Origin of the sequence: Amycolatopsis albidoflavus, assembly GCF_039525725.1 — a bacterium.
GTDB lineage: Bacteria > Actinomycetota > Actinomycetes > Mycobacteriales > Pseudonocardiaceae > Amycolatopsis > Amycolatopsis albidoflava.
This window is the reverse complement of the sequence record NZ_BAAAHV010000028.1, coordinates 114,286-170,860: the sequence shown is the minus strand read 5'-3', so window position 1 is coordinate 170,860 and position 56,575 is coordinate 114,286. Positions and strand designations below refer to the sequence as shown.

The 56,575-nt window shown below is 69.9% G+C and carries 51 protein-coding genes, 2 tRNA genes, 1 pseudogene and 1 riboswitch (2 of these 55 running past the window's edge); of the genes and pseudogenes, 27 read left to right on the top strand and 27 right to left on the bottom strand.

Going from position 1 to position 56,575, the window contains the following annotated elements:
• The 5 genes from ABD156_RS43550 to ABD156_RS43530 all read left to right on the top strand — a co-directional run.
• Positions 1-808, top strand: the 3' portion of a protein-coding gene (locus ABD156_RS43550) for a DNA methyltransferase (protein ID WP_344287309.1). 113 nt of this gene lie to the left of the window's left edge; only the last 808 of its 921 coding nucleotides appear in the window; the start codon falls outside the window, past its left edge; the stop codon is at positions 806-808.
• Positions 809-917: 109 nt separating this feature from the next.
• Positions 918-2,156, top strand: coding sequence for a DNA-methyltransferase (locus tag ABD156_RS43545; protein WP_344287307.1), 1,239 nt, complete (start codon positions 918-920; stop codon positions 2,154-2,156).
• Entirely contained in the window at positions 2,153-3,196 is a 1,044-nt protein-coding gene (locus ABD156_RS43540) for a DNA-methyltransferase (protein ID WP_344287305.1), read from the top strand. The genes ABD156_RS43545 and ABD156_RS43540 overlap by 4 nt, the downstream gene beginning before the upstream one ends.
• Positions 3,193-4,140: a DNA-methyltransferase gene (locus ABD156_RS43535; protein WP_344287303.1), complete on the top strand. Its 948-nt coding sequence runs from the start codon at positions 3,193-3,195 to the stop codon at positions 4,138-4,140. Before ABD156_RS43540 ends, ABD156_RS43535 begins: the two co-directional genes overlap by 4 nt.
• Positions 4,137-4,364, top strand: coding sequence for a helix-turn-helix domain-containing protein (locus ABD156_RS43530; protein ID WP_344287301.1), 228 nt, complete (start codon positions 4,137-4,139; stop codon positions 4,362-4,364). Before ABD156_RS43535 ends, ABD156_RS43530 begins: the two co-directional genes overlap by 4 nt.
• Before the next feature lie 324 nt (positions 4,365-4,688).
• Here ABD156_RS43530 and ABD156_RS43525 read toward each other — a convergent pair whose 3' ends face one another.
• The gene (locus tag ABD156_RS43525) at positions 4,689-4,964 is read right to left on the bottom strand and encodes a hypothetical protein (protein WP_344287299.1); all 276 of its coding nucleotides are present in this window, start codon (positions 4,962-4,964) and stop codon (positions 4,689-4,691) included.
• On the opposite strand from ABD156_RS43525, the pseudogene ABD156_RS47940 reads away from it, so the two are divergent.
• A pseudogene (locus tag ABD156_RS47940) lies at positions 4,884-5,873 on the top strand (site-specific integrase); the annotation flags it as partial. The gene ABD156_RS43525 and the pseudogene ABD156_RS47940 overlap by 81 nt on opposite strands.
• A 194-nt stretch (positions 5,874-6,067) precedes the next feature.
• Here ABD156_RS47940 and ABD156_RS43520 read toward each other — a convergent pair.
• From ABD156_RS43520 to orn, 3 genes are all read right to left on the bottom strand, one after another.
• Positions 6,068-6,140 (bottom strand) — tRNA-Lys (locus ABD156_RS43520).
• A 282-nt stretch (positions 6,141-6,422) separates the two neighbouring features.
• Positions 6,423-6,495: transfer RNA gene (locus ABD156_RS43515), tRNA-His, on the bottom strand.
• Positions 6,496-6,570: 75 nt separating this feature from the next.
• Positions 6,571-7,179: an oligoribonuclease gene (gene orn, locus ABD156_RS43510; RefSeq protein ID WP_344287297.1), complete on the bottom strand. Its 609-nt coding sequence runs from the start codon at positions 7,177-7,179 to the stop codon at positions 6,571-6,573.
• A gap of 118 nt (positions 7,180-7,297) precedes the next feature.
• Here orn and ABD156_RS43505 point away from each other — a divergent pair, with 118 nt between their 5' ends.
• Complete coding sequence (locus tag ABD156_RS43505; protein ID WP_344287295.1) at positions 7,298-8,836, top strand: helicase HerA-like domain-containing protein; 1,539 nt, start codon at positions 7,298-7,300, stop codon at positions 8,834-8,836.
• Positions 8,837-8,909: 73 nt separating this feature from the next.
• Positions 8,910-9,296 (top strand): DUF3224 domain-containing protein, encoded by a 387-nt coding sequence (locus ABD156_RS43500; RefSeq protein ID WP_344287293.1) that lies wholly within the window; start codon positions 8,910-8,912, stop codon positions 9,294-9,296.
• Positions 9,297-9,412: 116 nt separating this feature from the next.
• Here the strand turns inward: ABD156_RS43500 and ABD156_RS43495 are convergent, their stop codons facing one another.
• From ABD156_RS43495 to ABD156_RS43485, 3 genes are all read right to left on the bottom strand, one after another.
• On the bottom strand, positions 9,413-10,225 hold the full coding sequence (locus tag ABD156_RS43495; RefSeq protein ID WP_377926020.1) for a S1C family serine protease: 813 nt from the start codon (positions 10,223-10,225) through the stop codon (positions 9,413-9,415).
• 1,071 nt (positions 10,226-11,296) lie between these two features.
• Positions 11,297-12,619 (bottom strand): M20 family metallopeptidase, encoded by a 1,323-nt coding sequence (locus ABD156_RS43490; protein WP_344287292.1) that lies wholly within the window; start codon positions 12,617-12,619, stop codon positions 11,297-11,299.
• Positions 12,620-12,656: 37 nt separating this feature from the next.
• The gene (locus tag ABD156_RS43485) at positions 12,657-13,418 is read right to left on the bottom strand and encodes a class I SAM-dependent methyltransferase (protein WP_344287290.1); all 762 of its coding nucleotides are present in this window, start codon (positions 13,416-13,418) and stop codon (positions 12,657-12,659) included.
• A gap of 166 nt (positions 13,419-13,584) precedes the next feature.
• On the opposite strand from ABD156_RS43485, the gene ABD156_RS43480 reads away from it, so the two are divergent.
• The 5 genes from ABD156_RS43480 (at position 13,585) to ABD156_RS43460 (ending at position 18,793) form a co-directional block, all read left to right on the top strand.
• The gene (locus ABD156_RS43480; protein ID WP_344287288.1) at positions 13,585-14,511 is read left to right on the top strand and encodes a DNA-3-methyladenine glycosylase family protein; all 927 of its coding nucleotides are present in this window, start codon (positions 13,585-13,587) and stop codon (positions 14,509-14,511) included.
• A gap of 208 nt (positions 14,512-14,719) precedes the next feature.
• Positions 14,720-15,436 (top strand): M50 family metallopeptidase, encoded by a 717-nt coding sequence (locus ABD156_RS43475; protein ID WP_344287486.1) that lies wholly within the window; start codon positions 14,720-14,722, stop codon positions 15,434-15,436.
• 485 nt (positions 15,437-15,921) lie between these two features.
• The gene (locus ABD156_RS43470; RefSeq protein ID WP_344287286.1) at positions 15,922-16,128 is read left to right on the top strand and encodes a hypothetical protein; all 207 of its coding nucleotides are present in this window, start codon (positions 15,922-15,924) and stop codon (positions 16,126-16,128) included.
• A gap of 293 nt (positions 16,129-16,421) precedes the next feature.
• Entirely contained in the window at positions 16,422-17,654 is a 1,233-nt protein-coding gene (locus ABD156_RS43465; protein ID WP_344287284.1) for an aldehyde dehydrogenase family protein, read from the top strand.
• A gap of 32 nt (positions 17,655-17,686) precedes the next feature.
• On the top strand, positions 17,687-18,793 hold the full coding sequence (locus ABD156_RS43460) for a dihydrofolate reductase family protein (RefSeq protein WP_344287484.1): 1,107 nt from the start codon (positions 17,687-17,689) through the stop codon (positions 18,791-18,793).
• A 69-nt stretch (positions 18,794-18,862) separates the two neighbouring features.
• Here ABD156_RS43460 and ABD156_RS43455 read toward each other — a convergent pair whose 3' ends face one another.
• The 5 genes from ABD156_RS43455 to ABD156_RS43435 all read right to left on the bottom strand — a co-directional run bounded on the left by ABD156_RS43455 (position 18,863) and on the right by ABD156_RS43435 (position 26,689).
• Entirely contained in the window at positions 18,863-20,083 is a 1,221-nt protein-coding gene (locus tag ABD156_RS43455) for a chitinase (protein WP_344287282.1), read from the bottom strand.
• An 802-nt stretch (positions 20,084-20,885) separates the two neighbouring features.
• A complete protein-coding gene (gene cobN, locus ABD156_RS43450) occupies positions 20,886-24,491 on the bottom strand; it encodes a cobaltochelatase subunit CobN (RefSeq protein WP_344287482.1) in 3,606 nt (1,201 codons plus the stop codon).
• A 52-nt stretch (positions 24,492-24,543) separates the two neighbouring features.
• Positions 24,544-24,619: riboswitch (cobalamin riboswitch) on the bottom strand.
• 67 nt (positions 24,620-24,686) lie between these two features.
• Positions 24,687-24,926 carry a helix-turn-helix transcriptional regulator gene (locus tag ABD156_RS43445; protein WP_037354504.1) on the bottom strand — a complete coding sequence of 80 codons (240 nt, stop codon included), beginning with the start codon at positions 24,924-24,926 and terminating at the stop codon, positions 24,687-24,689.
• 6 nt (positions 24,927-24,932) lie between these two features.
• Positions 24,933-25,787, bottom strand: coding sequence for an ABC transporter permease (locus tag ABD156_RS43440; protein WP_344287278.1), 855 nt, complete (start codon positions 25,785-25,787; stop codon positions 24,933-24,935).
• Complete coding sequence (locus tag ABD156_RS43435; RefSeq protein WP_344287276.1) at positions 25,784-26,689, bottom strand: ABC transporter ATP-binding protein; 906 nt, start codon at positions 26,687-26,689, stop codon at positions 25,784-25,786. Before ABD156_RS43435 ends, ABD156_RS43440 begins: the two co-directional genes overlap by 4 nt.
• A gap of 96 nt (positions 26,690-26,785) precedes the next feature.
• On the opposite strand from ABD156_RS43435, the gene ABD156_RS43430 reads away from it, so the two are divergent.
• From ABD156_RS43430 to ABD156_RS43420, 3 genes are read left to right on the top strand one after another with little or no spacing between them, the layout of a single operon-like run.
• Positions 26,786-27,910: a precorrin-3B synthase gene (locus ABD156_RS43430; RefSeq protein ID WP_344287274.1), complete on the top strand. Its 1,125-nt coding sequence runs from the start codon at positions 26,786-26,788 to the stop codon at positions 27,908-27,910.
• On the top strand, positions 27,907-28,530 hold the full coding sequence (locus tag ABD156_RS43425) for a precorrin-8X methylmutase (protein ID WP_037354494.1): 624 nt from the start codon (positions 27,907-27,909) through the stop codon (positions 28,528-28,530). The genes ABD156_RS43430 and ABD156_RS43425 overlap by 4 nt, the downstream gene beginning before the upstream one ends.
• Positions 28,527-30,044: a precorrin-2 C(20)-methyltransferase gene (locus ABD156_RS43420; RefSeq protein ID WP_344287270.1), complete on the top strand. Its 1,518-nt coding sequence runs from the start codon at positions 28,527-28,529 to the stop codon at positions 30,042-30,044. The genes ABD156_RS43425 and ABD156_RS43420 overlap by 4 nt, the downstream gene beginning before the upstream one ends.
• A gap of 85 nt (positions 30,045-30,129) precedes the next feature.
• Here ABD156_RS43420 and ABD156_RS43415 read toward each other — a convergent pair whose 3' ends face one another.
• From ABD156_RS43415 to cbiE, 6 genes are read right to left on the bottom strand one after another with little or no spacing between them, the layout of a single operon-like run.
• Positions 30,130-33,219, bottom strand: a complete 3,090-nt coding sequence (locus ABD156_RS43415) for an arabinosyltransferase domain-containing protein (RefSeq protein ID WP_344287268.1) — start codon at positions 33,217-33,219, stop codon at positions 30,130-30,132.
• Between the two features lie 32 nt (positions 33,220-33,251).
• A complete protein-coding gene (gene bluB / locus ABD156_RS43410; protein ID WP_344287266.1) occupies positions 33,252-33,896 on the bottom strand; it encodes a 5,6-dimethylbenzimidazole synthase in 645 nt (214 codons plus the stop codon).
• Positions 33,893-34,621, bottom strand: coding sequence for a cobalt-precorrin-6A reductase (locus ABD156_RS43405; protein ID WP_344287264.1), 729 nt, complete (start codon positions 34,619-34,621; stop codon positions 33,893-33,895). The genes bluB and ABD156_RS43405 overlap by 4 nt, the downstream gene beginning before the upstream one ends.
• Positions 34,618-35,628, bottom strand: coding sequence for a Gfo/Idh/MocA family protein (locus ABD156_RS43400; RefSeq protein WP_344287262.1), 1,011 nt, complete (start codon positions 35,626-35,628; stop codon positions 34,618-34,620). Before ABD156_RS43400 ends, ABD156_RS43405 begins: the two co-directional genes overlap by 4 nt.
• Positions 35,625-36,386: a precorrin-4 C(11)-methyltransferase gene (gene cobM / locus ABD156_RS43395; RefSeq protein ID WP_344287260.1), complete on the bottom strand. Its 762-nt coding sequence runs from the start codon at positions 36,384-36,386 to the stop codon at positions 35,625-35,627. The genes ABD156_RS43400 and cobM overlap by 4 nt, the downstream gene beginning before the upstream one ends.
• Positions 36,383-37,531 (bottom strand): precorrin-6y C5,15-methyltransferase (decarboxylating) subunit CbiE, encoded by a 1,149-nt coding sequence (gene cbiE / locus ABD156_RS43390; protein ID WP_344287258.1) that lies wholly within the window; start codon positions 37,529-37,531, stop codon positions 36,383-36,385. The genes cobM and cbiE overlap by 4 nt, the downstream gene beginning before the upstream one ends.
• A gap of 70 nt (positions 37,532-37,601) precedes the next feature.
• On the opposite strand from cbiE, the gene ABD156_RS43385 reads away from it, so the two are divergent.
• Genes ABD156_RS43385 through cobC form a run of 4 tightly spaced genes read left to right on the top strand, consistent with a single transcriptional unit; the run spans position 37,602 to position 42,541 of the window.
• Complete coding sequence (locus tag ABD156_RS43385; RefSeq protein WP_344287256.1) at positions 37,602-39,581, top strand: putative cobaltochelatase; 1,980 nt, start codon at positions 37,602-37,604, stop codon at positions 39,579-39,581.
• Positions 39,581-40,195, top strand: a complete 615-nt coding sequence (cobO, locus tag ABD156_RS43380; RefSeq protein ID WP_183125040.1) for a cob(I)yrinic acid a,c-diamide adenosyltransferase — start codon at positions 39,581-39,583, stop codon at positions 40,193-40,195. The genes ABD156_RS43385 and cobO overlap by 1 nt, the downstream gene beginning before the upstream one ends.
• Complete coding sequence (locus ABD156_RS43375; RefSeq protein ID WP_344287253.1) at positions 40,189-41,541, top strand: cobyrinic acid a,c-diamide synthase CobB; 1,353 nt, start codon at positions 40,189-40,191, stop codon at positions 41,539-41,541. The genes cobO and ABD156_RS43375 overlap by 7 nt, the downstream gene beginning before the upstream one ends.
• Positions 41,534-42,541, top strand: coding sequence for an Rv2231c family histidinol phosphate aminotransferase CobC (cobC, locus tag ABD156_RS43370; RefSeq protein ID WP_344287251.1), 1,008 nt, complete (start codon positions 41,534-41,536; stop codon positions 42,539-42,541). Before ABD156_RS43375 ends, cobC begins: the two co-directional genes overlap by 8 nt.
• On the opposite strand, the gene ABD156_RS43365 is transcribed toward cobC, so the two are convergent.
• Positions 42,538-43,722, bottom strand: a complete 1,185-nt coding sequence (locus ABD156_RS43365) for a hypothetical protein (protein WP_344287249.1) — start codon at positions 43,720-43,722, stop codon at positions 42,538-42,540. The genes cobC and ABD156_RS43365 overlap by 4 nt on opposite strands.
• Positions 43,723-43,884: 162 nt before the next feature.
• Here ABD156_RS43365 and ABD156_RS43360 point away from each other — a divergent pair, with 162 nt between their 5' ends.
• Both ABD156_RS43360 and ABD156_RS43355 read left to right on the top strand, forming a co-directional pair.
• Positions 43,885-44,298, top strand: coding sequence for a DUF7878 domain-containing protein (locus ABD156_RS43360; protein WP_344287247.1), 414 nt, complete (start codon positions 43,885-43,887; stop codon positions 44,296-44,298).
• A gap of 95 nt (positions 44,299-44,393) precedes the next feature.
• The gene (locus tag ABD156_RS43355; protein ID WP_344287246.1) at positions 44,394-44,597 is read left to right on the top strand and encodes a hypothetical protein; all 204 of its coding nucleotides are present in this window, start codon (positions 44,394-44,396) and stop codon (positions 44,595-44,597) included.
• A gap of 18 nt (positions 44,598-44,615) precedes the next feature.
• Here the strand turns inward: ABD156_RS43355 and ABD156_RS43350 are convergent, their stop codons facing one another.
• The 3 genes from ABD156_RS43350 to ABD156_RS43340 all read right to left on the bottom strand — a co-directional run bounded on the left by ABD156_RS43350 (position 44,616) and on the right by ABD156_RS43340 (position 47,455).
• Positions 44,616-45,374: an adenosylcobinamide-GDP ribazoletransferase gene (locus ABD156_RS43350; RefSeq protein WP_344287244.1), complete on the bottom strand. Its 759-nt coding sequence runs from the start codon at positions 45,372-45,374 to the stop codon at positions 44,616-44,618.
• A gap of 451 nt (positions 45,375-45,825) precedes the next feature.
• Positions 45,826-46,839 carry a nicotinate-nucleotide--dimethylbenzimidazole phosphoribosyltransferase gene (cobT, locus tag ABD156_RS43345; protein WP_344287243.1) on the bottom strand — a complete coding sequence of 338 codons (1,014 nt, stop codon included), beginning with the start codon at positions 46,837-46,839 and terminating at the stop codon, positions 45,826-45,828.
• Positions 46,840-46,849: 10 nt separating this feature from the next.
• Positions 46,850-47,455, bottom strand: a complete 606-nt coding sequence (locus ABD156_RS43340; protein ID WP_344287241.1) for a bifunctional adenosylcobinamide kinase/adenosylcobinamide-phosphate guanylyltransferase — start codon at positions 47,453-47,455, stop codon at positions 46,850-46,852.
• A gap of 36 nt (positions 47,456-47,491) precedes the next feature.
• On the opposite strand from ABD156_RS43340, the gene ABD156_RS43335 reads away from it, so the two are divergent.
• Together ABD156_RS43335 and ABD156_RS43330 are read left to right on the top strand one after the other, a co-directional pair.
• Entirely contained in the window at positions 47,492-48,460 is a 969-nt protein-coding gene (locus ABD156_RS43335; RefSeq protein ID WP_344287239.1) for a cobalamin biosynthesis protein, read from the top strand.
• The gene (locus ABD156_RS43330) at positions 48,457-49,935 is read left to right on the top strand and encodes a cobyric acid synthase (RefSeq protein WP_344287237.1); all 1,479 of its coding nucleotides are present in this window, start codon (positions 48,457-48,459) and stop codon (positions 49,933-49,935) included. Before ABD156_RS43335 ends, ABD156_RS43330 begins: the two co-directional genes overlap by 4 nt.
• A 128-nt stretch (positions 49,936-50,063) precedes the next feature.
• On the opposite strand, the gene ABD156_RS43325 is transcribed toward ABD156_RS43330, so the two are convergent.
• The 4 genes from ABD156_RS43325 to ABD156_RS43310 form a co-directional block, all read right to left on the bottom strand.
• Positions 50,064-50,705, bottom strand: a complete 642-nt coding sequence (locus tag ABD156_RS43325) for a response regulator (RefSeq protein ID WP_344287235.1) — start codon at positions 50,703-50,705, stop codon at positions 50,064-50,066.
• Positions 50,699-51,793: a sensor histidine kinase gene (locus ABD156_RS43320; protein ID WP_344287233.1), complete on the bottom strand. Its 1,095-nt coding sequence runs from the start codon at positions 51,791-51,793 to the stop codon at positions 50,699-50,701. Before ABD156_RS43320 ends, ABD156_RS43325 begins: the two co-directional genes overlap by 7 nt.
• 61 nt (positions 51,794-51,854) lie before the next feature.
• Complete coding sequence (locus ABD156_RS43315; RefSeq protein WP_344287231.1) at positions 51,855-52,442, bottom strand: alpha/beta fold hydrolase; 588 nt, start codon at positions 52,440-52,442, stop codon at positions 51,855-51,857.
• On the bottom strand, positions 52,439-53,161 hold the full coding sequence (locus ABD156_RS43310; RefSeq protein ID WP_344287229.1) for a TetR/AcrR family transcriptional regulator: 723 nt from the start codon (positions 53,159-53,161) through the stop codon (positions 52,439-52,441). Before ABD156_RS43310 ends, ABD156_RS43315 begins: the two co-directional genes overlap by 4 nt.
• A 101-nt stretch (positions 53,162-53,262) precedes the next feature.
• On the opposite strand from ABD156_RS43310, the gene ABD156_RS43305 reads away from it, so the two are divergent.
• The 3 genes from ABD156_RS43305 to ABD156_RS43295 all read left to right on the top strand — a co-directional run bounded on the left by ABD156_RS43305 (position 53,263) and on the right by ABD156_RS43295 (position 55,665).
• On the top strand, positions 53,263-54,702 hold the full coding sequence (locus ABD156_RS43305) for an MFS transporter (RefSeq protein WP_344287227.1): 1,440 nt from the start codon (positions 53,263-53,265) through the stop codon (positions 54,700-54,702).
• 23 nt (positions 54,703-54,725) lie between these two features.
• The gene (locus ABD156_RS43300; RefSeq protein ID WP_344287225.1) at positions 54,726-55,073 is read left to right on the top strand and encodes a nuclear transport factor 2 family protein; all 348 of its coding nucleotides are present in this window, start codon (positions 54,726-54,728) and stop codon (positions 55,071-55,073) included.
• A 127-nt stretch (positions 55,074-55,200) separates the two neighbouring features.
• On the top strand, positions 55,201-55,665 hold the full coding sequence (locus tag ABD156_RS43295; protein ID WP_344287223.1) for a phage tail protein: 465 nt from the start codon (positions 55,201-55,203) through the stop codon (positions 55,663-55,665).
• Here ABD156_RS43295 and ABD156_RS43290 read toward each other — a convergent pair.
• Positions 55,649-56,575 carry the 3' portion of a hypothetical protein gene (locus ABD156_RS43290; protein ID WP_344287221.1) on the bottom strand. The gene runs 312 nt beyond the window's last position, so only the last 927 of its 1,239 coding nucleotides appear in the window; its start codon lies beyond the right edge, outside the window; its stop codon occupies positions 55,649-55,651. The two genes, ABD156_RS43295 and ABD156_RS43290, sit on opposite strands and share 17 nt — an antisense overlap.

Genomic DNA, 56,575 nt, shown 5'->3' with positions numbered 1-56,575 from the left:
CGAGGGCGGCTACCACGACGCCACCGGCGCCGACCCCGCCCTGATGGCCCCGGCGATCGCCCGCTACGCCGTCGCGGCGCTGACCCGGCCCGGTGATGTCGTGCTCGATCCCGACTGCGGCGCGGGCACCACGATCGTCGAATCGCTCCGGGCCGGACGGCACGCGATCGGGTTGACCGGGCAGCGCCGGTGGTGGCGCTTGGCGCGCGCCAACGTGACCGCCACGAAGGCGCGCGGGGTGTTCGTCGACGGCATGGTCCTCATCCTCGACCGACGCCCCGGAACGGCCGCCGCCGCAGCCACGGCCGGGCTGACCGGACGGATCCATCTCCTCCTGACGACCCTGCGCCCCGATCCGGCCGGCGACCTCGATGGCGCGCTGGAGCGGTTGCACGGACTGCTGGCGCAGTACCGGCCGCTGCTGCGTCCGGGCGGGTATGTGGTCGTTACCAGCGCCCCCCAGCGCCACCCCGTGCGGCACGACCTGCTCGACGTCCCCAGCCGGATCGCGGCGGCCGCCACCGCGGCCGGGCTGGCACCCGTCGCGCGGTGTACGGCGCTGACCGCCACGGTGCGACGAGGCCGCACCCACACCCGCGCGTCGCTGGCCCAGCGCCGCGCCGCCGCCCGAGCGGAACGCGTTCTCGGGCATCCGGTCGCGCTGCCCGCACACCACACCGCGCTGGTGCTCCGGGCCGATCCCGACGCCGCCGATCCGGTCCTGAACCAGTCCCTCCCCGCGCTGCCCGCATTGCCGCGACCGCACCGCCCTTGGCATAGGGCACGGCGCGATTCGGCCGCCGCCTGAGTGCACGCCGCGTCACCCAGCACCCGTCCGTGCCCGCCTGTGCGCAGCGACAGGAGCCGACCTGCCGCGGCTCGCGACCTCAACCCACCGTGCCGAAGGAGCGAATCTCATGGACACCGCCTACTACCGCGACGAGACGGTCACGCTCTACACCGGCGACGCCACCGCGACCCTCGCCGGTCTGGGGGAGAAGTCGGTGGACTGTGTGGTCACGAGTCCGCCGTACTGGGGGCTGCGCGACTATGGGACCGGGACTTGGGTCGGCGGCGATCCCGGCTGCGCGCACCTGGCCGCGACCGGACGCGGCGGCAACATTCCCCAGTCCAAACATCCCGGTCTCGCCTATCCCCCGTCGGCGGCGCATCGCGGTGGTGCGCCGCAGCAGCGCTGCCGCCGGTGCGGTGCCTGCCGCGAGGACGACCAGCACGGCCTGGAGGCGACGCCGCAGGACTACGTCGACCGGCTGCGGCAGGTCTTCGCGCAGCTGCACCGTGTCCTGTCCGACACGGGCACGGTCTGGCTGAACCTGGGCGATTCGTACTCCGCCGAACCGCCCGGCCGCACCGGTGATGCCATGCGAGCGAGCACCCTGGTCGGTCGCAGCGCGGCAGAGCCGCTGCGGGAGTCGGTGCGCCTCGCCGGGGTGTCGCGCACCCGGAGCCTGCCGCGGAAGAATCTGGTCGGCATGCCGTGGCGGGTGGCGTTCGCGTTGCAGTCCGACGGCTGGATTCTGCGCAATGCGATCGTGTGGCACAAACCCAACGCCATGCCCGAATCCGTGCGCGACCGGGTCTCCAACCGGTACGAGATGCTGTTCCTGCTGACCAAACAGCAGAAGTATTTCTTCGACCTCGACCCGATCCGCGAACCGCTCGCCCGTCCCGAGGCAGTCGGGGAGGGCAGCGTGATCGGCGGCGCGAACAAAGGCCGCTACGGCGGGATCGGCGCGACCGCGCGCCGCCGCGGACATAGCGTGTACGGCAAATACCGAGACGCCGAGCCGTTCGCCGGGAAAACACCGGGGGACGCGATGCGCCCGACCGGGGCGCGGCACACCGCGGCGCATGCTCGTGGCAAGAATCCGGGTGACGTCTGGTCGATTCCCACCCGCCCGTTGCGAGAGGCGCATTTCGCTGCGTTCCCGGTCGACATCCCGCTGCGCTGCATCGCGGCCGGATGCCCTTCCGGCGGTGTGGTGCTCGACCCGTTCAGCGGTGCCGCCACCACCGGCCTGGCCGCGCGCCAGCTCGGCCGTTCCTACCTTGGCATCGACCTCAACCCGGAGTTCCACGCCATCGGCCTGCGCCGCCTCGGCCTGTCAGACCAAAACACCGGGAGGGCCGCGTGACCACCTTCGCCGCACGCTTTCGTGAGGACGATCCTGTCACGTTGCTGACTGCCGACGCGGAAGCCGCGATCCGGAACCTGCCTGAGGATTCGGTGGACTGTCTGGTCACCAGCCCGCCCTACTGGCGGCTGCGCGACTACGCACCCGACACCTGGACCGGCGGCCGGCCCGGCTGCCGCCACCGCACGGCCAGCGTCCGCGACGGGGGTGACGGGCGGTGGCGGTGCCGAGACTGCGGGGCCCGGCAAAACCATCGGCAGATCGGGCTGGAACCGACCGCGGACGACTACATCGAGACCCTGCGTGCGGTGTTCTCCGCGGCCCGGCGGGCGCTGACTCCGCAGGCCACGGTGTGGATCAACGTGGGTGACAGCTACTCGACCAATTCCGACGGCTACTGGTGCACGACCCCAGGGCAAGCAGGGCAGCCGCACTACCGGCCGCGAGCGGACGTGCCGCACAAGAATCTGCTCGGCATGCCATGGCGGCTGGCCTTCGCCCTGCAGGACGACGGGTGGATCTTGCGGTCGGCGGTCGTCTGGCACAAGCCGCACGCCACGCCCACCCCGATCTCCGATCGGCTCGAGACCCGGCACGAGATGCTCTTCCTGTTCGTCACGCGGCCGGACTACTACTTCGACCTCGACGCGATCCGGCAGCCCTACACCGGCGACCGCGCCCTGTCCCGCCGCGCACACCACGGCGGCACCAAGCCGAACACCGCCTGCGGAACCTGGCCCCGCACCCCCGCCGACGCGCAACGTGGCCGCAATCCCGGCAATGTATGGGCCATCCCGCCCGACCGCACCCGCACCGGGCATCCCGCTCCCTCGCCGGTGGAGATCCCGCGACGGTGCGTCGCGGCCGGATGCCCGCCCGGGGGCCACGTCCTCGACCCGTTCAGCGGTAGCGGCACCACCGGCGTCGCCGCTCGCGCGCTCGGCCGGCGTTTCACCGGCATCGACACCAACCCCGCCTACCACGAGCTCGCACTCCGGCGCATCGCCGACGCCGGCCACGACGAGGGAGGGACGCAATGACGGGAGAAGACATCGCGCTCGCCGATCAGTGTTGGGATGGCGTTGTTCAGGGCGCGCCGGCCGAGAACGCCAACTCCTCTCGCCGCACAGGGCAGGCGGGCAGTCGTGGGCTGGCGGCGGTGCGGGCGATGAGCGGGTCGGCGCGGGTGTGCGTGGGGGACGCCGCGGAGGTGGTGGCGGGGATGCCTGCCGGGTCGGTGGATTGCGTGGTGACGTCGCCGCCGTATTGGGGGCTGCGGGATTACCGCGTCGCGGGCCAGTTCGGGGCGGAGTCCACTGTGGATCTCTACGTGGGGCGTCTGGTGGAGGTGTTCGATCGGGTGTCGCGGGTGCTGCGGCGGGGCGGGACGGTGTGGCTGAACCTGGGCGATTGCTTCGGCGGTTCGTGGGGGAACTACGTCGCGCAGGGTTCGGTGGCGCGAACCGCGCCGGTGCGCGCAGCGAGTCGTTACGGGGTGCATCGTCCGCCGCAGTCGGCGTTTCGCCGCAAGGATCTGGTGGGAGTGCCGTGGCGGGTGGCGCTCTCGTTGCAGGAGCGCGGTTGGCTGCTGCGGAACGCGGTGGTGTGGGAGAAGCCGAACGCGCGGCCGGAGAGTGTGCGGGACCGGCTCGCGCAGCGTTACGAGACGGTGTTCCTGCTAACCCGATCCTCGGAGCATTGGTTCGCGCCGCAGTCTGATCCTGGCGAGGCATGGTCGGATGTGTGGCGGGTGCCGGCCGGTCGTTCGGGCACCGGTCATCCGGCGGCGGGGACGTTGGAGATCGCGCGGCGTTGCGTGCGTCTGGGGTGTCCGCGCGGGGGAGTGGTGCTGGATCCGTTCTGCGGCAGCGGAACAACAGGTATCGCGGCAGTGGAATACGGGTGCTCGTTCGTCGGCGTCGATCTGGATCCCGCGTGCGGTGATCTGGCTCGGCGGCGGCTCGCGGAAGCGGCGGCGTCGTGACCGCGCAGGAACCGGTGCCGATGACGGTGGCGGAGGTGGCGGCGTTGCCCGCGGTGGTGGATTTGATGACGGCTGCGCGGGCCTTGCGGATCGGGCGGACCACGGCGTACGCGCTCGCGCGCGCCGGGGATTTCCCGTGCCCGGTCCTGCGAGCGGGAACGGGTTGGAGGGTCCCGACCGTGGGGTTGTTGCGGGTGCTCGGTCTGGAACCGCCGACGACGTAACAGGTTCACCGGCAGGGCCCGTTCGCCGGTTCGGGTGATCCGAGCGCGGCTCGGGCTTCCCCGAGGGGTGGTCGCAGCGCGAGCATGTTCTCCCCAGCGATCAGATCCGCTGGTTCCACGGGAGGCCTTGCGACGAGGGGATGGTGTGCGGTGACCGAGGGGTCGGTGTACCGGACGTGCAATTGCCGGGACGAGAACAGGAAGCCGTTGGGCAGCGCGTGTCCGAAGTTGAAGAACTACAAGCACGGCCAGTGGGGTTTCCGGGTCGAGCTTCCGCCGGACGCGGCGGGCCCGCGGCGTCCGCGGCGACGCCGCGGGTTCGATTCAGCGTCTGAGGCAGAAAGCCAGTTGGAGCATGTGCGGGGGTTGCTGGCGATCGCGGGCGAGGACGACGCCGAGTTGCGGCGCGACATCGGCGACGTGATCGCCCTGGCGTTCGCCAAGCGCGAGAAGTTCCCGGACATCGACGAGATGCGGCGGCTGGTGCGCGCGGGCGCGGACGTGACCGACGATCCGTTGATGGCCGAGGAGTTCGCGGGGTTCCTGGCGGCGAAGAAGCGGAAGGTCTCGCGCAACACCTATCGGTCCTACGAGTCGCATGTGCGGCTGTATCTGGGGCCGCATCTGGGGCAGGTGCGGCGGCGGAAGCTGCAGGTGCGGCATCTGGACGCGATGTACGACGCGATCGAGGAGCACAATGAGCTGATCGCGGTCTACCGCGAGAGCGGCGACCCGCGGAAGATCGCGGCGGTGAAGTGGCAGCGCCCGGTCGGGCCCACGTCGATCCACCGGATCAACGGCACGTTGAAGACGTGCCTGAACCGCCCGGTCAAGCAGGGCCTGCTCGTGGTCAATGTGGCGTCGCTGGTGGAGCTGCCTGCTGCGGTGCGGTGGACGCCGTTGGTGTGGACGCCGGAGCGGGTGCAGCTGTGGCAGCGGACAGGGACGGTCCCGTGCCCGGTGATGGTGTGGACCCCGGAGCAGACCGGTCGTTTCCTCGACGTCGCGGTCCATCATCCCTTGTATCCGCTGTTTCATCTGATCGCGCACATCGGCCTGCGGCGGGGCGAGGCGTGCGGACTGCGCCGCTCGGAGATCAGCCTTGCCACGGGCGAGGTCCGGATTTCGAACCAGATCGTGCAGTGGGGCTGGGAGACGGGCGAGTCGTCGCCGAAGACGGACGAGTCGGTGAACGCGGTCGCGATCGACCAGGACACCGCCCTCGTGCTGGCACAGCATCTGGCGGTCCAGGACGCGGACCGGGCACGCCTCGGATCACAGTGGAAAGAACACGACCTGGCCTTCACCCAGTGGGACGGAAGCCCGCTGCATCCCGCGTCTGTGACCGACGTGTTCTACGACTTGTCCCGCCAGGCGGGGCTGCCGCCGATCCGCCTGCACGACCTCCGCCATGGTGCCGCGACTCTCGCGCTCGCGGCGGGTGTGGAGATGAAGGTGGTGCAGCGGATGCTGCGGCATTCCTCGATCACCGTCACCTCCGACACCTACACGACGGTCCTGCCTCAGGTTGCGTTCGCGGCGGCGGAGGCGACGGCGGCGATCATCCCGCGGCAGTCGGCGCGAAGTCTCGGGCTCGCCTCGGGCTCGCCAACGACCACAATGGACGGTCCGGAACCGGAAGAAAACCTTCCAGAAAACCAAAATCCCCAGGTCAATGAATCTAAAGACCTGGGGAGTGAGGGTGCGCCATCAGGGACTCGAACCCCGAACCCGCTGGTTAAGAGCCAGCTGCTCTGCCAATTGAGCTAATGGCGCTTGGTGTTTCCCGCCGCTGTGGTTTCCCTCGGCGACGTGGAAAAGATTAGCAGGGCGTTCAGGCCCCGTTCCAGGGGGTCCCCTTTTCGGTCCGCCGGGGCAACCGCCCTGGTCAGCGGCGGTGACCCGCCGCGAACCCGGCCAGCAGCGGCCAACCCGGCGGCAGCTGGGTAAGGCGAGACAACGCAGTGACCTGCGCGACACCCACGCTGCCACCGTACCCCGGAAACGACAAAACCCCGGCTTCTCCGAAAAAGGATCTCGGTGAAGCCGGGGTGCAAGGGTGGCTAACGGGGCTCGAACCCGCGACCTCCTGGACCACAACCAGGTGCTCTACCAGCTGAGCTATAGCCACCATCTGGCAAAAAGATCTCGCGATCGCCTTGCTGGAAGCAATCCTAGCGGGTGCCCGCGAGCGCTTTTCAGGGGGTCACCCTCGGTGGCGTTCCAGCACTTCGGCGGCGGCGGCTTTGGCCTCGTCGCTCGTCGGACCGGGCTGGGGGACGAAGGCGATCGCGCGGTAGTACTCGAGTTCGCCGACGGACTCCTTGATGTCCGCGAGCGCGCGGTGGGCCAGGCCTTTCTCCGGCTTGGCGTAGTAGATCCGCGGGTACCAGCGGCGCACGAGCTCCTTGACCGACGACACGTCGACCATCCGGTAGTGCAGGTGGCTGTCGAGCGCCGGCATGTCGCGGGCGATGAAGCCGCGGTCGGTGGCGATCGAGTTGCCGGCGAGCGGCGCGCTGGCCGGGTCCGGCACCCATTCGCGGATGTACTCCAGCACGCGCTGCTCGGCCTCGGCCAGCGTGGTCGTCGAGGCGCGGACTTCTTCGGTGAGGCCGGACTTGGCGTGCATGTCGTGGACGACCTGCGGCATGCCGTCGAGCTCGGCGTCGTCGGCGTGGATGACGATGTCGACGCCCTCGCCCAGCACGTTCAGGTCGGCGTCGGTCACCAGCGCGGCTATTTCGATCAACGCGTCCTTGCCGAGGTCGAGCCCCGTCATCTCGCAGTCGATCCAGACAAGATGGTCGTTCACCCGCACCACCCTAACCCGACACGGGGATATCAGCGGCGTCACCTGGGCTTCCGGCGCGTTACGCTCGGTCAGCCAGTGCAACGAGGTGTGATTTCGGACTCGGAACGAGGTGCGGCCAGTGGCCGAGCAAGCGTCGGGACCAGCGGCGGAGATCGCGCAGGGATACGTCAGCGACGGGGCGGCCGTCGAGCTGGGCGCGGTGGTGATCGACGGGAAGACGGAAGCGTCGGCCGCGGTCCGGCTGCCGCTGGCGACGTTGAACCGGCACGGTCTGGTCGCGGGCGCGACCGGCACCGGCAAGACCAAGACGCTCCAGTTGATCTCCGAACAGCTGTCCGCGGCCGGGGTTCCGGTAGTGCTCGCCGACGTCAAGGGCGACCTGTCCGGGCTGTCCGCGCCCGGCGAGGCGAGCGATCGCACGGCGAAACGGTCCGCGGAACTGGGCGACGACTGGGTGCCGGCGGGGGGTCCGGTGCAGTTCCTGTCGCTGGGCACCAGCGGCACGGGGATCCCGGTGCGCGCGACGATCACGAGCTTCGGGCCGGTGCTGCTGTCGAAGGTGCTGGGGCTGAACGAGACGCAGGAATCGACGCTCGGCCTGATTTTCCACTGGGCCGACCAGCGCGGTCTCGCCTTGCTGGACACCAAGGACCTGCGGTCGGTCATCACGCATCTGACCAGCGACGAGGGCAAGGAAGACCTCAAGGGCATCGGCGGAGTGTCCGCGGCGACGGCGGGCGTGATCCTGCGTGCACTGTCCAATCTGGAGGCACAGGGCGGCGAGGAGTTCTTCGGCGAGCCCGAGTTGGATGTCCACGATCTGACGCGCCAGCAGGACGGCAAGGGCGTCATCACGTTGCTGGAGCTGGACAACCTGCAGTCTAAACCGGCGCTCTTCTCGACCTTTCTGATGTGGCTGCTGGCCGAACTGTTCGAGGAGTTGCCCGAGGAGGGCGACCTTGACCAGCCGAAGCTGGTGTTCTTCTTCGACGAGGCGCACCTGCTGTTCTCCGGCGCGTCGAAGGCGTTCCTGGAGCGGATCGAGCAGACGGTGAAGCTCATCCGGTCGAAAGGCGTCGGCGTGTTCTTCTGCACGCAGTTGCCGACTGACATTCCGAATAACGTGCTGTCCCAGCTCGGCGCGCGGGTGCAGCACGCGTTGCGCGCGTTCACTCCGGACGACCAGAAGGCGTTGGCGCGCACGGTGAAGACGTATCCGAAGTCGCCGCACTACGACCTCGAGACGGCGTTGACGTCGCTGGGCATCGGCGAGGCGATCGTCACCGTGCTGTCCGAACGCGGGGCGCCGACGCCGGTCGCATGGACGCGGTTGCGCGCGCCGCGGTCGAAGATGGGGTCGATCGGGGCGGACGCGATCCGCGCGGCGGTCACTTCGTCGGAGCTGAACGCGAAGTACGGGGACACGATCGACCGGGAGTCGGCGTACGAGAAGTTGACGGCCAAAGCCACCCCGGCCGAGCCTTCCGCGCCGGCTACCGAACCTGAGGCACCAGCCGCGCCCAAGCCGGAGAAGGAGGAGCCGGGGATGATCTCGCAGGTGTTGAGCAACCCGGCGGTGAAGTCGTTCATGCGCTCGGCGGCGAGTTCGCTCGGACGGGAGTTCTCGCGCGGGCTGTTCGGCAACCGGCGGCGCTGAGATACCTGACAGCAGATGGCAGGTATCCGCGGTTGACTGCTCCTGATCGAGTTTCCGGAAGAGGAGCAGCAGCATGACCAGTACCGCCGTCGCCGCGTTCGAACTGGACAAATGGGAACCGCAGGCGCAGGACGAGGCTGGAGGCACGGCGTTCGCGCAGGTGCTGATCGAGAAGACGTTCACCGGGGCGGTCGAGGGGACCAGCCGGGTCGAGATGCTGACGGCGTCGAACGAGACTTCGCGCGCGTACGTCGCCTTCGAGCGCTTCACCGGCTCCGTTGACGGGCGGAAGGGGAGCTTCGTCCTCCGCCACACGGCTGGGGACGAGGGGCTGTCGCTGGTCCTGCATCCCGGCTCGGGCACGGACGAGCTGGCTGGCATCACCGGCTCGGCCGACATCGCCGTCGACGACGCGGGCAAGCACACGTTCACGCTGGTCTACGACCTGCCGAGCGCGTGAAGAAGCCGCTCTCTCCAGGCCCCGAATTCCCGGAGAGAGCGGCCAGGTTTCCTCACCGTCCCGAGTGAGGAGCGAAGGCGGGCCGCCCCGACCGCGGTCCGCCTCCGGAGTTTCGGTCAGCCGTTCACGATCTGGTCGACGATTTTCTTGGCGTCGTTGATCGGGATGGCGAACCCGATCCCGACGCTGCCCGCCGAGGAGTTCGGGCTGTAGAGCGCGGAGTTGATGCCGATCACCCGGCCCTGGCTGTCGACGAGCGCGCCGCCCGAGTTGCCCTGGTTGATCGAGGCGTCGGTCTGGATCGCGGTGTAGCTAGGGCCGGAAGTGACGTTCGAGGTCTGCCTGTTGAAGGGCGAGTTTTGCTGATCGTCGCCGCCTCCGACGTCGGACAGCGGCCGGTTGAGCGCACTGACGATGCCGGTGGTGACGGTGTTCTGCAGCCCGCCCGGCGACCCGATCGCGATGACCTGCTGCCCGACGGCGAGCTTGCCCGAATCGCCGAGCGTCGCAGGGGCGAGTCCGCTCGCGCCCTGCGCCTGCAGCACCGCGATGTCGCTCTTGGTGTCCGAGCCGACGACCTTGGCCTGGTACTTCTTGCCGTCCGACGTGGTGACCGTGACGGTCTGCGCCCCCTGCACGACGTGCGCGTTGGTGAGGATCCGGCCGTCAGCGGTGAGGATGACGCCCGACCCGATCGCCGTGCCGCGCCCAGTCGTGACGTTGACCTGAACGACACTGGGCACGACCTTCGCCGCGACGGTGCTGACGTCCCCAGAACCCGTGGTGTTGCTGATGGTCTGCCCAGTGGCGGCAGACGACGGGGTGGTCGAGGACCCGCTGGAACCGCCGCTCAGTCCGACAATCGCCGCGCCCGCACCGCCACCGAGAAGCGCTGCGGCCAGCGCAGTGGCTCCTACGAGGGCGGCCATGCGGCCGGGCCGCTTCCGCGGACCCGCTAGAGCGGCGGGTGGCTGCGCGGGCTGTGGCATTGGGCCGTAGTGCGGGGTGCCGGGCCGGTGCTGCGCAGTGTGCTGGTTTGGCGGGGGCGCGGTGTTCGGCCCGGACTGTTGGGCGGCGGTCGGCTGGGAGTGGCGTGCGGCTTGCGGGTCGGGCAGGGGAGCTGCGTTCGGCCCGGACTGTTGGGCGGCGTTCGATTGGGAGTGGCGTGCGGCGTCCGGCTGGGATCGCTGGGCAGTGCCCGGCCCGACTGGCTGAGACGGTTGGGTAGCGCCCAGGTCTGCTGGCTGGGGTTGCTGGGCAGCGTCCGGCCAAACCGGCTGGGATCGTTGGGTAGCGCTCAGCCCGGCTCCTTGAGGCTGCCGGGCGCTGTTCGGCCCGACCGGCTCGCCAGCACCCGGCCAACCCGCCGTGACACTGAGGCTCGTCTGCCCGTTGCCCGGTGCCGGTTGCCGCGCGGGTCCCGCCGCCGCTGGCTGCGCACCATCGATCGCCGACGGCCTTTGCTGCGCGCCCTGCTGCGGCATCGCCGGAACGGGCTGAGCACCACGCGGCATCTCCGCGTTGGCATCGAACGGACTCGACCCGGCCCGGTACTGGCCGTACTGCTCACTGCTCTGGTGCGGCTGGCGCCCACCGGGGGCAGCGGGGCCGGGGCGGCTCTCGTTCTCGGTCATGAACCCAGACTCGCGCCCGTGCTTATGAGCAGCCTGTGGAAAACCCTCAGGCTTTCCTGAGAAGAATCAGCTGAGAATTCTCAGCCGGTCTCAGCTGGGAAGAGCATCCTCGTCCGTGCCGTGCCGTGCCGTGCCGTGCCGTGCCGTGCCGTGCCGTGCCGTGCCGTGCCGTGCCGTGCCGTGCCGTGCCGTGCCGTGCCGTGCCGTGCCGTCGCGAACCCAGCAGCGATCGCCACCGCGACTGTCACAGAGCCAGCCCAACCCGCGAAAAGCTCCAGCCCAACCCGTCAAACCAGCCGTTGCACCTTCCCTCCAGCCTTGCGGCCCATCGTCATCCCTGCGTTCTCCGGTCTGTCCCGCCACGCGTCAGTCAAAGAAACTCGGCACGTCCAACGCCCCTCCCGATGCCTCGAACTCGTCGTGCACGGCTTTGCGAAGGCCCGCGTCGGCGAGATAGTCGGCGGCCGTCAGCGCCAGACCCAGTGCACCGTCGACGACCGCTTGATCACCCGTCGGCGACCCGGCAGCCTCGGCGAATTCCTTGGTGTGCAACGCGACCGTCGGCCCGGACACCGCGATCATCGGATGCAGCGCGGGCATGCGGAACGACAAGTTTCCGAGATCGGTGCTCCCGGTCAGGAACTCCGGCACGATGCCCGGCGGCAGCGGCTTCCGCCCGGTGCTCTGCTGATTGACCGACCACCTCCCGGCCAGTGTGGTGTTGAACCGGATCGGCAGGTATGCCGGCTGCGCGTCCCAGTGCAGTTCCACCCCGCAGCCCGTCATTTCGGCCGCGCCGTGGGCGATCGCGGTCATCCGGTCGGCCAGGTCGCGCAGCGTCTCCGGATTCGCCGACCGGAGATAGAACAACAGAGCCGCCCGGGCGGGAATCACGTTCGGCCGTGCGCCGCCGTCGGTGAAGATGCCGTGCACTCGGTCGCTCGACGGCAGTTGTTGCCGCAGCGCGGACACACCTTGGTAGGCCGCCACCGCAGCGTCGAGGGCGTTGCGTCCCATGAACGGCTGAGCCGAAGCATGTGCGCCGACGCCGTGGAACACCATCTCCAGTTGTCGCCTGCCGAGGAACGGGTGCAGTGCGATGTCATGGCTGAACGGATGCAGCATGATCACCGCGTCGACATCGTCGAAGATCCCGGCCCGCGCGAGCGTTTCCTTGCCGCCACCGCCTTCTTCCGCGGGAGTGCCCACCAGCGACACGCGCCCGCCGAGTTGTTCGGCCACTGCCGCCGCGCCGAGGAATCCGCCGGCTCCGGCTGTGCAAATAACGTTGTGCCCGCAGCCATGTCCCAATCCGGGCAGAGCGTCGTACTCGGACAGGACTGCGATGTGCGGCCCACCGTTGCCCGGAGTTCCAGTGCGCAACGCGGTATCCAGCCCGCCGAGCCCGACGGTTACCTCGTGTCCGTGCGCGCGCAGCAATTCGGCGAGTGCGCCGACTGACCGGTGTTCGGCGAACCCTTCTTCCGGATGCGCGTGCAGATCTTGGCTGAGCGCGACGAGCTCGCTGGCTCGGGCGCGCACTTCTTCTTCAACCGCAGCACGGGTTTCCGCGTCCGCTCCGGCGTGGTCGGAGCCGAGCGGTTCAGCTGCGGCCACGGCGTCGGCAGTGGCTTCGATGAGGGAACGGAGGTGGCTGTCGTCGGGCGGGACAGGTGCGGCGTGGGTCATGCGGAGAATGCTATCTCCGAACCCCGACAAAAATGGATCACTGCACGTCGGACAGCCGACCGGAGACGAGTTGGGCGACCCCGAAGTACTGCTCGCGCACCTCGTCGAAGCCACGCCCGCGCAGGCTGGCCGCGATCTCCCCGCGGTCGAACATGCGTTGCCCGCTGACGATTCCTCCTGCGGTGTCGGCGATCCGGGTCACCTGGCAGTCGCGGCGAGCGCTCGTGAGCAGGACGATCCGGCCGCCGGGACGCAGAATCCGGGTGAACGAATCAAGCGCGCGTTCCGGCTCGGCGAACATGTGCAGGGCGGCGAAACAGCAGATAGCGTCCACAGTGGACGAAAGCAGTGGCGGCTCGACCGCGTCGGCGCGAAGGTAAGTCACGGCCGGCGAATCAGTTTCTTCGACCGCGCGCGAAAGCATGCTGCGTGCGCCGTCCAAACCGATCGCAAGCCCGTCCGGTCCCACCGCGTCGCCGAACGCGCGCGTGAACCGGCCAGTCCCGCACGCGACGTCGAGCACGACCTGACCTGGCTGCAGCGCGAGCCGTTCGGCGGCGAGAGCGACCTCGTCGGCCATGCTCGGGCCGCTGGGGCCTTTGAGGACGCGGCCGAGCACCGGCCGCCAATAGCGTTCGTAGACCTGCGGCAGCAGCGTGGTGCGCATGAGCCGCTGAGTGAGTCCGGTGGGCGGGCCGGCCTGGGCAGCGTCGCCGAGTGTGTCGAGGAAGCCGTCGACCGTCGTGGCCGGCTCGCTGAGCAGGTCGGTGAGCCGTTGCTGGGTGCTGTGGTGGGGCACGGAAGTCCTCTCGGTGGGGATACCGGCAGTATGCGGCATCAGCGGCTAACTCGTTCGAGTGAAGATCGGCCCGATCAAGCGTTCGAGGCCCGGCATTGTCGGTGCCTGTTCCTAACGTCGTCCGCACGGTCTCCGACCCGCGGAGACCAGCGAGGAGGACTGTCTGATGACCGCACCGATCCTGCGTCCGATCGACCTGCCCACCGGTGAAATCGCCGTGCACGGGGACTTCGACCTGAGCGCCGCGTCGCAGTGGCTCGCCGGGGCGGGCCCGGCGGGATCCTTCGCAGCCGAACCGGGTGTGCTGCGGCTGGCGTTCCCGGTGGAGGGGACCTGGACGCACGCCGGGGCCGCGATCCGGCAGAGATCGCCGGGCACGGTCGAAGTCGGCGTGGCGGCGCCGGTGGAGATTGCCTCGCGAGTGGTCGCGCAGGTGAGCCGGATGCTCTCGCTCGACGTCGACGAATCCGGTTTCGCCGAGGTCGCGAGCCGCGACTCCGTGGTCCGGCGGCTGCAGGCTCGCCACAGCGGAGCGCGCCCAGTGCTGTACTCGTCGCCGTACGAAGCAGCCTGCTGGGCCGTGCTCACCCAAGGAATGCGCGCCCGGCAGGCGATGCGGTTCCGGGAACAGCTCGCAGTGCGACACGGCCGTCAGGTGGGCGACGATGGGCCGGTTTCCTTTCCCACGCCGCAAATTCTGGCCGAATTGGATGACGAACCGTCGGTGGGACCGTTCCGGCTCGCACGCCTTCGAGCTGTCGCCCGGGCGGCAACTGACGGCCGCCTGGACACCGAAGAGCTGCTGGCTCTGTCGATCCCCGACGCGATGACGCGGCTGTGCGCGATCCCGGGCATCGGAGCGTTTTCCGCCGAGCAGATCCTGCTGCACGGCGCGGGACATCCCGATCTCTTCCCGCGGCTGGACACCCAGCTTCACCAGATTCTGTGCGCGGAGTACGCGTTGCCTCCCGACACACCGCCGGACGAGCTCGAACCGCTGACTGAGGACTGGTGGCCGTATCGGTCATGGGTCGCGCATCTCTTCCGGCTCGATCGGTTGCGGACGGCGGTGTCCGGGGAGGTGGCGGACTGAGCGGTTGCTGAAGTCGCGGATCGACAGGAGGGAGACGTTATGGAGTGAGGCCGCCGCCCATACCGAATCGCGGCCGACGGTCGTTGCCTGGGCACTCACAGGGGCCAAATAGGGCCTGTGGTGAGGTGTCCGCGTGACTACGCCTGTACTCGCCGTCTCGACTGTGCTCAGTGCTCGACCGGGTGCCGGAGAAATCTCCGGTGCGGCCATGGCAGCGGGCACTGGGACAGTCGGTGCGGCGCTGGAACAGGCGAATACGCCGAGCGTCATCACGTTGGTCACCGGCGGTATCGCCTTGCTGGTGGTGCTCGCCGGCGGAACGCCGTGGCGGTTCGCCCGCAACGTCATCACGATCGTGCACGAGGCCGGCCACGCGCTGGCGGCGGTGACGGTCGGGCGGCGGCTGCGGTCGATCCGGCTGCACTCGGACACCTCCGGGGTCACCGTGTCGCGCGGCAAGCCCGAGGGGCCGGGGATGGCGTTCACGGCCTTGGCCGGCTACGTCGCGCCGTCGGTCTTGGGGCTGCTGTTCGCGAGCCTGGTCGGGGCCGACCTCATCACCTCGGTGCTCGTGCTGGTCGCGTTGCTGCTGCTGGGTGTGCTGATCATGGTGCGCAATGCCTACGGCGTGTTCACGGTGGTGGCGAGCGCCGTCGTGCTTGGGCTCGTGGCTCTGGTCGCGCCGAAGGTGGTGCAGGCGCCGTTCGTGTATCTGCTGACGTGGTTCTTGCTGTTCGGCGGGGTCCGGCCGGTGGTGGAGCTTCAGCTCAAACGGCGACGTGGCCAGGCGCGGGACTCCGACGCCGATCAGCTGAGCCGGTTGACCGCCGTGCCCGCGGTGTTGTGGGTGCTGGTGTTCGGCGTGCTCACGGTGAGCTGTGTCATCGCGGGCGGGCTGTGGTTGCTTCAGCCGCTGGGGCTGTGATGCTGCCGCTGCGGTTCTGGCGTGCGGTGCGCTGACGCGGACTGTCACCGGGGTCGCGTGGGGTGACTGCGTGGGGCCGCTGGGTTGCGGTGGAGCAGGTCGGTGGTTCGGCGGTGACGTCCGTGGGCGTCGAGGTGCTGCGCGCGGCCGGCGGTTGGGCTGCGTGGGCTGACGTCGTGCGTGCTCAGCTGCGGTGGAGCGGTTGGCCGTGGGGCTGTGCGAGTTGCTTGCCTTGGGCATCGAGGTGCGGTGGCGCGGGTGGCTGTGGACTGTGTGGCTGGCGCGCCGGGTGTTGAGGTGGCGTGGAGGGCCGCGCGGTCGCGCTGCGGCGGGTGGCACTGTCGCCGTGGCCGTGGCCGTGGCCGTGGCCGTGGCCGTGGCCGTGGGCTGGTGCGGACAGCTAGCTGCTGGGCTGCGTCGGTTGACGCGGTTGACGCGGTTGACGCAGTTGGCTCAGTTGGCTCAGGGTGGCGCAGGTTGACGTCGTGCGGAGCTGGGCTCTGTCGTGGGTGCTGTGGACCCTGCGGCGGTGGCCGCTGCTGGCGGTGCGGGTGTCGTGGTCGCGGGGTCTGCTGCAGTTCCTCGGGCAGTCGCTCGGCGTCGCGGCCGTCGCTTGCCTGCTAGGACGGACCGTCGCGGGAGTTCGCGGCGGTTGGCGGGCTGGGCGGGAATCGCAGCGGCGGACGGCGTGACCCCGTGACCGCGTGACCGCGTGGCGGCGTGGCGGCGTGGCGGCGCGGCGAAGCGATTGCGGGTCGGAGCACCGGCTGCACCCAAGCAGCGCAGGTGGCGGCAGCGGCGCGCCCCGGGGCCACGGCGAGAGGCCGCGGGCAGGGACGCGGGGGTCGTGAGCGGCGGCGTTGCCGACCATGTTGTCCACCAGGCGACTGGCACCGGGAGCGTCCCGAGGGCTGAGCCCGTCGTCTCCCCATGTGGGCGGTACGGCAGACTGGACGTCTGCTGAGCCGCCGGAGGGAGACAGGCGATGGACGAGGTCGCGAAGGCCGTCGAGGAGTGTGCGCGGGCGGCGAAGGCGGCTGCGCCGTCGTTGGCTGCCGCCGGGGACGATGCGGTGGATGCGGCGCTCGTCGGGATGGCGGAGCGGTTCGTCGAGCACCGGGACGAGGTGCTTGAGGCCAACCGGGCCGACGTTGCCAAGGCTACGGCTGACGGGATGAGCGCCGGTCTGCTCGATCGGCTCACCATCACGCCCGAGCGGCTCGACGGGATGGCCGCGCAGCTGCGGTTGCTGGCCGGCGCTCCGCACCAGGAGCGGTCCGTCCCTGTGTCCACGTTGGACGGTGGGCTGCGGCTGGTCGAGCGGCGGCGTCCGGTGGGTGTCATCGGCGCGAACTACGAGGCGCGGCCGAACGTGACCGTCGATGTGGCGTCGCAGTTGGTCAAGTCGCGCAACGGCGGCGTGCTGCGGACCGGGTCGGCGGCGCTGGGGTCGGCGCAGCGGTTGCGGGACGTCGTGATCGCGCCCGCGCTCGAGGCTGCCGGGATCAACCCGGACGTCGTGCAGCTGGTGCCGCGCGTTGAGCGGGAGGCGGCGTCGGCGCTGGTTCGGTTGCCTGGGCTCGTGCCGCTCGTCATCCTGCGCGGCAGCGGCGACAGCACGCGCGCGCTGGCGACCGAGGCCGCGGTGCACGGGGTGGGCACGTTGGCGCATGCCGACGGCGGCGGGGTGCTGTACGTCGACGCCGCGGCGGATGCGGGCAAGGTCCGTGACCTCGTGTTCTCGAGCCTCGACCGGCTTGGCGTCTGCAACCGGCTGAACCTGCTGCTGATCCACGAGGACGTGCACGACACGGTGTGGCCGCAGATCGAGTCGGCGCTGGCCGAGCGGGGTGTCACGCCTTCGCTCGCGCCGCACGAGCATCCGATCGGCTACGAGTGGGCGCTGGACTCCGAGCGGGAGGCGACCGTCACCGTGGAGAAGGTCGGCGGGCTCGTCGACGCGGTCGAGATCGCGAACGAGCGCACGTCCGGGCTGGCCGCGGGGATCGCGACCGAGAACCCGGCGGCCGCGGAGCAGTTCTTCGACGGCTACACCGGCACCGGCGTGTTCTGGAACGCGCCGACCCGGCTGCTGGACGGCTTCAAGCTGCTCGCGGTGCCCGAAACCGGCATCAACCTCGACCGGGTGCCGGGTCCGCGCGGACCGGTGACCTACACCGACCTGTACGTCCGCCAGTACGCCGTGGTGCCCGCCTGACCTGGCCGGAGCACGATGAGCGGATGGGCACGATGACCGGGCGGCCGCACGTCCTGCTGTCCGCGGCGCAATCGCTGGACGGCTACCTCGACGACGCCGGCAGCACGCGTCTGATCCTGTCCAACGAGGACGACTTCGCGGAGGTCGACCGGCTCCGTGCCGAGGCCGACGCGATCCTCGTCGGCGCGGGCACGGTGCGGGCCGACAACCCGCGCCTCCTCGTGCGCTCCGCCGAACTGCGCCGCGAGCGCGTCGTGGCGGGGCGGCCGGAGCAGCCGGTCAAAGTGACGGTCACGAGCAGCGGCAAGCTGGATCCGGCGTCGCGGTTCTTCACAGTCGGCGACAGCGAGAAGCTCGTCTACGCGCCGCGGGGCAGTGCGGAGAGCCTGAGCGCGGTCGCGACGGTGGTGGACGTCGGCAGTCCGCCGCAGCTTGGGCGCGTTCTGGACGACCTCGGTGCGAGGGGGATCCGGACGTTGCTCGTCGAGGGCGGCGGGGCGGTGCACACGCAGTTCCTCGACGCCGGGCTCGCCGACGAACTCCGGCTCGCGGTCGCGCCGGTCATGGTCGGCGACCCGCGCGCGCCGCGGTTTCTCGGGCCGGGGGCGTTTCCGCGACCGCTGGAATTGACGGAAGTGCGGCGGCTCGGGGACGTCGCGGTGCTTCGGTATCGCGCGGCGGCTGAACCGTCGTCGCTCGATCTGCTGCGGCTGCGCCAAGCCATCGAGCTTGCCGACGAGTGTCCGCCGAGCTCGACGTTTCGGGTCGGCGCGGTCGTCGGGTTGCCGGACGGAACGGTGCTCGCCACGGGGCATTCGGGCGAGGGCGACCCGCACAATCACGCGGAAGAATCCGCGTTGGCGAAGCTCGATCCGCGCGACCCGCGGCTCGCCGACGCGACCATGTACAGCTCACTTGAACCGTGCAGCGATCGCGCGTCCCACCCGAAAAGCTGCACGCAGCTGATCCTCGAAACGGCCATTCCGCGGGTGGTGATGGCCTGGCGGGAACCGTCGTTGTTCGTCGAGGCCGAAGGGGTCGAGCGGCTGGTCGCCGCCGGACGGCGGGTGATCGAGGTGCCGGCGCTGGCTTCGGAAGTCCGCCGGGCGAATACGCACCTGCCCGGCGTTCGACCCTGATTCCTCACCCGCGACCGACGGATCGGGCGTTGCGGCGCGGAATCCGCGTCGCAACGCCCGATCGGGAAATCAGCAGCCTCCGTTGTCGGTCCAGACGCCCCACTGGCCGGTCGTGCCGGGTTCCTCGCCCTGGGTCCACCATTTGGCGGTCCATTTGTGGCTGTTGTGCGCGACTACGGTGCCGCCGGTGTAGACCTGCGTTTTCTGCCATTCCGGTGCCGAACAGGTGCCCGGGGGATTGCTGGTCGGGCTGGTCGGGCTCGTCGGCGGAGTGGTCTGCGGCGGGGTCGCGCCGGCGAACCGGGTGGTGAACTTCGTGAAGTCCCAGTCGTTTTGCTGGACATTCGAGCACACGCTGTTGTCGGTCGTCGTCGTGCACTGCCGGTCGCGGTTCACCGCCCAGAAAGTGAACCGGCCGAGGTGGTGGCTCGTCGCGTAGTCGTACACGGTCTGGAAATCGGAAACGTTGAAGTATTCCGAGGAGTCGGATTTCCCGTTCATTCCTGAGAAACCCTCGTGCGAATACGCGGTGTCGCTGTCCCAGCCGAGGTGGCTTTGGAGCAGGCCGTGGAACGCTTCCAGCGCTGACACCTGCGACGCGCCGCCGCCGGTGAAGCCGCCGTCGAACGGCATGATCGAGAAGTCGTTGGGGGAGAAGCCGATCGACTTCGCCTGGTCCAGCAACTGGGTGCCGAACCAGCCGGTGCCGGCCGCGGTTCCCGGCATCGTCACCGACACGAACAGACCGGGGTTGTCCGCCTGCAGTTTCTTCGCGGCACCGAGTTCGTTCGCGATGGCAGCGGTGTCTTCGTACTCGGGTTCTTCGAGGTCGAAGTCGATGGCTTTCAGGTTGTATTTCGCCACGACCTGCTGGTAGGCGGCGGCGGTCGCGTCGACAGTGCCGCAGGTCTGGCCCAGCTTCGTCCCGCCGTAGCCGCCGACCGAAACCGACACGTCGCCGCCGTTGCCTCGAATGCGGTTGATCGCGTCGCCGACGGTCGTGTCCGAGGAAACCGGCGTCGTGCCGTCCCAGGTGGGACTGCATCCCCCGCTCTTGGGCGCGAGGATGAAGGCCAGCTGGAACGCCTTCTGCCCGGTCGCGTTCATGACGGTCACCGGGTCGGGCGGGTTGTTGCTCTGCGGCATGAGGTACGGCGCGGCGGCGTACCAGTTGTTGTCGAGGCCGGTCGACGTCCCGGTCTGCGCATGGGCGGTCGCGGCCACGACGGCAGCTGCCCCGGCCACGGTAGCGGCGGCGACGAGTGTGGCGGCCAGTCTGCTTCGCTGCATCTGTCCTCCGGCGAACATGCGGAAAATTGATGCGGTAAGCATTGGACTAGACCATTATGAAGTCAAGGTGCGGTCGGCTGCTCTTGTCCGGCGGGCGGCGGGTTCGGGGGGAATGCCGGAATTCGGTTCGGCGGATTCACCCTTGCGGCGCAACGGGTCCGCGCGAAGGGACGCGGACCGCGGGGGCGAGTGGTCCGCTGGGGTGAGTGGTCGGCTGGGGAGAGGGGGCGACGGTGACGGTGCGGTTGGATTGGACGGGTGCCACCAGGGGGCGCGGGGCGAGGACTGCGGTGGTCGGGCGGCGGGGGAGGCTCGGACGGCTCGGTGCGTGGTGGCGGGAGCAGTGGCGGTGGCGTGGCTGGGCTGGGCGGGCTTGGCGATAGGGCTCCGGGCTGCGGGAGAGCGCAGGGTAGGTGCTGGTGGGGTGGCGGTAGGGCTCAGGGCCGCAGGGCGCAGGCGGGCGCTTGAGGGCGCGTGTGGTTTGTGTGCGCAGCAGGGGTGACGGCACCGGTCGGTATGAAGGGGCTGGTCAGCGGGGAGGGCTGCCGGATAGCGGAGGTCGGTGGCCCGGTTGGCCTAGTGAGTTCTTCGAGACGGGCAAGCTCCGGCAACTTGGCAGGCGTGACCCGACCAGAAGCGCGTAGGGGTCACGGCAGTCGCTGGCGGCGGGACGGCGGATTGCTGGATAACCAAGTGGGGCCCCGTGGATGGAATCGCCGCGCAAGGGGGCAGTTCGCCAGTGATGACCCCGCCGGTTGCCTCAGCCGGCCAAAACAGAACCAGCGGAGGCAACCGGGCCAGGTCAGTCGTTTTCTAGGTCGCCTTCCAGCGTCAGGTACACCTCGCGCATCTGCGCCAGCAACTCCGGATCCGGTTCCTCCCACAGGCCTCGATCCGCGGCTTCCGTCAAGCGTTCGATGATTCCCCGCAATGCCCACGGGTTCGCGTCCCGCATGAACTGCTGGTTTTCCTCATCCAGCACATACGACTGCGACAACTTCTCGTACATCCAGTCGCCCACCACACCCGCGGTCGCGTCGAAGCCGAAGAGGTAGTCCACGGTTGCGGCGAGTTCGAAAGCGCCCTTGTAGCCGTGGCGGCGCATCGCGGACAGCCATCGTGGGTTGACCACCCGGGCGCGGAAGACGCGGGCTGTTTCTTCACCCAAAGTGCGAGTACGAACGGCATCGGGAGTGGTGGAATCGCCGACGTACGACGCGGGGGCGGAGCCGGTCAGGGCGCGGACGGTGGCGATCATTCCGCCGTGATACTGGAAATAATCGTCCGAATCAGCGATGTCGTGTTCGCGAGTGTCCGTGTTCTTCGCGGCTACCACAATGCGTTTGTACGACGATTCCATGTCCTCGCGCGCGGGACGGCCGTCCAGGTCCCTGCCGTAGGCGAAGCCGCCCCAGACTGCGTAGACCTCTGCCAGATCCTTGTCGTCGCGCCAGTTTCCGGAGTCCATCAACGGGAGGAGACCGGCTCCGTACGCGCCTGGTTTTGAGCCGAAGATTCGGGTGGTGGCTCGGCGGTCGTCACCGTGATCCGCCAGGTCCGCGGCGACATGGGCGCGGACGTAGTTGGAGGATTCCGGTTCGTCCAAGGAGGCGGCTAGGCGGACGGCGTCGTCCAGCATGGTGATGACGTGTGGGAAAGCGTCGCGGAAGAAGCCGCTGATGCGGACTGTCACGTCGATCCTCGGGCGGCCCAGTTCGGACAGCGGGATGGGTTCGATGCCGGTCACGCGGCGGGAGGCTTCGTCCCACACTGGCTGGATTCCCAGCAGGGCAAGGACTTCGGCGGCATCGTCGCCGGAGGTGCGCATGGCGGAGGTGCCCCAGACCGACAGGCCGACGGACCGCGGCCAGTCGCCGGTGTCTTCGCGGTAGCGGCGGAGCAGGGAGTCCGCCAGGGCCTGGCCGGTTTCCCACGCCAGGCGGCTGGGGATCGCCTTCGGGTCCACGGTGTAGAAGTTTCGGCCGGTGGGCAGGACGTTCACCAAGCCGCGCAAGGGAGAACCGCTGGGGCCGGCGGGGATGTAGCCGCCGTCCAGGGCATGCAGGACTGCGTCTACTTCGGACGAGGTTCCGGCCAGGCGGGGGACGATTTCGGTGGCGGCGAAGGTCAGGACGCGGGCGACTTCGGCATCAGAAGTGCCCAGGACTTCGCTCACCACTGAAGAAACTGAAGAAGGGGACCACGCATGGGTCTCCATCAGAGAAACCAGCGTGTGGGCGGTGGTTTCGATCGCGTCCACTTCGGACAGTGGCGCGTCCGAGTTTTCCTTCAGGCCGAGGGCAGAGCGCAGGCCGGGGACGGCTCCTTGCTTGCCGCCCCACATTTGCTGGGCTCGGAGCATTGCCAGGACCAGGTTGACGCGGGCCTCGCCGACCGGGGCCTCGCCCAGGATGTGCAGGCCGTCGCGGATTTGGGCGTCCTTGACCTCGCACAGCCAGCCGTCGATGTGCAGCAGGAAGTCGTCGAATTCCGCGTCGTGCGGGCGTTCGTCGACGCCGAGGTCGTGGTCGAGTTTCGCGGCCTGGATGAGGGTCCAGATCTGGGCGCGGATCGCCGGGAGCTTCGCCGGGTCCATCGCGGCGATGTTGGCGTGCTCGTCCAGCAACTGCTCCAGGCGGGCCAAGTCGCCATACGATTCCGCGCGGGCCATGGGCGGGACCAGGTGGTCCACGATGGTCGCGTGCGCGCGGCGTTTCGCTTGCGCGCCTTCGCCGGGGTCGTTGATCAGGAACGGGTACACCAAAGGCAGATTGCCCAGGACGGCGTCGGGGGCGCAGGCGGCGGAGAGTCCTGCGGTCTTGCCGGGCAGCCATTCCAGCGAACCGTGTTTGCCGAGGTGGACGACGGCGTGTGCGCCGAATTCCTCTTCCAGCCAGCGGTACGCGGCGAGATAGTGGTGGCTCGGCGGCAGGTCCGGGTTGTGGTAGATCGCGACCGGGTTTTCGCCGAACCCGCGCGGCGGCTGGATCATCAGGATGACGTTGCCGGACTGCAGCGACGCCAGGACGATGTCCCCCTCGGGGTTTGCCGACGTGTCGACATACAGCGAACCCGGTGCGGGGCCCCAGTGTTCTTCCATCGCTTCTCGCAACTCGACCGGCAAGGCGGCGAACCACGACCGGTACCGGGCCGCGGGGACGCGGATCGGGTTGCCGGACAGCTGTTCTTCGGTGAGCCATTCGGGATCCTGGCCGCCCGCGGCGATCAGGGCGTGGATCAAGGCGTCGCCGTCCGGCTGGTCGGTGCCGGTCGGGTCGACGCCGGGGAAAGCCTCCGCGCCGAGGTCGTAGCCGCGTTCGCGCATGAGGCGCAGGAGTTTGATCGCCGAAGCCGGGGTGTCGAGGCCGACCGCGTTGCCGACGCGCGAGTGCTTCGTGGGGTACGCCGACAGCATCAAGGCGATCCGGCGAGAAGCAGGCGGAGTGTGCCGGAGCCGGGCGTGCGCGAGGGCGATGCGGGCGACGCGGGAGGCGCGTTCGGTGTCGGCGATGTACCGGGGGAGGCCGTCGTCGTCGAATTCCTTGAAGGAGAACGGGACGGTGATGATCCGGCCGTCGAACTCCGGTACCGCCATCTGGTTGCCGGCGTCGAGCGGGGACAGGCCGTCGTCGCTGGCGGACCAGGTTTCGCGGTCGCTGGTCAGGCACAACGCCTGCAGCACCGGCACGTCCAGCGCGGCCATCTCCGCGACGTCCCATGATTCGTCGTCCCCGCCCGCTCCGGCTTCCGACGGACGGGTGCCGCCCGCCGCCAGCACGGTGACCAGCAGGGCATCGACCTTGCCCAGCTCAGCCATCATCTCCGGCGCGCGCGTGCGCAGGGACGCGGTGTGGATCGGCAACGCCCGGCCGCCCGCGGACTCGACCGCGTCGGCCAGCGCGTGCACGAAACCGGTGTTTCCGGACAGGTGGTGCGCGCGGTAGTAGAGAATCCCGATGACCGGGCCATCACCCTCCGGAGCCGGCCGCGAAAGCACGCCCCACGACGGCAGTTCCGCGGGCGGTTCGAAGCCTTCGCCGGTCAGGAGCAGGGTGTCGGACAGGAACCGGTGCAGCTGCGTGAGGTTCTCCGGACCGCCCTGCGCGAGGTACAGATGCGCTTGCGCGGCGATGCCGGCCGGAGTCGTGGAGAGCTTCATCAGCTCCGCGTCGGGCGTCTGCTCGCCGCCCAGCACGATCACGTGCGCACCGGACGCGCGCAGCGTGTCGAGGCCTTCTTGCCAGGTCCGCGGCGTGCCGAGGATCCGGACGACGACGATCGAGCAGCCCTCGAGCAGCCCGGGCAGATCGCCGAGCGGAAGCCGGGACGGGTTGCCGAGCCGGTAGTCCGCGCCGCTGGCCCGGGCGCTGAGCAGGTCGGTGTCCGAAGTGGACAGCAGCAGGATCACGGCGTTCCTCACTCGGGGTGTCCGCGCCCCGGGTCGACGGTGTCGCCGGCGGGAGTTCCTGGCTGCCGGCGGCCGCGGGGCCGCCGGTCACAGTGGCGGGACCGCCCCGGATTTCCACCGGGTTCCTCCGCGTGCCGACGCGTGTGCGCTCTTACTCTCGCCGGGCGCACCCGCGCCGTCAAGGTGAGCAGACCCTCACGCGGGCTTGCTTTCGTCCCCGATCCGCGGGAAGGGCGCGGTGGAGAAGAGCACCTCCACCGCGACCTCGAAGAACTCCGCGATCCGCAACGCTAGGTAAAGGCTCGGGCTGTACTCGCCGCGCTCCAGGTACCCGATGGTCTGGTAGTGCACGCCGAGCGCGTCCGCGAGCTGCCGCCGCGAGATCCCGCGTTCGGCGCGCAGCACCGCGATGCGGTTGTAGACGTTCTCGCTCACCGCGCCTCACACACGCTGAAGTGCCCTTTCCCGTCGCGCCGCCACCGACGACCCCGATTCGCGCCGGGCCATCCGCTTCAGCAGGATCGGGGCCAGCACCAATCCGATCACGGCCCACGCGAGCAGCACCCCCAGGGTCGCCCACGGCCGCCACGACTGCCCGATTTCGACGACGACCGCCTGGTCGGGCAGCAGCGCCGAGCGCATGCCGAGGCCGAGCCAGTACATCGGGAACACCTGCGCGACGTCCTGCAGCCAGACCGGCAGCGCGGTGATCGGGTAGAAGATCCCGGAGATCGCGCCGAGCCCGAGCATCGGCAGCATGACCAGGGCCATCATCCGCGAATCCTGGATCAGCGAACCGATCGCGGCCCCGATCGGCATGGTCGCGACCAGGCCCGCGGCGAGCACCCACACGAGGTTCAGGATCGAGAAGAACCCGTTCGGGGCCAGCCCGTCGAACAGGAACAGCGACGGCACCAGCATCACGACGATGCTCGCGACCTGCATCATCGAGAACGTCGTGATCTTGCCGATGAGGTAGCCGAACATCCCGTTCGGCGTCGCCTTCGCCCGCAGCAGCGTGCCGTCCTCGCGGTCGACGATCAGCGCACCGGCGACGGCGGACATGCCGTTGAATACCAGGCCCGCGCCGATCACGCTCGGCACCGTCGCGGCGCCCAGCGAGAACGAGGTGCCCGGCAACTGCGCACCGCGCATGAAAAACAGCGTGCCGAAGATCATCGCCAGCCAGACGAGCTGGCCGATCAGGTCGTCCCGATTCGTCCACTGCTGGCGGAATTCGATGAACCCGCGGCGGAGTCCGACCCGCGCCGCGGTCCGCTGTGCCGACGCCGTCATCGCGCACCCGCTTCAGCCAGCCCGGACTCCGCGCGTTGCACGAGCGTCAGGTACGTGTCCTCCAGCGACGCGCGCCGGACCTCCAGGTCGGCGACCGCTTCGCCGTGCTGCTTGAACAACTCGTACACGTACTTCGTCGCCTCCGTGGTCGAGTGCACGAACCGCTGCCCGTCGATCGTCCAGCGCACCTCGGCCTCGCCCGCGATCTGCCTGCTCAGCTGGTCCGGCGAACCGTCGGCGACGATGTGGCCGCCGCTCAGGATCAGGATCCGGTCGGCGAGCTTTTCGGCCTCGTCGAGGTCGTGCGTGGTGAGCAGGATCGTGGTGTCGTCGTCGGCGAGCCGGTGCACGAGCTCGTGGAAATCGCGCCGGGCCTGCGGATCGAACCCGGCTGTCGGCTCGTCGAGGAACAGCAGTTCGGGGCGGCCGACGATGCCGATCGCCACGTCCAGCCTGCGCCGCTGCCCACCGGACAGCATCCGGATCTTCTTGCTCGCGTGCTCGGAAAGCCCGACCGCTTCGATCAGCTCGTCGGTGTCCCACGGGCGGCGGATCCGGTCGGTGGAGTACGGCGAGTAGAACGACCCGAGCAGGTCGAGCAGCTCGCGCACGCGCCATTTGCCGTGGTCGCGCCAGGACTGCAGGACGACCCCCAGTCGCGCCCTCCAGTCCTCGCCGCCGCGCGCCGGGTCGGTGCCCAGCACGGACACCTCGCCGGCGGACCGCATGCGGAACCCCTCGAGGATTTCGATCGTCGTGGTCTTGCCCGCCCCGTTCGGGCCGAGCAGGCACAGCACCTCGCCGCGGTGCGCGGTGAACGAGGTGCCGTGCAGCACGTCGTTCGAGCCGTAGCGCATGCGCAAGCCTTCGACGCGGAGCACGGTGTCCGCTTGATCTCTCATTGGATGACCCCCATCCTGTCTGTGCGATGGAATGTAGCAGATGTACTACATATGATCGCAAGCCTGATAAAACGGCCGCGGGTTACAGTGAGCGCCATGTCCAGCCCTGCCCGCGTGCGCGCCGACGCCTGTCCCGGAGTTTTCGCGACGCACGACGCGGCGGACGGGCCGCTCGCCAGGGTCCGGCTTCCCGGCGGCGTGGTGACCGCGGATCGGTTGCGCGCGTTGGCTTCCTGCGCGGAAGACCTCGGCGACGGCGACGTGCACCTGACCTCGCGGGCGAACGTCCAGTTGCGCGGAGTGCGCCGTCCGGGGTTGGCGGGACGGCTGACCGAAGCCGGATTGCTGCCGTCGCCGAGTCACGAGCGCGTGCGGAATGTGCTGGCCTCGCCGTTGAGCGGCGTGCGCGGCGGGCTCGCGGACGTCCGGGGGCTTTCCGCGAAGCTGGATCGTGAGTTGTGCGCGCGGCCGGGGCTCGCGGAGTTGCCGGGGCGGTTCCTCTTCGGCTTTGACGACGGACGCGGCGACGTCGTGGGCACGGACGTTTGCTGGCGCGCGGTCGGTCCGGTGACCGGTGTGGTGCTGTTGGCGGGCGCTGATTCCGGGTGGTTGGTGGCACGCGACGAGGCGGTGTCCGCGCTGCTCACGGTGGCGGAAACGTTTGCGCGCACGCGAGGTTCGGCGTGGCGGATCGGGGAACTGGCTGATCCTTCGACACTGTTGCCGGGCGGTCTGCGGGAAGCTCCGCGGTTGCTGCCGACCCGGATTGACCCCACCGTCGGCCGGATCCGGCGCGATGACGGCGGCGAGGCAGTCGGGGTCGCGCCGCGGTTCGGCCAGTTGACTGCTGCTCAGTTGCGCACGCTCGCGGACTTCGGCGACGCCGTGGTCACGCCGTGGCGTTCGGTGCTGCTGCCTGGCGGCGCGGACGTCGAGCGCCTGCGCGCGGCGGGGCTGTCGACGGATCCGGCGACGGCGGAGCTTAGCGCCTGCATCGGCGCGCCGGGGTGTGCGAAGTCTCTCGCCGACGTCCGCGCGGACGCGGCGACACTGGTCGCGGACGGGGAGCTGGTGCACGTTTCGGGCTGTGAACGGCGGTGCGGACGACCGTCCGGCACCCACCGCGACGTTGTCGCCGAACCCGGCGGCTACCGTGTCGACGGACGCTGGACCCCGGCGTCCGAGTTGGCGGATGCGTTGGCGAGAAAGGGACCTTCGTGATCGACTACCTGCGGGACGGGGCCGAGATCTACCGGCACTCGTTCGCCACGATCCGCGAAGAGGCGGACCTGGCGATCCTGCCCGACGACGTCGCGGGCGTCGCGGTCCGGATGATCCACTCCTGCGGCATGGTCGACCTGGTCGACGACCTGCGCTACTCGCTCGACGTGGTCGAGGCGGGCCGCGCCGCGCTGGAGGCGGGCGCGCCGATCCTGTGCGACGCGAAGATGATCGCCAGCGGCATCACGCGCAAACGCTTGCCCGCGGCGAACGACGTCGTGTGCACTTTGGACGACCCGAGCGTGCCCGGGCTGGCCGAACGGCTGGGCACTACGCGCTCGGCCGCCGCGCTGGAGCTGTGGCGCGACCGGCTGCCCGGTTCGGTGGTGGCCATCGGCAACGCGCCGACCGCGCTGTTCCGGTTGCTGGAGCTGCTGGACGAGGGCGTCGGCGCACCGGCCGCGATCATCGGTGTGCCGGTGGGGTTTGTCGGCGCGGCGGAGTCCAAAGTGGAATTGGCGAAGCGGGCGCCGGCGCCGTACCTGGTCGTGCACGGCCGTCGCGGCGGCAGCGCGATGGCCGTCGGCGCCGTGAACGCGATTGCGAGCGCGGTCGAATGACGGGGCGGCTGTACGGCGTCGGGCTCGGTCCCGGCGATCCGGAACTGATGACGGTCAAAGCGGCGCGGCTGATCGGCGAGGCGGACGTCATCGCCTACCACAGCGCGCGGCACGGGCGCAGCATCGCGCGGTCGGTGGCTGAGCCGTACCTGCGCGAGGGACAGCTGGAAGAGCGGCTGGTCTACCCGGTCACCACCGAGACCACCGACCATCCCGGCGGGTACGAAGGCGCGATCGCCGATTTCTACGAGCTGAGCGCGAAAAAGCTCGCTGAGCACCTCGACGCCGGGCGTGACGTGGTGCTGCTGTGCGAGGGCGATCCGTTCTTCTACGGCTCCTACATGTACATGCACGAGCGGCTCGTCGGACGGTTCGAGACCGAGGTGGTTCCCGGCGTGACGTCGGTGAGCGCGGCGTCGTCGGTGCTCGGCCGTCCGTTGGTGCAGCGGGACGAAGTGCTCACCGTGCTGCCGGGAACGTTGCCAGCGCCCGAATTGGCGCGGCGATTGGCGGACACCGAGGCAGCGGCAGTGCTGAAATTGGGCCGTACCTTCGGTTCTGTCCGGGAAGCGCTCGCGGAGGCGGGCAAGCTCGACGACGCCTGGTACGTCGAGCGGGCGACTTGGGGACAGCAGCGGGTGGAGCCGTTCGCGGACGTCGATCCGGAGTCGGTGCCGTATTTCTCTTTGGCGTTGCTGCCAAGCCCGGCTTACAAGTCGCGTGTGGACGGTGAACCGGCGGTGCCGGCGGCCTCTTCGGCGCCGGTGGAGGGCGGCGAGGTCGTTGTCGTCGGGCTCGGTCCGGCCGGGCCGGAGTGGCTGACGCCGGAAGCATCGGCGGAACTGGCGGCGGCCGACCACATTGTCGGCTACGGACCGTATGTCGCGCGAGTTCCGCAGCGGGCGGGGCAGCAGCGGCACGCGTCGGGGAACCGCGTCGAGGCGGACCGAGCGGTCGAGGCGTTGCAGTTGGCTGCGACGGGTGCGCGCGTGGCTGTGGTGTCGTCCGGGGATCCGGGTGTGTTCGCGATGGCTTCGGCGGTGCTGGAACAGGTTTCGGCCGGGAACGGCGCCGGTGCGCGGGTGCGGATCGTGCCCGGGGTGACGGCGGCGCAGGCAGCCGCGTCGCGGGTCGGCGCGCCGTTGGGGCACGACTATTGCGTGCTGTCCCTTTCGGACCGGTTGAAGCCGTGGGAGATCATCGAACGGCGGCTGGACGCTGCTGGTGCGGCGGATCTGGTGCTGGCGCTGTACAACCCGGCTTCGCGGACGCGGGTGACGCAGCTGGAGAACGCGCGGGAAGTCCTTTTGCGGCACCGGGATCCGGGGACACCGGTGGTGGTGGCCCGCGATGTCGGCGGCCCGGAGGAGGACGTTCGGGTTATCACGTTGGGCTCGCTGGATCCGGCTGCGGTGGACATGCGGTGCCTGCTGATTGTGGGTTCGTCGCGCACGGTGGTGGAGGAAGGGCCGGACGGGCGGTCGATCGTGTGGACGCCGCGGAGTTATTCCTGACCTTGTCGCAGGAGCTGTTCCGCCTCGGCTAGGTGGTGGGTGGAGATCGAACCGTGCGGCCGGTTCGATCTCCAGCCTGGCCGCCCTAGCGCGTCGGGTCCTTGCCGTTGGGCTGTGAAGGCCCAGGCCCAGGAGACCACCAGCCCCACACCGTCTTCTCCCCGTGGCGCACCGTCGGCGCCACCCCGGTCGTATACGGCTCGATCTGCAGCAGCTGGCCCCACGACTGGTACGGCTGCCCGTTCAGGTAGCTCGGCACCTCCGGCTCGTCCGCGATCTCCTCGAGCCAGCCGTTCGGGCCGCCGTTCGTGCTGGACGCCCATTTCGCCTCGTCGGCGAGCTGGCCGGGTGTGATGCGGTAGTCCGGCATTGCGGAGATGCCGTCGTGCGAGGTGACCGGGTTCGCGCACGGGTACACGAACGACGCGGGCCAGTCGATGTACACCGATTTGCCCGCGAGCTTGTCGGTCAGCGTGGTGAACGTCGGCACGCGCGGCGCGGACGCGGCGATCCAGCCGTCCTCGGTGAGGTCGTTGTCCACCATCACGATCCGCACCGACGTGGTCTCCGGCGGCAGGTCGCGCAGGTTGATCCGGGTGTCGTTCCAGCCGCCGGTGCCCGCGCCGGGCGGGAGCGCGAACTGGCCGCGCAGCACGCGCACGCCTTCGGGAGTGTTGACGCCGTACTCCAGGCTCACCGACGTGGGCCGCCGGGACTGGCTCGCGGTGGCGACCACGATCTGGCCGTTTTCGGTCCGGTCGGTGAGCGCGTACCAGTCGCTGCGCAGCCGTCCGGCGCGGGTCTGGGTGTCGAGGTAGCTGCTCCACATCGGCACCTGGTCCTGCTTGAACCCGTGCGGCGGCTCGGCCAGCGGGTCCTTGTCGTCGACCGGGCTGGTGTGGAAGCCGGTCTGGACGCGGCCGTTGTCCTGGTCCGGGTTCGGCAGCGGGTTCGGCGGGTTCTGCGTCACCGGCTTTTCCGGCACGGTCCGCTGGTCGGGCTGCGGGTGCAGGATGCTCTTCGCCGCGTCGCGCTCGACCATCACGTGGTCGGACAGGTTGCAGCTCTTGCCGAACAGGTGCCCGATGTTGGCCGCGCCGAGGCTGTAGCTGTCGCGCTGGAAGTAGATCGCCGCGCCCATCGTGTAGATCTCGCCCGCGGCGACCAAACCGCACACCACGACCAGCGACAGCGAACCGAGCCGCAGCGACCGGCTCCGGCCCTCCTGCGGCGCCGGTCCCGGCCGGTGTGCGCGGATGTTCTCCACGAACGCGTAGATCCCGGCGACCGCGGCGGCTCCGAGCAGGATCGTCGACAGCGGGATGCCGCCGATCGAGGGTGCGCCGTTCGTCCACGGCACGCCGATCTTCGAGACGAACCAGTACGCGTTCGGCCCGGTCGCGGCGAGCGCGCCGACCACCAGCAATACCGCGAGGAACGCCGCTCGGTTCCGGTTGGAACGCAGCACGGTCGAACTGGTCGCCAGCGCGGTGAGCGCCGCCATCGACGCGCCGACCGCGGCGAACGCGCCGAAGTGGTGCGTCCATTTCGTCGGGGTCAGCGCGAGCAGCAGGAAGAACAACGCGGTGGTGCCGATCAGCCGACGGCTCGGCCCGAGCGCCGCGCCAGGGATCCGGCCGCGGCGCAACAGCACTACCAGGCAGGTGACCGTACAGAGCAGCACGAGCAGCACCGGGAACCGGCGTGGCGCGGAGCCGTCCGGCAGGTTCTCGAACAGCAACTGGTACCGCGCGAGTTCCTGGAACCACGACAGGTTCGGGCCGACCGCGGTGCGGATGCGGGTGGCCTCCTGGACCGTCGCGAACGTCTGGTCGGCGAACATCACCACGAGCACCAGGAAGCCGGACGCGAGGATCGGCGCGAGCATCGGCAGCCAGCCGCTCGCCGAGCGCTGCCGGACCAGCTTGAACAGCGGTTTCCCGGCGACCAGGAACGGAGCGACCGCGATCAGCCCGGTCGGCGTCGCGGCGAGGGTGAACGCGGCCGCGGTCAGGCCGAGGCACAGCGGCAGCAGCCGGCGGGTGACCAGCGCGCGTTCGACCGCGCAGATCGCCAGCAGCGACCCGAGCGCGGCGACTGGTTCCGGCCGGACGCCGTTGTTGTAGGGCATCCACCAGACCAGGAACACGGCCGCGGCGGCCCAGCCGGCCGCGCGGCTGCGGCGGACCTGGGTGCCGAGGCGCGGCATCACCTCGCGGCTGATCAGCAGCCAGCTGATCACGCCGAGCAGGTACGAGGGCAGCCGGATCCACGGCGGCACCGTGCTGACGTGCGTCATCAGCTCGTACAGGTGGTAGAACCAGCCGAACGGGGCCTCCGCGACGCCGAACCAGCGGTGGTAGTTCGTGAGGTAGCCGGTGGCCTCGGTGACCCGGGCCATCGTGAGGATGTAGCCGTCGTCCGAGGTCACCGGCCCGATGAAGACCCACGCGCCGAGCACGCCGAACACCGTCGCGTCGCGGCCGGTGAGCCGCCACCAGCCGACCGGGGCCCAGCGCGGCGCGCGGCGGGCGAAGCCGGAGTCCATCCGCCACACCGCGATCAGGCAGCCGAGGAACGACAGCGCGGCGAGGATGCCGACGACGATCTTCAGCGTGGTCGGCGAGGTCTGGTAGCGGGTGTCCGGGACGACCGACACGTGCAGCCCGGCGATCGGGTCGCGGGCGGAGGTGATCGAGGAGTAGATGCCGAGCACGCGCGGCCGGACGTCGCCGGTGGTGTGGAAGATCGGCGTCTTGCCGACCGAGAGCGTCATCTGGGTCGCGTCGGAGTCGAGCGTGACCGAGCAGCCGGTCTGCGGGAGCGGCTGCTGCGAGATCTGCTGGCCCTGGCTGGACGCGAGCAGCACGCCGTTGTCGACGCGCAGCTGCAGGCCGACGCCGTTGGCCGCGTGCTTGCCGGTGCGCCCGTCCGGGACGGTCGAGAACAGCAGCGCGGGGCCGTTAGTGCGCGCGTCGAGCGAGCGGATCGTGTCGCAGGGCAGCTCGGCCTTCAGGTCCTGTGCCCAGTACCCGGTCAAGGGCGCGTTGACGGAACGCGTGTCGGAGGCGGTGGGCCAGACGACTTCCGCGGTGTCCTGCACGACCGGCAGGAAGGGATAGGCCAGGGCGCACAGCGCCGAAAGCAACCCCAGCACTACGGCAATCGGACGCATTAGAAGGAATCTATTGGGTCACCCGGACGGTGTTACGCGGACCCCTCGTCCCGGGGCGTGAACCGCTCGTGGTGTAACGCGCTGGCCAGCGGAGAGCGGCTGCGCCAGCCGTGCCGCTCCAGGTCGGGAACGTCGGCGAGATTCGTTACCGGTCCTACACAAAGCCAGGCGACCGGGCGGATCCCGTCGGGGATGTCGAGCAGTTTCGCGAGCGCGGGTTCGCGGTAAAAACTCACCCACCCGACGCCGAGGCCCTCCGCGGTAGCGGCCAGCCACAGGTTCTGGATGGCCAGGCACACCGAGTACAGCCCGGCGTCGGCGATCGCGTGCCTGCCGAGCACGGCCGGGGCGCCGCGCTGCTCGTCGTAGGTGACGACGATGCCGAGGCTCGATTCGCGGATGCCCTCGACCTTGATCTTGGCGAACGTCTCGGCGCGCTCGCCGTCCAGGGACGCGGCGAAGACATCGCGTTCCTCGTGCACGTGGCGGGCGAATTCCTCGCGCGTGCCGGGGTCGCGGACCAGCACGAAATCCCACGGCTGGCTCATCCCGACGCTCGGCGCGGCGTGCGCGGCCTCGAGCACCCGGGTGAGGACGGCGTCGTCGATCGGTTCGCCGGTGAACTCGGCGCGGACGTCGCGGCGGCGGTGCAGGATTTCGTAGAACAGTTCATTCATCGGTTGAGCACCCATTCGACAGCGGCGGCTACGTCCGCGGTTTCCGTTGTGGACGGTCGGGGCGGACGGCGCACGACGACCACCGGCAGGCCGAGTTCCCGCGCGGCCGTCAGCTTGGCGGCGGTCATCGCGCCGCCGCTGTCCTTGGTGACCAGGACGTCGATGTCGTGTCCGGTCATCAGCGCGCGTTCGCCGTCGAGGCGGTACGGGCCGCGGTCGAGCACCACTTCGTGCCGGCGCGGCAGCGGCTGGGCAGGCGGGTCGACGCAGCGGATCAGGAACCACAGCGGGTCGAGGTCGGCGAACGCGGCCAAGCCCTGGCGGCCGCTGGTGAGGAACACGCGGGTGCCGAGGCCGGGCAGGAGCGCGGCGGCTTCGTCGAGGTCGGCGGCCCAATGCCAGCGGTCGTCGCCGGTCGGCTGCCAGCCGGGGCGCGCGAGTCGCAGCAGGGGGACCTCCGCTGCGCGGGCGGCGTGGAAAGCGTTGGCACCGATGCGTTCCGCGAACGGATGCGTGGCGTCGACCACTGCCTGCACACCGTTTTCGCGCAGCCAGGTCGTGAGACCTTCGACGCCGCCGAATCCGCCGACCCGCACTTCACCGACGGGCAGGCGGGGTCGCGTGACGCGTCCGGCCAGCGAAGAGACCACCTTGACGGCGCGTTCGTGCAGCTGGGCGGCGAGGTCGCGGGCTTCCGCGGTGCCGCCCAGGATCAGGACTGTCATCGCCCGTACCCGACGGCCGTGCGCCACCGGTCGAGGGTGCGCATGTTGGCGAGCGTCTCCGCCCAGGTCAGCTCCGGGCCTTGCCGGTCCGCGACGTGCGCGGCGACGTAATCCGCTTCCCGCGCGTAAACCCCTTGGGTGGCTTCGATTTCGATGACCTCCGGCTCGCCGTCCGACGGAGTCAGCACGATTGTCGAGACGCCCGGCTTGCGCAATTCGTGGATCCACGCGGGCTTCGGCACGTACAGCTGGCCGGTGGTGCCGTAGATCCGGATGTGGTCGTCCTGCGTGAGCAGGTAGCCGCAGGACAGCTGGGCGATGATGTCGCCGGGCAGCCGCAGCAGGCCCATCGCGAACTCGTCGACGCCGCTTTCGGTGAGCCGCGCCATGCCGGTGACGCGCGTCGGCTCCACAGCCGGAATTCCGGTCGCGGCCTGCGAAACCAGCCGGGCCAGCGAGGTGCAGTAGCAGCCGACGTCGAGGATTCCGCCGCCGCCGAGCGCGGGGTCGCCGAGGCGGGCCGCGTCGTTCGCGTCGGAGTCGAAGCTGAACGTGACGTCCACCGCGCGGACTTCGCCGATCGCGCCGCATTCGATCAGCTCGACCAGCCGTCGCGTCTGCGGGTGCAGCCGGTACATGAACGCTTCCATGAGGAAAACGTCGTTTCGCCGGGCGGCATCGATGACTTTCTCCGCGTCGGCCGCGGTGAGCGTGAGCGGTTTCTCGCACAGCACGTGCTTGCCCGCTTCGACGGCTCGGATCGCCCATTCCTCGTGCTGCGCGTGCGGAGTCGCGACGTAGACCGCGTCGACATCCGGGTCGGCGAGGAGTTCTTCGTAGCTGCCATACGCCTTCGGGATTTCGTACCTGGTCGCGAACTCCCGCGCCCGCTCGGCCGTGCGCGAGGCGACCGCGGCGAGGACACCGTGGCGGCTTTGCTCGACGCCCGCGGCGAATTCGGCGGCGATGGTCCCGGTGGCCAGCAGGCCCCAGCGCAGTTCGGTCACAACGACTCCGGTTGGCTCGCCCGATCGCGGGTGCTCGAATACAGGAAACTGTCCGGGAATCCGCCGGCGGCGAGGACCCGGCCGACGAAAATCGTGGCCGCGCGGGTCATTCCGGCGGCGCGCGCTTGGCCGGCGATGTCCGCGAGAGTGCCGCGGACCACGGTTTCGCCGGGCTGGCTGGCCAAGGCGACGACGGCGGCGGGACAGTCCTCGCCGTAGTGGCCGGCGAGTTCTTCGGTGACGCGCTCGATGTGGTTGATCGCCAGGTGCAGCGCGAGTGTCGTGCCGGTGCGGGCGAAATTCTCCAGCGTTTCGGTGTCCGGCATCGCGGTGGACCTCGCCTGCGCGCGCGTGATCACGAGGCTCTGCCCGATTCCCGGGACCGTCAGTTCGCGGCCCAGCACAGCGGCGGACGCGGCGAAGGCCGGAACCCCGGGCACCATCTCGGACGGCACACCTTCCGGTTCCAGCCGCCGGACCTGCTCGGCGACCGCGCTGTACAGCGAGGGATCTCCGGAACACAGCCTTGCGACATCGTGGCCGGCTCGATGCGCGTCGATCAGCTTCGCGGTGATCTCATCGAGGCTGAGGTTCGCGGTGTCGATGCGTTCGGCGTCCGGCGCGCAGTAGGCGAGCAGGTCGGTCGGCGTCATGCTGCCCGGGTACAGGCACACCTGGCAGCGCGCGAGCAGGTCGCGGCCGCGCACGGTGATCAGGTCGGCCGCGCCCGGTCCGGCGCCGATGAAGTAAACGGTCATTTCCAGCTCCACTGCGTGACTGCCCGGGACGGCGTCCATCCGGTGAACCCGCCGAGCGGTTTCGCGTGCTCCACGGAGATCCGTTGCAGTTCCCCGCCGTGCCGGGCGTAGGCGGCGGCCAGGATCTGCTCGGCTTCGAGGGTGACACCGTGCGCGACGATCCGGGCGTCGGTTTCGACACACCGGTCGAGCACGCCGGGGACGGTCAGGCCGCCGCCGATGAAGATCGCGTCCGGACGGGGGAGTTCGGTCAGCGCCTCGGGCGCCGGACCGGTGACCACCTGTAATTCCGGTACGCCAAGGGTATTGGCGTTGCGCTGGATGCGTTCGGCGCGTGCCGGGTCGCGTTCGATCGCGACGGCGCGGTTCAGCGGGTGCGCGCGGGACCACTCGATGCCGACGCTGCCCGCGCCTGCTCCGACGTCCCAGAGGAGTTCACCCGGGTTTGGCGCGAGGCGGGCGAGGGCGGACGCGCGGAGGTCGCGTTTGGTGAGCTGGCCGTCGTGCTCGAAGGCGTTGTCGGGGAGACCGATGAGCGGGAGGCCAGGGCCGTTGCAGAGCACGGCGAAGACGGTGAGCGGACCCGGGTCGTGGGCCCAGCCGTCGGAGATCCGTTCGTCGTCCGCGCCGAGGTTTTCCAAGGCGGTAAGGGCGGAATCGCCGTACCCGCGGGCTTTGAGCAACTCGCGCAGTTCTGCCGCGGAGCCGCCCAGGACCAGCAGTTTCCGGTTGGGCGCCAGCGCTCGCGCGACGCGGTGGACGGCGCGGCCGACGACTGTCACGACTTCGGTTTCCTCGAACGACCAGCCGAGCCGTGCGCGGGCCAGTGTCGCCGAGGAGACCGCTGGATGGACGTCGAGCGCGTAGCCGCGATCACGGAGGGTGGTGGCGATGCCGGACAGGTACGGGTCGCCGCTCGCCAGGACGCAGACGCGGCCGGTCTGCTCAGCCAGGATCTCGTCGAGCGCGGGCAGCAGCGGGCTGGGCCAAGTTCGCGTGCGGAGGTCTTCCGGCAAGGACTTCAGCTGCCGTTCCGCGCCGAGCACGACGTCCGCCCGCCGCACGGCGTCGCGGGCCGCGGGGGTGAGCCCGGCCCACCCGTCGGCCCCGATCCCGACCACCGTCAGGCGTGATTCTTCGCGCACGATTTCCCACCCTAAGCGAGAGCTTGCCTGTGCGATGATCGGCCGGACGCCGACCCACGAGGGAGTGCTCTTGAAGCCCTATCCGTTCACCGCTGTCGTCGGGATGCCGGACCTGCGTCTGGCGCTCGTCCTGTCCTCGATCTCGCCCGCGGTCGGCGGGGTCTTGGTGCGGGGCGAGAAGGGCACCGCGAAGTCGACCATGGTGCGCGCGCTCGCCGGCCTGCTGCCGAGCGTCGACGTGGTGGACCGCTGCCGGTTCTCCTGCGACCCGGTCAGCCCGGACCCGGGGTGCCCGGACGGCCCGCACGCGGCGGGCGTTGCCGCGCACCGGCGGCCGGCGCGGCTGGTGGAACTGCCGGTCGGCGCGGCCGAGGACCGGGTCGTCGGCTCGCTGAACCTGGAGAAGGCGCTGGCCGAGGGCGTCACCGACTACCAGCCCGGCCTGCTGGCCGCCGCGCATCGCGGGCTGCTGTACGTCGACGAGGTCAACCTGCTGCACGACCACCTGGTGGACACCCTGCTCGACGCGGCGGCGATGGGCCGGGCGACAGTCGAGCGCGAGGGCGTTTCCGTCTCGCACGCGGCGCGGTTCGTGCTGATCGGGACGATGAACCCGGAGGAAGGCGAGCTGCGGCCGCAGCTGCTCGACCGGTTCGGGCTGACTGTGGAGGTCGCGTCGAGCCGGGATCCGGAGCAGCGCGTCGAGGTCGTCCGGCGACGCCTTGCCTACGAAGCGGATCCGGACGGTTTCGCGGACGGCTATGCCTCGACGGATGCGGCGCTGGCGGCGGAGATCGAGGCGGCACAACGGCTTTTGCCGTCGGTGAAGCTGCCGGACGAGGCGCTGCGGCAGATCGCCGAGGTGTGCGCGTCGTTCGAGGTCGACGGCATGCGCGCGGACATCGTGACAGCGCGGACGGCGGTCGCGCACGCGGCTTGGGCTGGACGCGACGAGGTCACTACGGAGGACATCCGGGTGGCGGCGCGGCTCGCGTTGCCGCACCGGCGGCGGCGGAATCCGTTTGACGCACCGGGGATTTCCGAGGAACAGCTGGAACAGGCGTTGGAGGATTCGCAGCCGCCGCCGGAGGGGCCGGACGACGACGGTCCGTCTGGTGGCGGGCCTGGTCCGGACGACAGTGGGCCGATTCCCGACGACAGCGGCCCTTCCGAGGGCGCTCCTTCGTCTCCTCCCGGCGAAGCGCCTTCGGGCAATGGATCCTCGCCGCAGAAGACTGTCGGAGCCGGGGATACGTTTCGGGCGCGGGTGTTCCGGGTGAAGGGCACCGGCGAAGGCGAGCGCGGTCGCCGGTCGCGCGCCATCACCGACACCGGGCGGACGATCGGTGTGCAGCCGCCGAGTGTGCGGGACGGACGGCCGCACCTGGTCGCGACGATCCGGGCCGCCGCCCCGCATCAGCAGGCGCGGGGCCGGTCCGGGACGGGTCTCGAAGTGCGGTCGGCGGACTTGCGGTTCGCGCTGCGCGAGGGCCGCGAAGGCAATCTGGTGCTGTTCTGTGTGGACGCGTCGGGCTCGATGGGTGCGCGGGCACGGATGCGGGAAGTGAAGACCGCGGTGCTTTCCTTGCTGTTGGACGCTTACCAACGGCGGGACAAGGTCGGTCTGGTCACGTTCCGTGGCGCGGACGCCGAGCTGGCGCTTCCGCCGACGATCAGCGTCGAAGCCGCCGCCGCCCGGCTGGACGGTTTGCCGACCGGCGGACGCACGCCGCTCGCCGAGGGGTTGCTGGAGGCCGCGCGGGTGCTGCGGGTCGAGGCGATTCGGGATCCGCGGCGTCGGCCGCTGCTGGTGCTCGTCACCGACGGCCGCGCCACGAGCGGCTCCGACGCGGTGGCCCGCGCCAAGGCCGCCGCGGGGTTGCTCACCGACGTGACGACGATCGTGATGGACTGCGAGACCGGCCGGATGCGGCTCGGTCTCGCCGCGGAATTGGCTGGGCACTTGGGTGCCGAGCACGTGCCACTGTCCGATGTGGCCGCTGAATCGCTGGCCTCGGCAGTGCGCGAACGGACGGGGAGGGCTGCCTGATGCCACAGGGAAAACCGGCTGTCGTGCCGAAGGACGGGCTCACCACGCGGCAGCGGCGCAATCGTCCGCTGCTCGCCGTGCACACCGGCGAGATGAAGGGGAAATCCACCGCCGCGTTCGGAATGGCGTTGCGCGCGTGGAACCAGGGCTGGTCGATCGGCGTGTTCCAGTTCGTGAAGTCGGCGAAATGGCGCGTCGGCGAGGAAGCCGCGTTCAAGGCGCTCGGCAAGCTGCACGACGACACCGGGCAGGGCGGTCCGGTCGAGTGGCACAAAATGGGCGAGGGCTGGAGCTGGTCGCGCAAGCAGGGGTCCGAAGAGGACCATGCCGCCAACGCCCGGGAAGGCTGGGCGGAAATCAAACGCCGGCTCGCCGCTGAAACGCACGATTTCTATGTCCTGGACGAATTCAGCTACCTGCTCAAATGGGGCTGGCTCGAGGTCGACGACGTAGTGTCCGCTTTGGCCTCCCGGCCCGGGCATCAGCACGTCGTGATCACCGGCCGGTACGCGCCGCCGGAACTGATCGAAGCCGCCGATCTGGTCACCGAAATGACGAAGGTGAAGCACCCGATGGACGCCGGGCAGAAGGGCCAGCGGGGGATCGAGTGGTAGCACGGCTCGTCATCGCCGCGCCCGGTTCCGGGCACGGCAAAACCACCATCGCAGCCGGGCTCATGGCCGCGTTGCGCAGCGCCGGGCACACCGTGTCCGGGCACAAGGTCGGCCCGGACTTCATCGACCCCAGCTACCACTCGCTCGCCACCGGCCGTCCCGCGCGGAACCTCGACCCGTTCCTGCAGGGCGAAGAAACCCTGGTTCCGTTGCTGCGACACGGTTCCGCGGGCGCGGACATCGCCGTCATCGAAGGCGTGATGGGCCTTTTCGACGGCGCTTTGGGCACCGAAGGCTACGCGTCGACTGCCCATGTCGCGCGGCTGATCGACGCGCCGGTCGTGCTGGTCGTCGATGCTTCCGCGGCCTCGCGCAGCGTCGCGGCGACCGTGCTGGGGTTCGCGCAATACGATACGCGCGTCCGGCTCGCCGGGGTGATCCTGAACAAATTGGGCTCGCAACGGCACGAGGACGAGATCGTCACCGCACTGGAGGCTACCGGCGTTCCGTTGCTGGGTGCCTTGCGGCGCAACGAAAACGTGCACGCGCCGAGTAGGCACCTCGGTCTGGTTCCGGCTGCCGAACGGGCCGCGGAGTCTCAGCGGATGCTGCCGGAATTGGCGGCCTGGGTGGCTGCCGGGGTCGACCTCGAAGCCGTCGTGCGGGTAGCGCGGAGTGCTCCCGCGCTGACTGGTCCTTTGTGGAATCCGGGTCCCGTCTTCGACGGTCCTCGTGCGACCCTCGCCGCTGCGGGCGGCCCGGCCTTCACCTTCCGCTACGCCGAGAACCTCGAACTGCTGGCCGCTCGCGGGATCGACGTCGTAGACCTCAACCCGTTGCGGGACAAGGTTCTGCCGCCTGGCTGTGCTGGCCTGTACTTCGGCGGCGGTTTCCCGGAGGTGCACGCCGCCGAGCTTTCGTCCAATGTGGAACTCCTCACGGCCGTCGGCGCGGCTATCGACGCGGGCATGCCGGTCAGCGCGGAATGCGCGGGTTTGCTGTACCTGTGCCGTTCGCTGGACGGCCTGCCGATGGTCGGTGCCGTCGCCGCCGACGCGACCATGACCTCGCGCGGGAAACTAGGCTACCGTCGCGCGGTCTCGGTAGCGGACAATGTGCTGGCCGCAGCCGGACAGCGCGTCACCGGCCACGAATTCCACCGCACCGAAATCACTCCCGCACACGGGGAAACCGCCGCGTGGGGCTGGGATCGCAACCTGGACGGATTCGCGTCGGATTCACTGCACGCGTCTTACTTGCACGTCCACTGGGCCGGGCATCCCGAGCTGGCGGACCGTTTCGCGTCCCGGGTGCGTGCGCATTCCCTGGCAGCAGTCAATGGCTGATTACGACCTCCACCACCATGGCGACCGAGAAGTCGGCGACGGCCTCGTCGACCTCGCCGTAAACGTCCGGCTCCCGGCCCCGCCCGCGTGGCTCCGCGCGGAACTAGCTGCTGCCCTGGACGATCTGGCCGCCTACCCAGATCCCACCCGCGCCGCGGAGGCCGTTGCCGCCCGGCACGGCCGGGATTTCTCTGACGTCCTGGTAACCGCCGGGGCCGCGGAAGCGTTCACGCTGCTGGCTTCGCTTCCGGCCGTGCACCCCGTGGTGATCCACCCGCAATTCACCGAACCAGAAGCCGCTTTGCGTGCGGCCGGACACTCGGTCGACCGGGTAATTCTGTCCGAGGCGGACGGTTACCGGCTAGCTCCGTCGCTGGTCCCCGCCTCCGCCGATCTCGTCTTCCTCGGCAACCCGACCAACCCGACCTCAGTCCTGCATCCAGCCGATTCCGTGCGCGCTCTGGCCCGTCCCGGCCGTACGCTCGTGGTAGACGAAGCCTTCCTCGACGCCGTCCCCGGAGAAGTCGAAAGCCTTGCCGGAGAACGGATCCCCGGAGTCGTGGTAGTGCGAAGCCTCACCAAGACGTGGGGCTTGGCGGGGTTGCGAGCCGGATACGTCCTCGGCGAACCATCGCTGATCGCGCGGCTGCGCTCGGTGCAGCCACCCTGGTCAGTGTCCACTTTGGCCGCCGTCGCGACGGTTGCCTGCTGTCGTCCCGCCGCTCTGGAAGAAGCCGAAAAGCTGGCCGCTGCAGCGGAAGCCGACCGCGACTACCTGGAATCCGGCCTGTCCGCATTGGGAATTCCCGTCCTCGGCATCCCGCGCGGCCCGTTCGTGCTGATCCGAGTCCCCGGCGGCACGGACGTCCGATTGCGGCTGCGCGAAGCAGGTTACGCTGTCCGCCGCGGTGACACCTTCCCCGGGCTAGGCACAGATCACCTGCGTATCGCAGTCCGCGACCGCGCTACAACGGACGCTTTCCTTGCCGCGTTGGGCTAACGGTTTTGTAGCGCAGTGAATTCCTCAAGCCAGGCGTAATTCGGCGCGATCGTCCCGTCGGGATTCTTCTGAACGGTCGCCCGGGCGAACACGCTGTTCAACAACCACGGCGGAGTGTCCGGACCGAAGTCCGCTCCCTTGAGCGCGGCAATGCCCTGGTCGATCCCGTAGGTGGCGACGGCGAGCTTTCCGGTAGCGCGGAACTTCGCCATCTGCTCGGTCAGGAAGTTCTTGTTGTTCTCGAACCACGGACTGGTGCGAAGGAAATCATCCCAGCGCGGCTTGGGAAACGGCTGATGCAGCGCATTGCGAATGACCTGCCAGACCTTGGTGTCCTTCGGCACGTGATACTTGTCCGCATACTCCGTTGACACCCTGTCGCCGAGATGCTTCTTCCACAGCTGGACCAGTGAAAACTCGGTGACGAGAAACTTCTTGCCGCCGAGCTTGGGCAGCACGTAATCCAGAAACGCCTGAACCTGCTCCGGCGCGCCGACGTGCGGGTGGATATCGGTGCCTTCGATCTCAGGAGTCTTGCGGGCGTACTTCATCCAGCGTTCGGTTCCCGCGCCAGTCCACTGAGGATCTTCGAGATTGTTGAGCGCGCCCATGTACAGGACGGTCTTTCCCTTGCGCTGCTTGATCACCTGGGCGGCGATGGTCTCGTAGAATTCGTTGAGTGCGCCGTTGTTCCAGTCGGACCGCGGGCACTCGATGAACGGCTCGTTGCCGATCACGAGGATGTCGACCTTGTCCATGACCGCGAGCAACACTTTGTCGAGCCGCGCGAGATCCGCCTGCATCTCCGGCGTTCCGGGGCGCGGAATCTGCTTGTGGGACTCGGGAAAGTAGGGAAACTTGAGGGAGAGCACGGTGCCGTATTCGCGGTCGGCTGCTTGGAGGAGAGTCTTGATCGTCGGATTCTCGGCGGCGCTGTGTTTGTCGAGGTCGGGCATCGCGGTGAACCCGCGCACCCACTTCGCGCCGGACCGCTGAAGCTCGTCCCAGCCCATGGTGTCCGGGTCAGCGTTGAAGTTGGCCCCGAGCGCTCCGTCCGGCTTGGGCACCGCAGTGTTTGGGGCTGGGCTGTCCGGAGTTGCGCTGCAGGCGGCGGTGCCGAGAACCGAAAGACCGGCCGCCAGATGAAAAAGCCGGCGCCGGTTGAGATGCGCAGGTGCCACGAGGTCCTCTCGGTCAGTCGTCGCGGACTGTTCCTTGGTAGCACGGGCCGGGCTTTTGCCGCAGCGTGGGGACGGCCCGGCCAGACGTACCAGACAAATCGGTTGCCGCGCGTGCTGTGCCGAGAGGATAATGTTGGGGGGATCTGAGGGGAGGAAGTGCTGGTGAAGTTCGCGTATTCCCGTTTCGACACTTCCGATCTGCATTACCGGGGCAAGGGCGACGTCTTCGTCAACGTGGAAGCCGACCTGGAGGTCGTGGACGGCGAAATCGTTCCCTGCAGCTGGAAGTCGTTTCCGGTCGCGGAGCTTGCCGTGGCACTGCGGGAGTGGAAGGCCCGCTCGGAGACGGACCGTCCTGACTTCGAGTTCCTGTCCCTTTCGCTGGAAGGACGATGGTCGCTGCGGATCTGCCGCGCGCCCGGCGGCTGGCAAGCGATCGACGACGCGGTCCAGGTCGTGCGCGGTGCCGTGCGCCCGGCTGCGGAGATCGACACGGCAATCGACGATTTCGCACGAAAGGTGCGGGCGGAATCCGTGCGTACGGAGGGTTCGTGGATCGAGGAGTTCTTCGTATGACGCGTCCGCTGAACGCGATGAGCGCGCGGTACTGCGCCGAGTCCTGACGGGCCATCCGGTGCTGCTCGCGCAAGCGGAACTGGTCGCCGGGTTCGGTGAGCGTCGATCTCACGGTGCCCGACGCGATCCCGTACGGCTACCTGAGCGGCGTGTTCCCCCGGAGGGCCTTGGTGGAGGGCGTCGGAGAGATTCTCGTGTGGGTGACCCAGGGCGTACTGTCCGGTTTGGAATACGCCCGGTACCTCGATGAGCCGCCGACCGCACTGCCGGACGCGGCGGAGATTTCCTTTCCGGAGTAACGGCGGGCTGGCGCTTGGTCAGGCGGCAGCCAGCAACGCCGCGGCCACCGCCACCTCGACGCACCCGCCGAGGACGTCGCCGGTCACTCCGCCGATGCGCTGGACACACCGGGCCAGCAACACCGCCGCTGCGGCGTAACCGAGCGCTACCGCGAGAACCCCTCGCCACCACGGCAACCCCGGCGTCAGCGCGGCACACCCCGCCGCGAGCACGAACACCACCGCGGTCACGAGGATCGGCACCGATCCGGCGACCGTCGCGCCCAGTCCCTCCGGGCGGGCTGAGGGGACCCCTCGCGCGCAGCACAGCGAGAGCACGCACCGTCCACACAGGACGGACAGCACCGCGGCGGCGATCCCGTGTCCGTGCGCGATCGCGCCGGTCAGTGCGCCGGTTTGGACGAGCAGGACGAAGAGCAGCGTCGCGACACCCGTAGGTCCCGAGTCGCCGCGGCGCATGACGTCGAGGGCTTTCGCGCGGTCGTAGGAGGCACCGAGCCCGTCGGCGGTGTCGGCTAGGCCGTCGAGATGCAACCCGCGACTGCCCAGCGCGACCGCCCCGAGCGCCAGCGCGGCGACGGCCAGCGCGGGGAGCCCGAGCGCGACTCCGCCGGCCACGATGAGCCCCGCCACCGCCGCGAGCGGGATCGAGGCAAGCGGGCCGAGCGTCATCGCCACCCCCGCCACCCGCCGATCGATCCTGCGCGGTGCGGGGACCGGGACGGTGGTCAGGGTGCCGACGGCCAGGCGGATTCCGTCACTCAGCGGCAGGGTCACAGCTCGCGCCCCAATGCCACATTGGGTGCGTGGGATGCACCGAATGCCGCGTTGGGTGCGTGGGATGCACCGAATGCCACATTGGGTGCGCCCGACGCACCGAATGCCACATTGGGTGCGCCCGACGCACCGAATGCCACATTGGGTGCGCCCGACGCACCGAACGCCGCGTTGGTTGTGCGGGATGGATCGAATGCCGCGTTGGTTGTGCGGGATGGATCGAATGCCGCGTTGGGTGCGTGAGACGCACCCAACGTCACATTGGGGCGGTCCCCGGCGAAGCGAACTTCGAGTCGATCCGCCACCCGAACTCGGAACCAGCCCCCGCGTCGAACCGCAGGCCAGCGCCATGAGCCCGAGCCCGAGCCCGAGCCCGAGCCCGAGCCCGACCCCGACCCCGACCCGAGCAAGCCTCGCCCTCCGACCAAACCCCGCCCCCCGAGCAAACCCGTCACCCGAGGTCCGCCAAAAGGCCCATCTCCGCGATCACCGCACGTGCCGCCCGCAGTGTCGGCACGGCCTGCACCGCTCCGCTGCCTTCCCCGAGTCGCAGGCCCAGATCCAGGATCGGCGTCAACCCCAGCGCCTTCAAAGCAAACGCTTGCGCGGGCTCCGTCGACCGATGCCCGGCCAGCCACCACTGCTCCGCGCCCGGCGCGATGTCCCGGGCCGCCAAAGCCGCCGTCGCGGAGAAGATTCCGTCCAGCACCACCGGGATTCCCCGGACCGCGGCCTCTACCAGGAACCCGGCCGTCGCGGCGAGGCAGGCGCTGCCCAGGGCGGTCAGGCGGTCGAACGGGTCGGTCACCGCTCGGCGGGAAAGAGCGGCGGCGACGACGGAGGTCTTGCGCTCCAACGCCTCCCCGGACACGCCAGTCCCGGTGCCGACCACTTCGGCAGCGGGCAGGCCGAGGGCCGAAGCCACCACCGCGGCACAAACCGTCGTGTTGCCGATGCCCATGTCGCCAGGAATGAGAACGTCCGCAGTGGACTCCGAAGCCGCGATGGCCCGGCCCGCCTCAAAAGCCGCAAGAGCCTCACCGGGAGCCAAAGCGTCCTCGACATCGATCGCACCCGAACCGCGGCGGATCTTGTGGGCGGTGACTTCGTCGGGAACGTCCGCGGCATCCCAGTCCACCGCGATGTCGGCTACCCGCACAGAAGCCCCGACTTGCGCCGCGAGCACCGTCACCCCGCTGCGCCCGGCGAGGAACACGCGCACCATCGCCGCCGTCACCTCGCGTGGGTAGGCCGACTGCGCCGACACCCCGTGGTCGCCGGCGAAGACGACCACGCGGACGTCGTCCAGCGGGCGCGGCGGGACCACGCCGTGCGCGGCGCTCAGCCAGGCCGCGAGTTCTTCCAGCCTGCCGAGCGAGCCGACCGGTTTGACCAGGCCGTCCAGCCGCTCCAGGGCGGTGGCGCGGGCGGCGGCGTCCGGGACGGGAATGGCGAAACGCGGCACGGCTAGCTCCTCACGGAAGGTCGAGCGCCCGCCCGGCGACGATGAGCGAAACGCGGTCGCTGTCGGCGGACACCCGGTTGTTGAGTGCGCCCAGCACATCACGGAACAGCCGCCCGGACACCGCCTGGGGCACCACACCGCTGCCGACCTCGTTGCTGACCGCGACGATCGGCACCCGCGCCTGGCTCCACGCGGCGAGGAAATCCTCGAGCCGGTCGTCCAGTCTGCGCTCCCAGCCCGATTTGCCCGTCCACGCGCCGACCTCGTCGAGGACCCGCGACAGCCAGGTGCCGAGACAGTCGATCAGCAACGGGCTGGTCGCGTTGCGCAGCACGGTCGCCAGATCGGTGGTCTCGATCGTCGTCCAGTGGCGCGGGCGGCGGGCCCGGTGCGCCTCGACGCGGGCGGCCCATTCCGGGTCCTCCGCCGACGGGGGCAGCCCGGGAGCGACGTACACGAGGTGAGGGTGGTGCGCGACGAGCCGCTCCGCGTGCCTCGACTTGCCCGAGCGAACCCCGCCGAGAACGAGCACCTTGCCGTCGTCGCGTCCGTACCGGCGGAGGGCCTGCGCCAGGGTTTCGAGAGACCCGGCGAGCCGGTGCGTCAGCTTGGTCATACCCGGCATTCTCTCCCTAGCGCTACGGTTCGCCACGTGCCACTCCGACAAGCCGCCGCCGCGGCCGGGATCGTTGCCGGATACGCCGCCGACGCGTGGTTCGGCGACCCGCGCCGGGGCCATCCGGTCGCGGCCTTCGGCACCGCCGCTGGCCAGCTGGAACGCTGGTGGTGGGCCGATTCCAAGCCGCGCGGGGCGGCCTACGCGGCGGTCTGCGCGGGGTCGGTCGCCGGCTTGGGATTTCTTGCCGAGCGAGCCGTGCGGGACCGGCCGGGCGCCCGATTTGTCCTGACTGCCGCCGCGACCTGGGTCGTCCTCGGCGGCCGCGGGCTCGCCGCGGAGGGGCACGAAATGGCGCGATTACTCGAATCGGGTGAATTGCCCGCCGCCCGGCAGCGGCTCAGCCATCTCTGCGCGCGCGACGCCACCGGTCTCGACGCCGCCGAGCTGACCCGTGCGGCCACCGAATCGATCGCCGAGAACACGTCCGACGCGGTCGTCGCGCCGCTGCTGTGGGGCGCGGTTGCGGGCGTGCCCGGCTTGCTCGGGTACCGCGCGGTGAACACGCTCGACGCGATGGTCGGCTACCGATCGCCGCGGCACCGCAACTTCGGCTGGTTCGCCGCGCGCGTCGACGACTGGGTCAACCTGGTGCCGGCGCGCGTCGGTGCGGTGCTGACGGCGGTGACCGCGCCGTTGGCCGGCGGGCACGCGCGGTCGGCTTGGCGTGCCTGGCGACGGGACGGGAGCGCGCATCCGAGCCCGAACGCGGGGCAGGTCGAGGCGGCGTTCGCCGGGGCGCTGGACATCCGGCTGGGCGGCACGAATACGTATCACGGCGAGGTCGAGCGCCGGGGCACGCTGGGTGACGGGCGGCCGCCCGGGGCGCGCGATCTGCGCCGGGCGGTGCGGTTGTCGCGGTTGGTGGGGGCGGCGGCGGTGGCTGTCTCGGCCGGGATCGCGATGAGCGGGCTGCGGAGCGCAAGGATTACGGTGGCGAGATGAGCGGGCTGCTGATCGCCGGGACCACCTCCGACGCCGGGAAAAGCCTGGTCACCGCTGGACTCTGCCGGTGGTTCGCGCGGCGCGGGGTGCGGGTCGCGCCGTTCAAGGCGCAGAACATGTCGAACAACTCCATGGTCTGCGCGGACGGCGCGGAGATCGGCCGCGCGCAATGGCTGCAGGCGCGGGCCGCGCGGGTGGAGCCGGAAGCCGCGATGAATCCCGTGCTGCTCAAGCCGGGCAGCGACCGGCGCAGTCACGTCATCGCGCTCGGCAAGCCGTACGGCACGCTCGAAGCCGGGGAGTACGCGACCGGACGCGCCGGGCTCGCGGAGATCGCCTTCGACGCGTTCGCCCAGTTGCGGCAACGGTTCGACCTCGTCGTCTGCGAGGGAGCGGGCAGTCCGGCGGAGATCAATCTGCGTTCCGGCGACTACGTCAACATGGGCCTCGCGCGGCGGTTTTCCCTGCCGGTGCTGGTGGTCGGCGACATCGATCGCGGCGGGGTGCTGGCCGCGATGTACGGGACGCTCGCGTTGCTGTCGGCCGAGGACCAGGCGTTGGTGGCGGGCTGGCTGGTCAACAAATTCCGCGGTGACGTCGGGTTGCTGCAACCGGGGTTGAACAGCCTGGAGAAGGTCACCGGACGGCCGGTGCTGGGCGTGCTGCCGTGGCTGGACCGCGTGTGGATCGACTCCGAGGACGCCCTCGCCGCGGCCGGATGGCGGCACGAAGCCGCGCAACGCGGTTTGCGGGTGGCAGTGGTCCGGTTCCCTCGGGCGTCCAATGCCACCGATGTGGACGCGCTCGCCGCCGAGCCGGGCGTGACGGTGAGTTTGACCGCTGATCCGGACACCGTTGCCGCGGCGGACCTGGTCGTGTTGCCGGGTTCCCGGGCCACTGTGGACGATCTGAACTGGTTGCGTGCGCGAGGTTTAGCGGAGGCGGTGACTGCCAGGGCTAAGGCGGGGCTTCCGGTGCTGGGCATCTGCGGCGGGTACCAGATGCTCGCTGAGTCCATTGAGGACGATGTCGAATCGGGTGCCGGTCTCGTCGAAGGGCTGGGACTGCTGCCGACGCGCGTGACGTTCGCGGGGGAGAAGGTGCTCGGCCGTCCGACCGGCGAATGGCGCGGACACCGGGTGGACGCGTACGAAATCCACCACGGCAGCGCCGCCCCGGCGGACGCGGAGTCGTTTTTGGACGGTTACCGCGTCGGTTCGGTGTGGGGCACGACGTGGCACGGCGCGTTGGAGAACGACGGGTTCCGCCGCGCTTGGCTCGCCGAAGCGGCGGCGCAGGCGGGCATCGAGTGGCAAGCCGCCGAGGGCGCGCCGGGGTTCGCGGACTTGCGGGAGGACATGCTGGACCGGCTGGCGGACGCGATTCAGTCCGAAGTGGACACCGGGATGCTGATGGCGCTGGCGGAGGCGGGTGCTCCGGGCGGGTTGCCGTTCGTGCCGCCGGGTGCGCCCTGACCGGACCCGATCAGGAGTACCGCCAGCCACGCGATCGCGAAGCCGTTGGTGTCGCGCGGTTCCCTCGGAAACGCCTCCCCAGCCCGGCGTCGAGCTGACATCTTGGCAACCCGTTGCGGGGCAACGATTCAGGCCAGTCCGGCATCGTGCACCAGAATCGCGACCTGGGTGCGGTTCGCCGCCTCGGTCTTGGCCATGATCCGTCCCAAGTGGACCTTCACGGTCGCCTCGCTGAGTCCGAGCGCGCGGGCGATCTCGGCGTTGCTCGAACCCTGCGCGACGGCCACCGCGACCTCGCGTTCGCGCGGCGTCAGCGGTTCGAGCCGGGCGCGGGCGGGTGTCGGGGTGGCGGCGGTGGCGAAGTGCGTCAGCAGCCGGCGGGTGATCGACGGCGACAGCATCGCCTCGCCGCTGCCCACCACGTGCATCGCTTTCACCAGCTCGCGCGGCGGCGTGTCCTTGAGCAGGAAACCCGTGGCACCGTGGCGAAGCGCCTCGTGCACGTACTCGTCCAGGTCGAACGTCGTCAGCACGACCACCGCGGGCGCGTCCGGTTCGGCGGTCACCAGGCGGGTCACCTCCAGGCCGTCGACCTCGGGCATCTGGACGTCGGTGAGCACGAGGTCCGGCCGGTGCTCGCGGACCAGCGCGAGCACTCCGCGGCCGTCGCCTGCCTCCGCGACCACCTCGATTCCCGGATCGGACTCCAGGATCATCCGGATGCCGCTGCGCACGAGCACCTCGTCGTCGATCAGCAGGATCTTCAGCACGGTTCCTCCGCTCGCAGCGGGAACGCGGCTCGCACCCGGTAGCCGCCCGCGCCGTCCGGACCGGCGCGGAGCGTCCCGCCGGTCAGCGTCGCGCGTTCGCGCATGCCGATCACCCCGTAGCCCGCGCCCGGCAGCCCGGCCGAATCGGCGAGCGGGTTGGCCACCTCGACCACCAGGCCTTCGTCGGAAGTGGACAGTCGCACGTCGATTGTCGTTCCCGGGGCGTGTTTCGCGGCGTTCGTAAGGGCTTCCTGCACGATCCGGTACGCCGCGCGCCCAATCGGATCGGGCACGTCCGGCATCGGGTCCGGCAGGTCTGCGCGCACCCGCGCACCGGCGGCGACGAGATCGTCGGCGAGCTGGCGCACGCCGCCCAGCGTCGGATCCGGCAGCGAACGCGGTTCCGGACCGTCGTCGCGGAGCACCTGCAGGATGTCGCGCAATTCGTTGAGCGCGGCGGAACTCGATTCGCGGATGATCTCGGCGAGCTGCACGGTCTCCTCTTCCTTGGCCCGCACGGAAAGCGCGCCCGCCTGCAGCGCGACGATGCTGACCCGGTGCGCGACGACGTCGTGCATCTCGCGCGCGATCCGCCGCCGCTCCGCTGCCACCGCCCGCTCGCCGAGCAGGTCACGCTCGCGTTCGGCCTGTTCCGCGCGGTCGCGCAGGGCGGCGAGCAACGCCGCGCGCTGGTGCATCCAAAGCCCGGCGAGCGTCGGGACCACGACCATCAGCACGAGCGCGAGCCCGAACGTTTTCCAGTCCGGAGGGCCGGACAGCCGGGAAAACGACACCATCAGCCCGATTTCCGCCAGCACCGCGACCGCGGTCGGCCAACGGGGGCCGCGCAGCGAAGCGACCGTGTAGAGGGTGACAGACGTACCCCAGAACGGCGGCGTGGCGAGCGCGACGCCGACCGACACCAGCATCGCGCTCAACGGGAACCGGCGGCGCAGCAGCACCGCCGCGAACATCACCGCGACCGCGATCGGCCAGAACCACGGCCGGTTCGCGTCCGGCAGCTCCCCGGTCAGCGTCAGGCCGAGCACGGCGAGCGCGACGGCCAGGTCGATCAGGTGGTTGCGCACCAAGCCACCGTAGGCCCTGCACGAAATTCCCCGACCGGGCGTACGCAGGGGAAATCGAGGTTCAGCAGTCGGCGAACCCGGTGATCGAGGCGAGCAGACCGTCCACATGGGACCCGAAGCCGGGGCGGGGCGGCTCCGGGCAGCCGGGGAGTTCCGCGCATCCCGGTACGAGCCGCAGGAGGGCATCGACAGTGCGGCGCTGGTGGAACGGATTGTCCGGGACGGACGGAAGCACGCCGACCGGCATGGCGAGCGTGGCCAGCTCGTCGTCGGTGACGCCGCGCAGGGTCTCGCCTCGCAGCAGCGCACGCGGGACCCCCGCCAAGCGGGCGTCGACCTCAGCGTCTCCGGCGGTGGCGGGCCAGGCCAGCAGCAGCCGGTCTATGCGCTGCGGAAAGGCCAGCGCGAGCCGGACCGCCGCGGAGCACCCGTTCGAACCGGCGACCACAACGACGGGCCGATCCGGCAGGAACGCGGCGAGATGCGCGGCTTCGGCGGGCCAGTCCGGCGCGTGCCGGAGGCGATCGGGGGCCAGTACCGGGCGGCCCTTCCGGCGGAGACCGTCGGCGACTCCTGGCCGCGTCCAGAACCGGTCGGCGTCCATGTCGTCCCCGAGCCCGCCGTGGACCAGCAGGAAAACCGTGTTCACCGCGCCCGGCCGGCGGGAGTGATCCCCAGGGTTTTGGTCAGGTCCAGCAGTTCGGCCCGGTACAGCCTCGCCGGATCGAGGACCTGCGGCCGCAGATGCCCGTACACCTCCAGCGCCACCAGTCCGTGCATCCGGCCCCAGACCCGCATCGCCAGCGCGACCGCCGCGGGCGGCAGGTCGGGGAACTCGCCCCGGATTACCGCGGCGAACCCGGGGTCGAAATCCGCCCAGTCGTAGCCGTCGTCGGACAGCCGCTTGCTCGCCTGCGGCCAAGCGTCGGCGACGAGGCCGGTGAGCACCGCGCAAGCCCGGTGTTCCGCGTCCGCCGCGGCACCGCCTTCGGGGGCCTGATAGCCGGGCAACGGGTCGCCGTAGATGAGCTGGAACTCCTCGGGATGCCCGACCGCCCAGGTCCGGAACGCCTCGCCGACGGCGAGCACCCGGCCTTCCGGATCGTCCTCGGACACCGCGTCGCGGGCGGCTTCTTCCTTGTCCGCCAACGCCGAGTAGATCTCCGCGATCAGCGCGTTGACCAGGTCGTCGCGCGTGGCGTAGTAGCCGTACAGCGCGCCCGCAGTCATGCCCATTTCGCGCGCGATCGCCCGCAGCGAGATCGCGGACGGCCCGCCTTCGGTCATCAACCGCAGCGCGATCGCCTTGATCTCCTGGCTGGCTTCCGCGCGCAACCGTTCCCGTCTGCTGGGCACCCGAGCTTCCACGCTTGACACTCTACAGCGCTCGGCTACTATTCGCCGTGCTGTTACTGAACGCCGTGTAGTAATTGATAGCCGTGTAGAACGGCTCGGAGGAAACACATTCGATGGAGACCTCAGTCGCCCGGCGGTCCGGGCTGGCCCTGGCGCTGCTGGCGTTCGCCCAGTTCGTGATCGCGCTGGACTACAACATCGTTTACGTCGCGCTGCCCGACATCGGCCGCGAACTGGGCTTCACGGCGCAGTCGCTGCAGTGGGTCGTCAGCGCGTACGCCGTGGGGTTCGGCGGATTCCTGCTCTTCGGCGGCCGGATCGTCGACAGATTCGGGGCCCGCCGCACCTTCGTCGCGGGCCTCGCCATTTTCGGATTCGCCTGCCTCGCCGGGGGTTTCGCGGGCAACCCCGGAATCCTGGACGCGGCGCGCGCCGTCCAGGGGCTTGGCGCGGCGCTGCTCACTCCGGCGACGCTCGCGTTGATCAGCACGAGCTTCGCCGAAGGCCCCGCCCGCAACCGTGCACTGGCGGTGTGGGGCGCGGCCGGCAGCGGCGGACTCGCGGCCGGCGCGTTGCTCGGCGGCGTGCTCACCAACGCGCTGGGCTGGCAGTGGGTGCTGTTCCTGCTGGTACCGCTTGCCTTGGGCGCTGCCCTCGCGGCTCGTCCGGTGCTGGCCGCCGATCCCGCTCGCTCCGCCGTGCGCGGCGGATTCGACCTCACCGGCGCGATCGTGGCCAGCGCTGGATCGTCGTTGCTGGTCCTCGGCCTGGTCAGCGGGCCGGAAGTGGGCTGGGTGTCCTGGCGGGGCCTCGGCGCGTTGGCCGGCGGGGCCGTGCTGCTGGCCGTGTTCGTCGTCGTGGAGAAGCGCACGCGCGACCCGTTGGCCCCGCTGCGACTGTTCGGCAACCGCAGCCTGATCGTCGCGATGGGAGTGATCCTTGTCTTCCAAAGCGGCCTCGGCGGGGCGTACTACCTGTTCACCGCCTACCTGCAGAACGTGCTGGGGTACAACGCTTTGCAGGCCGGTCTCGCGTTCCTGCCGCTGACGATCATCTCGATGGCGGCGTCGCTGAAGCTCACCGGAATCCTGCTCGGCCGGTGGGGCATCCGCGCGACGCTGTTCACCGGCATGCTCGTCAACGGCGTCGGGCTGGCTTTGCTCGCCGTCGGGATGGCCGTCGGCGCGTCGTTCTGGACTGTCCTCGCCGGACTCGTCGTCTGGGGCATTGGCGGCGGCTTGACCTTCCCGGCGATGTTCGTCTCCGCGGCTTCCGGCGTCGCGCCCGGGGAACAAGGCGTCGCCTCCGCGCTGGCGACCACCTCGCAGCAGATCGGCGGCGCCATCGGACTCGCGGTACTCGTCGCGGTCGCCAACGCGGGCCTCGACCTTCACGCGGTGCCGGAGCCGTCCGCGGTGGTCGGCGGGCTTCGCGTCGCGCTGTGGGTCGCCGGGATCGCGTCGGTGGCTGGCGGCTTCCTCGCGTTCCTGGTGAAACGACCGCCGGAGCACACCCTCCCAGCGCCGGACACCGTCGGCGCTTCCGCCGAATAACCCACAGAAAAGGAGAATCACCAATGAGCACCTCTGCCAGCGAACTCGTGCAGGCTTACTTCGAGGCGTGGAATACCTTCGATCCCGACCAGCGCCGCAAAACGCTCGAAGCGATCTTCACCGAGGACGCCGACATCGTCGACCCGGACTGGACCGCCGAGGGCCGGGAGGCGATCGTCGACGCGGTCGGCCGGGCCCGGGAGAAGCTGGGCGACCTCGCTCTCGGCCTCACCCAGGTGATCAGCGCACACCACGACGTGGCCCTGTACGCGTGGTACCTCGGCACCGAGACCGAGCCGGTGGCCGCCGGATACGGCGTCCTGACGTTCGAAAACGACCGCATCGGCCAGGCTCGGAACTTCTTCGGCTGACCGGCGGGGCCGGGCAGCGTCCTCCCCGCGCTGCCCGGCCTGGCGCCGCCGAACGAGTCGCGAACGCCCGCGAGCCCGAGGTACTCTCCGGTCGTCGCGATCAGACCCAGCCCGGGGAGTGCGGATCATGTCCTACGCCGTCGATTTCACCACCGTGTCGACAGTCGGCCTGGAGTCTTCTCCGGTCGCGGACGCGCTCGCCGGGCTGCGGGCCAACGAGGCTCGCTACTTCAAGAACAAGTACGACCACGTGTTCACCGTCGAGCCCGCGGCCGAGGTCCCGAAGATCATCGACTGGGTGCACGGGATTCTCAAGGACGAACGCGATCTCGTCATTTCCTCGCGGCCGCTCGAGGCGACCGAATTCGAGGTCGACGGCATCCGGATGGCTTACGTGTTCTACGAGAGCGGCCTGTCGATCAACGTCATGTACACCCTGGAGGACGGCGGCAAGCGCGCCGTCGGGTTCAAGCTTTCCGACGGGATGGACGTCCCGGAGGAACTCGCCGACAAGTTCAAGTTCGCGCGCCAGAAGTCGAAGCTGGCCGGGACGATTCGCGGGTCTTACTTCGTCATCAAGAACGAGCACTGACCTGCAGCGCGGCGCTGCGCAGGCACAACAGCAGCGGGAGAGAGCTGTCGTCGCGCAGCCGCGGCGGCAGTGCGTTCGCTTCGATCAGCGGTACGCCGTCGGTCAGCTCTTGGGCTAGCGCCGCCAGGTCGATTTCCAGGACGGTGACTCCGGCGCTGTAAAGCCGTTCCGCGCCCTTCGTGCGGCGGCTGGTGAGTTCGCTGCTGTCGACGGACAGCTGCGTGACGCCGAAGAATTCCGGTTTCGCGCCGCGTTCGAGCCAGCGGGCGAAGCCGGTGAGCCGCGTCGACGAGACTTCGCCGGGCCGGACGGCGGCTTCCTCGCACAGTTCGCGTTCCATTCCCGCGCACACCGCGGTGTGCAGGTTCCGGCGAGTTCCTCCTTGCGCGGTAAGGAGATCCCGCGGTTCGAGGCTGCCGCTTCCGGACGGGGCGAGCAGCAGCCCGCTGGCCGAATTCCGGGCGGACTGGCGGACGACGACGAGCAGGCCGTCCGAGGTGAACGCGATCGTGGACACGCCGACGAGGTCGGCGAGTGTGCTCGCGGCGAGGGTGCGCAGGGCGCCGGACGAGTCGGTCAGCTCCTCGTTGCGCAGGTCGTATTCGCGGCCGTCGGCGGAGTTCGTGATGCGCAGAGACGCCAGTTCGTTGCTGCAGACCGCGTCGAAGAACCGGGCGCGATGCAGGACGATCGGCGCCGGACGCGCTCCGGCGACCGGCAGTGGTTCGCCGCGCATGCCGACGATCGGGCCGTTGAACAGCAACCGGCCGCGCGCCCGCAACGGCAGCACGTGCGGTGCGGTGGCCTTCAACTTCGCGGGGAGCCGGTAGGGATCCTCGGCGACGGTGATGCTGAAGGTGGTTTCGGTGAGCGCCGCGTCGATGGCATCGCTGACCAATGCCGTGCCACG

Bases quoted from the DNA above. Each gene is read 5' to 3' on its own strand.
- ABD156_RS43480 (WP_344287288.1), top strand. From the start codon at position 13,585: ATGACCGCACCGATCCTGCGTCCGATCGACCTGCCCACCGGTGAAATC.
- ABD156_RS43300 (WP_344287225.1), top strand. From the start codon at position 54,726: ATGAGCACCTCTGCCAGCGAACTCGTGCAGGCTTACTTCGAGGCGTGG.
- ABD156_RS43415 (WP_344287268.1), bottom strand. From the start codon at position 33,219: ATGCGTCCGATTGCCGTAGTGCTGGGGTTGCTTTCGGCGCTGTGCGCC.
- ABD156_RS43465 (WP_344287284.1), top strand. From the start codon at position 16,422: ATGGACGAGGTCGCGAAGGCCGTCGAGGAGTGTGCGCGGGCGGCGAAG.
- ABD156_RS43490 (WP_344287292.1), bottom strand. From the start codon at position 12,619: ATGACCCACGCCGCACCTGTCCCGCCCGACGACAGCCACCTCCGTTCC.
- ABD156_RS43460 (WP_344287484.1), top strand. From the start codon at position 17,687: ATGACCGGGCGGCCGCACGTCCTGCTGTCCGCGGCGCAATCGCTGGAC.
- ABD156_RS43495 (WP_377926020.1), bottom strand. From the start codon at position 10,225: ATGGCCGCCCTCGTAGGAGCCACTGCGCTGGCCGCAGCGCTTCTCGGT.
- cobM (WP_344287260.1), bottom strand. From the start codon at position 36,386: ATGACCGTTTACTTCATCGGCGCCGGACCGGGCGCGGCCGACCTGATC.
- ABD156_RS43545 (WP_344287307.1), top strand. From the start codon at position 918: ATGGACACCGCCTACTACCGCGACGAGACGGTCACGCTCTACACCGGC.
- ABD156_RS43330 (WP_344287237.1), top strand. From the start codon at position 48,457: ATGAGCGGGCTGCTGATCGCCGGGACCACCTCCGACGCCGGGAAAAGC.
- ABD156_RS43420 (WP_344287270.1), top strand. From the start codon at position 28,527: ATGACGGGGCGGCTGTACGGCGTCGGGCTCGGTCCCGGCGATCCGGAA.
- ABD156_RS43340 (WP_344287241.1), bottom strand. From the start codon at position 47,455: ATGACCAAGCTGACGCACCGGCTCGCCGGGTCTCTCGAAACCCTGGCG.
- ABD156_RS43535 (WP_344287303.1), top strand. From the start codon at position 3,193: ATGACGGGAGAAGACATCGCGCTCGCCGATCAGTGTTGGGATGGCGTT.
- ABD156_RS43305 (WP_344287227.1), top strand. From the start codon at position 53,263: ATGGAGACCTCAGTCGCCCGGCGGTCCGGGCTGGCCCTGGCGCTGCTG.
- ABD156_RS43430 (WP_344287274.1), top strand. From the start codon at position 26,786: ATGTCCAGCCCTGCCCGCGTGCGCGCCGACGCCTGTCCCGGAGTTTTC.
- bluB (WP_344287266.1), bottom strand. From the start codon at position 33,896: ATGAATGAACTGTTCTACGAAATCCTGCACCGCCGCCGCGACGTCCGC.
- ABD156_RS43440 (WP_344287278.1), bottom strand. From the start codon at position 25,787: ATGACGGCGTCGGCACAGCGGACCGCGGCGCGGGTCGGACTCCGCCGC.
- ABD156_RS43455 (WP_344287282.1), bottom strand. From the start codon at position 20,083: ATGCAGCGAAGCAGACTGGCCGCCACACTCGTCGCCGCCGCTACCGTG.
- cobO (WP_183125040.1), top strand. From the start codon at position 39,581: ATGCCACAGGGAAAACCGGCTGTCGTGCCGAAGGACGGGCTCACCACG.
- ABD156_RS43405 (WP_344287264.1), bottom strand. From the start codon at position 34,621: ATGACAGTCCTGATCCTGGGCGGCACCGCGGAAGCCCGCGACCTCGCC.
- cobC (WP_344287251.1), top strand. From the start codon at position 41,534: ATGGCTGATTACGACCTCCACCACCATGGCGACCGAGAAGTCGGCGAC.
- ABD156_RS43435 (WP_344287276.1), bottom strand. From the start codon at position 26,689: ATGAGAGATCAAGCGGACACCGTGCTCCGCGTCGAAGGCTTGCGCATG.
- ABD156_RS43295 (WP_344287223.1), top strand. From the start codon at position 55,201: ATGTCCTACGCCGTCGATTTCACCACCGTGTCGACAGTCGGCCTGGAG.
- ABD156_RS43475 (WP_344287486.1), top strand. From the start codon at position 14,720: ATGGCAGCGGGCACTGGGACAGTCGGTGCGGCGCTGGAACAGGCGAAT.
- ABD156_RS43500 (WP_344287293.1), top strand. From the start codon at position 8,910: ATGACCAGTACCGCCGTCGCCGCGTTCGAACTGGACAAATGGGAACCG.
- ABD156_RS43525 (WP_344287299.1), bottom strand. From the start codon at position 4,964: ATGCGACTCGTAGGACCGATAGGTGTTGCGCGAGACCTTCCGCTTCTT.